Consider the following 57,671-nt stretch of genomic DNA (forward strand, 5'->3'; position numbering starts at 1 on the left):
CCGTTAGCATATTGCGCCGCCAGCGATGCTCCTACAGCGGGCCTTGCGTGCAACATGGTGCATGCTGCGTGCTGCGGCTCGTTATTCCTTCAGCTTCTTTTCGATCTCATCGATGCTGATATGGCGCACATCCTTGCCTTCCACCAGATAGATCACCTGTTCACCGATATTGCGGGCATGGTCGCCGATACGCTCCAGGGCGCGCAGGGACCAGATGATGTTGAGCACCCGGGAAATGGCCCGCGGATCTTCCATCATGAATGTGACCAGCGAGCGCATGGCGCTGCGGTATTCCAGGTCCACTTCTTTGTCTTCGGCGGCCACGGCCAACGCTTTCTGGGCATCGAAGCGGGCAAAAGCATCCAGGGCATCGCGCAGCATGTTGCGCACATGGTTACCGATATGGCGCACCTCCACATAACCGCGGGGCGACTCGCCTTCTTCCGCCAACTGCAGCCCCATGCGGGCAATTTTGGCTGACTCATCACCAATGCGTTCAAGGTCGGACACCGCCTTGGACACGGCAATAATCAAACGCAAATCCGACGCCGCCGGCTGGCGCAGCGCCAACACCTTGGTGCATTGCTCGTCGATCAGGATTTCCAGATTATCGACCCGGTCTTCGGTTTCGATCACTTTTTCTGCCAGCGCCGAGTCTGCCTGCAGCAATGCCTGAAGCGCATCCACTACCTGCTTTTCCACCAGACCACCCATTTCCATCAGGTGGTTACGGATGGATTCCAGCGCTTCGTTAAACTGGGTCGAGCTGTGCTCGCCAAAATGCATACGGTCCATTCTCTTGCTCTCCTTACCCGCGCGTTAACCGAAGCGGCCAGTGATATAAGCTTCCGTCAGATCGTGTTCGGGCTTGGTGAACACAGTCTCGGTATCATTCATTTCCACCAGACGACCCAGGTGGAAATAGGCGGTACGGTGCGATACCCGCGCGGCCTGCTGCATGGAGTGAGTCACGATGGCGATGGTATAAGACTCGCTCAGCTCGCTGATCAGCTCTTCGATCTTGGCGGTGGCAATGGGATCCAGTGCGGAACAAGGCTCATCCATCAGCACCACTTCCGGGCTCACCGCAATGGTGCGGGCAATACACAGACGCTGCTGCTGACCGCCGGACAGGCCCGTGCCTGGTGCGTGCAGACGGTCTTTCACCTCTTCCCACAGCCCGGCCTTGCGCAGGCTGGTTTCCACGATTTCGTCCAGGTCATATTTCTTGTTGGCCAGGCCGTGAATACGCGGGCCATAGGCCACGTTGTCATAAATGGATTTCGGGAAGGGGTTGGGCTTCTGGAACACCATGCCCACCCGGGCGCGCAGCTCCACCACATCCAGCTTGGGGTCATACAGATCCTGGCTTTCCAGATGCAGGCTGCCCTTCACCTTACAAATATCGATAGTGTCGTTCATGCGATTGAGACAACGCAGGAACGTGGATTTACCACAACCGGACGGGCCGATCAGTGACACCACCTCATTCTTGCCGATATCCAGGCTGACGCCATGGATCGCCTGGTTATCGTCATAGAACACCTCCACATCGCGCAGGCGCATTTTCGGGTCATCCACAAAGGGCGTGCCCACGGTCTGGTCTGGATAGGGGGTGTCTTGTGTCATCGCTGCTTGCTCATTTATGGCCTTGTCTCTGGCCGCATCATTGGTGCCCAGAGCCGGTTTGTCCAGTTGCTGTGCGGTTTCCATAAGTCGGTTCCTCGTTATCCGTCCGTTACCAGCGCCGCTCAAGGCGCTTGCGCAGAATCACCGCCAGCGTGTTCATGGTGATCAGGAAAGCCAGTAGCACCATGATGGCGGCGGACGCCAGGGATTCGAAAGATTGTTCCGGGCTGTCTGCCCACAGGTAAATCTGCACCGGCAGCACGGTTGCCGCATCCAGCGGGCCGGCGGGCAGGTCCACAATAAAGGCCACCATGCCGATCATCAGCAGCGGCGCCGTTTCCCCCAGCGCCTGGGCCATGCCGATGATGGCGCCGGTGAGCATGCCGGGCAGAGCCAACGGCAGCACATGGTGCAACACCACCTGCATCTTGGAGGCGCCCAACCCCATGGCCGCCTGGCGAATACTCGGCGGTACCGCCTTGATGGCAGCACGGCTGGAAATGATGATGGTCGGCAACGTCATCAGCGTCAGCACGATACCGCCTACCAGCGGCACCGAACGGGGCAATCCAAACAAGCCGATAATCACCGCCAGCCCCAACAGACCGAAGATGATCGACGGCACCGCCGCCAGGTTGTTGATGTTCACCTCAATGAAATCGGTGAAGCGGTTCTTGGGAGCAAACTCTTCCAGATAGACCGCCGCGGCCACACCGATGGGAAAACTCAGCACCAGCGTCACGATCATGGTGAACAGGGAACCCAGGATCGCGCCCAGAATACCGGCTTGCTCCGGCTCACGGGAATCGCCGTAGCTGAACAGGGACTGGTTGAAAACCATGCGGGTTTCCCCGGAGGCTTCCAGCTCCGCCACCCAGGCCTGTTGCTTTTCGTTCAGGCGGCTGTCTTCACGCTGCTTTTCATTCGCCTTGAGAAACAGATCCACATCGTCATCGGCCAGCAACCAGAGAGTGCGGGTCTCTCCCAGCAGGGAAGGATCCTCGCGCAGCATGTCACGCAGGGCATAACCGGCACCGGTGCTCACCAACTGATTGAGGGCACGGGTGTCCAGGCGGGACTCCACGCCGGGAAAGCGGTCTGCCAGGGCATCACGAATCACCCCCTGGTAATTACCATAGTTGAGCTGCTCTTCATCACGGGGGTCACTGACATCCATCACTTCGGCATCAAAGGTCACCGGCAGCTGGATTTCATACTCCACGAAAGCACTGTGACCCTTGCCGATAATATCGGTGAACAGCAGCACCAACGCCATCAAACCAATGCCAATCGCACCGACACCAAAGGCCTTGAAGCGTTTCTCTGCCCGGTAGCGTCGGGCCAGGGTCTTGCGAACTTTTTCTGTGGTTTGGCTCATCATTTTTCTCCCGACGCTAGTCGTACTGCTCGCGGTATTTCTTCACGATATGCAGCGCGAAGATATTCATGACCAGGGTAGTGATGAACAACATCAGGCCCAGGGCGAAGGCCGCCAGGGTCTTGGCGCTGTCGAATTCCTGGTCGCCGGTCAGCAGAGTCACAATCTGTACGGTGATGGTGGTGACCGCTTCCAGTGGGTTGGCGGTCAAATTGGCGGCCAGGCCGGCGGCCATCACCACAATCATGGTTTCACCAATGGCACGGGAGGCCGCCAGCAAAATGCCCCCCATGATCCCCGGCAGCGCCGCCGGGAAAATCACTTTCTTGATGGTTTCACTCTTGGTGGCGCCCAGCCCCAATGAACCGTCACGCATGGCCTGGGGCACCGCCGTAATCACGTCATCTGCCAGGGATGACACAAACGGAATAATCATGATGCCCATTACCAGGCCCGCCGCCAGAGCCGACTCCGAGGCCACATCCAGGCCAACGGATTCACCCATACCGCGAATAAAAGGCGCCACCGTCAGGGCGGCAAAGAAGCCGTAGACCACCGTGGGAACCCCGGCCAGCACTTCCAGTGCCGGCTTGGCCACCGTGCGCACCCGCTTGCTTGCGTACTCTGCCAGGTAGATAGCTGACATCAGGCCCACCGGCACTGCCACCAACAGGGCAATGGCCGAGATCAGCATGGTGCCCATGAACAACGGCACCGCACCAAAAGCGCCTCCGGATGCCACCTGGTCAGCGCGCAGGGCAGTCTGCGGGCTCCACTGCAACCCGAACAGGAAGTCCGTCACCGGCACCTTGCCGAAGAAGCGGATGGATTCGAACAGCACCGACATGACGATGCCCACGGTGGTGAGAATGGCCACCGTGGCGCAGAGCATGAACAGCGTCTGCAGCACACGCTCTACCTGCTGGCGGGCACGCAGTTGCGGTGACACTTTCAGCCAGGCCCAGGCACCGCCGAACATGCACAACACAATGACTACCACCGTCAGCGCCATGGCGCTGGTCTGGCGTAATGACTGCAGATGTTCCGCCGCTGCCGCGATGGGCGGCTCCACGAAATTGACAGGCAGCGCACCACTGGCAACGTTCTGGATTTTGCTGAGCGTGAGGTTATAACTGGACGCATCCGTCGGCTGCAGTTCCGCCGGCAAACTGGCCAGCACCTGCTGACGAATGATGCTGTCATCAAATGCCAGCCACAGCCCCAGCACCACCAATGCTGGCAGTGCACACCACATAGCCGAACGCATGGCGAAATAGAACGGCAACGAGTGCAGGTGGCGAATGCCGCCCAGCGGGCGGGCCAGCGCAAAGGAGCGGCGAAGCCCCAGGTAGTAAGCGCCGGCCACCATCACTACCAACAGCAACAGCAGGTTTCCGGTTTGCATGTATCACTCCGATCGGATTTGCTCAAACAAGATCACCGCAGCAATCTTGGTGGAACAAACACGCCTTGTCAGGGGCGAAAAAGCCCGGTGGCAATTACCACCGGGCCAAAAGCATCCATGCTTTTTATTATTCCCTTTCTTACAGCTCGTTGCCCGTCATGGACTTCAGGCCGCGGGCCTGCTTGGCCATGGACTTGCGCAGATCATCACCCAGCGGGATCAGGCCTTTCTCGCCCAGGTAACCCTGGTCGCCCCAGGCTTTCTCGCTGGTGAACTCCTTCACGTAACCTTCGATGCCCGGTACCACACCCACGTGAGCTTTCTTCACGTAGAAGTACAGGGAACGGGACACCGGGTAGTCGCCGGAACCGATCGCTTCGAAAGTGGGCTCAACACCGCCAACGTTGGCAGCTTGTACCACACCGCGGTTCTGATCCAGGAAGGAGTAACCGAACACACCGAAGGCATCCGGGTTCTTTTCCAGCTTCTGCACGATCAGGTTATCGTTTTCGCCCGCTTCCACGTAGGCGCCGTCTTCACGGACGCTGCGGCAGATGGCTTTGTACTTGGACTTGTCTTCACCCTTGATGGCTTTCAGCCAGGGGAATGACTTACAGCCGCCTTCGATGGCCAGCTCGTTGAACGCATCACGGGTACCGGAAGTCGGCGGCGGACCCAACACCTCGATTTTCACGTTGGGCAGGGCCGGGTTCACTTCTTTCCAGGTCTTGTAGGGGTTGGCTACCAGCTCTTCGCTGCCATCCGGGTTCGGTACATCCTTGGCCAGGGCCAGGAAGACGTCACGCAGGGACAGGTCGATGTGCTTACCCTTCACGGAATTGGCAATCACGATACCGTCATAACCGACCTTCACTTCGGTGATGTCTTTCACACCGTTGCTCTGGCACAGCTCGAACTCGGACTTCTTCATGCGACGCGATGCGTTGGTGATGTCCGGGTGCTGGGTGCCCACGCCCTGACAGAACAGCTTCATGCCGCCGCCAGAACCGGTAGATTCGATTTTCGGGGTGGCGTTGCCGGTACGGCCAAAACGCTCAGCCACAACGGTGGCGAACGGGTAGACCGTGGAAGAACCCACGATAGAGATAGTGTCACGCGCCATGGCGGTGGTCGGTACGCTAGCCAGAGCCAGCGCTGCCGCGGCACCTGCCAGTGTTGTTTTCATCTTGAAGTTCACAGTAAAAGCCTCCTAGTTACATGGCACCGGCGCTGGTAAGGAAAGATCCACCCCGGTTTATTCTTAACAACAAGTCTTGCAAGCCAGTTCATGTTTCAGCACAGCGCATGCTAGAGAGGGTTTGTGACAACCACATTACAGCGAGATCGCATTCAGACTACACGCATCATGCACCAGGCCAAACCGGGCATGTATGCTGAATGCGTGCTGCGTGTGGCGTTTTCCGTATAATGCCCATTTTCAGCGATCTCCCGACAATAATGACAAAACAGCGCCTACAGCACTGCCAACAAGGGCTTACCGCCTTCACCACCGCCATCGGCCGGGGCAGCGCCTGGCTCGCCCTGTTACTGGTACTGGGCATGGTACTGGTGGTCGTACTGCGCTACGGCTTCGATATCGGCAACATTGCCCTGCAGGAGTCCCTGACCTACCTGCACGGCAGCCTGTTCATGCTCGCCATCGCCTACACCCTGGCCGAAGACGAGCATGTACGGGTGGATGTGCTCTATCAGCGTTTTAGCCCGCGTGGCCGGGCCTGGGTCAACCTGCTGGGCACCCTGTTTCTGCTACTGCCCGTGTGTGCCGCCATTTTCTGGTTATCCCTGGATTATGTGGCCAGTAGCTGGCGCGAGCAGGAGGGCTCCGCCAACGGCGGCCTGCCTTTTGTCTACTGGCTCAAGACCCTGCTGCTGATCCTTCCTGCCCTGCTGACCGTTCAGGCAATCGCTGAATTGTTGCGCCACGGCCTGACGCTGCTGGGCGCCACACCGCCCCCCCGGGTCAGCGAGCATGATACGCATCCGGAGGAGGGCCTGTGATGGAATGGCTTCCCCTGCTGATGTTTGTGGCCGCCTGCCTGGTGTTGCTCACTGGCTACCCGGTGGCCTTTGCCCTGGGTGGCACCGCACTGCTGTTTGCGGCCGGCGGCATCCTCACCGGCACCTTTTCCCCCTCGGACCTGACCTTTGTGCCCAACCGGCTGTTCGGCATTATCGAGAACAGCACCCTGATGGCGGTACCGCTATTCGTGTTCATGGGGGTAATGCTGGAAAAATCCCGGGTGGCGGAGAAGCTGCTGTCCAGCATGGGCCAGCTGTTCGGCCCGTTACCCGGCGGCATGGGGCTGGCGATCATCCTGGTGGGCGCCCTGCTGGCCGCCAGCACCGGCATTGTGGGCGCCACCGTAGTCACCATGGGCCTGCTCTCGTTACCCTCCATGCTCCGTCAGGGCTATCAGCCACAGCTGTCCACCGGGCTGATCTGTGCCACCGGCACCCTGGGGCAGATAATCCCCCCTTCCATTGCCCTGGTACTGTTGGGTGATGTGCTGGCCAACGCCTATCAGGACGCCCAGCTCAAGCAGGGGCTGTGGTCGCTGGACACCGTATCGGTGGGAGACTTGTTTGTCGGAGCGCTGATTCCCGGGCTGATTCTGGTGGGACTGTACCTGCTGTATGTGGTGGCGATCAGCCTGTTAAAGCCACAGTGGGCGCCCGCTTTTGAGGTCGCTGACGGCCAGGCCCGCAGCTGGCGCTCCCTGCTCGGCGGCCTACTGCCTCCACTGCTATTGATCGCGGCGGTACTCGGCTCGATTCTTTCCGGCAAGGCCACGCCCACGGAAGCTGCCGGTGTCGGCGCATTCGGGGCCCTGCTTTTGGCCGCCGCCAATCGACACCTGAACCTGGCCATTCTGGGCGAGGTGGTCCGCGCCACCAGCCGCGTCACCGCCATGGTGTTCATGATCCTGATCGGCGCCAGCCTCTTTTCACTGGTGTTCCGGGGCTTTGGCGGTGAAGAAGCCGTGCATAACCTGTTTTCGGCCATGCCCGGCGGGGTGCTTGGCGCCACCGTGATGGTGATGCTGCTGATTTTCTTGCTCGGCTTCATCCTCGACTTTATCGAGATCACCTTTGTAGTGGTGCCCATTGTTGCCCCGGTCCTGCTGGGCATGGGGCTGGACCCGATCTGGCTGGGCGTGATGATCGCGCTGAACTTGCAAACCTCGTTTCTGACCCCACCCTTCGGATTCGCACTGTTTTATCTTCGCGGGGTCGCACCCCCGGAGGTAAAAACCGCGCACATTTATCAGGGCGTGATACCCTTTATCGCCATACAATTAATTATGCTGGGGATTCTGGCACTGTTCCCTGAACTGGCCACCTGGCTGCCGCATACGCTCTACGGATAACAACATGACCGACCACACTGACGACGCACCCCAGCCGATTGGGACCCTTGCCATCCAGACCATTGCCATGCCGCAAAGCGCCAACTGGAACGGCGATATTTTCGGCGGCTGGCTGGTTTCACAAATGGACCTGGCCGGTGCCGTCACCGCCCGCAAAAAAGCCCGGGGCCGTGTGGCCACCGTGGCCATTGATTCCATGGCGTTCCTGCGCCCGGTGCCGGTCGGCGCTGTGGTGAGCTGCTACACCCAGATGCAGGACATCGGCCGCAGTTCCATGCAGATCCTGGTAGAAGTGTGGGTACGTGAAGACACCGGCACCCTGTCGAAAGTCACCGAAGGGCACTTTACCTTCGTGGCCATTGATGACACCGGCCGCACCCGGGCAGTTCCCAGAGACTAACCAGAGCAAAGCAGATCGCCCATGGCTGTGAGCCACTGGGCGGTACTGGCTACTACGCGCCCCGGTGCTCCCGCCGCGTGGCCATACTCTGACTCCAGCACACGGGTTCTGGCATTGGCGATTTTCGCAACCTCTGCCCGGGCATCCTCCACCGTGAAATACAGATCGGTGCGAGCCGGCATGTACACCGTTTCTGCCTCAACCTGCCCCAATGCTTCCAGATCGTGGCCTGCCGCCGCTTCCCAGGCGGCCAGCATGGCCAGCAGGTCATGGGCATCCTGCCCCAGGTGATCCTGCTCCCAGTAATCCAGTAGCGCCGCCTGGTCCGCAAAGCCCAGCCCCCGATACAGTTCCTTGCGATAGAACGCCTGACTGTAGGCCCAACCGGCATACACTCGAGCGAACGCCTTCAACCCCTCCACAGGCGGCCCGGCCTGGCTCTGCCGGGTCAACGGATCGGCAAACAGTGCAGCCCGCAGCCCCTGCAGAAAAACCGCATTATGTGGCCAGCAACGATAGGTGGCACAGACCGGTAGCAATCGCTTCACCCGGGTGCCGGCAGTGACGGCCCAGTGACACGATTGCATTCCCCCCATGGACCAGCCAGTGGCAAGTGCCACCTCAGGATTACCAAACCACTGGTTTATTACTGCTTGCTGAGCAGCCACATTGTCAGCGATGGTTACCAGAGGAAACCGTTGTCCTAGCTGTTCAGGGTGCGCGTTACTCGCTGACGTGGCCTGGCCGTTGCCAAACATGTCGAACAGCACCACACAGTAATCTCCCGATGCCAGCGGGCTGCGCACACCGCCCGCCGCACCAAGCAGGGGCACACTGCCCCGGGCTGTACCACCGTAATAGCAAGGAACCACCACCAGGTTATCCCCGGACGCATTCAGCTGGCCGGCCATCAGGCCGGTCAATCTGGCCTCGCGCAGCAGCCCACCCTGGCTCAGGGGCCAGTCTCCAAGGGCAACAGACCAGGGGCGAATTTCTAGTGTCATGGGAGCATCTCCTTTATATACATGTTGGCATGTATATTGAATGCAATCCCCGTACCTGAAACTGAAAACCACGGGGCCGTGCCCCAACGGAGACGTAACCATGAATGCCAAACTCCCCGAGCAGGGCCACACTGCCGCCCTGGACACCGAGACCGCAAAATTTGCCATGGCCAGCTACGTGGACATCCATGGCGTCATCAAAGGCAAGTTTGTGCCTGTCGCGCATCTGGATCGCATGCTCGGCGGGTCCGAACTGTATACCGGGGCAGCTCTTGATGGCGTTCCCCAAGACATCAACGACGATGAAGTCGCCGCCATGCCAGATCCGGCCAGTGCCACAACCTGCAGCTGGAACCCGGAGCTGGTGTGGTATGCCAGTGACCTTTACCTGAACGGCAAACCCTTTGAAGCCTGCTCGCGCAGCATTCTCAAGCGCCAGATCGACGCCGCCGCGGAGATGGGCTTCACCTTCAACCTGGGCATCGAGACGGAATTCTTTGTTTTCAAGCGCACGGAAGATGGCGGCTTTGCCCCTTTCAGCGATCGCGATGTGCTCGACAAGCCCTGCTATGACCCGCGGCCACTCATGGATAACCTGCCGATCATCAAGGATATCGTGGAAGCCATGGACGTCCAGGGTTGGGATGTCTATTCCTTCGACCATGAAGATGCCAACGGCCAGTTTGAAACCGATTTCATGTATACCGATGCCCTGAACATGGCAGACCGGTTGGTGTATTTCCGCATGATGGCCAACGAAGTGGCCCGCAAACATGGCGCCTTTGCCAGTTTCATGGCCAAACCCTTCGCTGACCGCACCGGCAGCGGCGCGCACTACAACATGTCGCTGGCCGACAAGGAAACGGGCAAGAACCTTTTTGAGGCCAACGACAACGACCCCCATGGCTGTGGTGTGTCGCCATTGGCCTATCATTTTATCGCCGGTATTCTCAAACATGCCCGCGCTATTTGTTCGGTTATTGCCCCAACAGTGAACAGCTACAAACGACTGGTTCAGCAAGGTGCCATGTCCGGCTCCACCTGGGCACCGGTATACTGTTGCTACGGCAACAACAACCGCACCAACATGCTGCGCATCCCGTCCCAGGGCGGACGCGTGGAATGCCGGGCGCCGGATATCAGCTGTAACCCTTATCTGGGCGCAGCCATGATGTTGGCAGCGGGCCTGGAAGGTATCCGTGAAAAACTGGAACCTGGCGAGCCCCACCGTGAGAATATGAACCAGTATTCACGAAAGGAGATTCGTGACATGGGCATTGAACTGCTGCCGCGCACCCTTGGCGAAGCGGTGGACGCCTTTGAAGCTGATCCCCTGTCGCGGGAGGTTTTTGGCGAACTGATGTTTGATACCTTTGCAGACTTCAAACGTAACGAGTGGGAGGCATACCATAACCATGTCTCCGATTGGGAAGTAGAACGCTACCTGACCATGTTCTGACCACCCTGTGCGCCAGCCTTTGCTGGCGCACATCTTTCCCCAGGAAAACGGCAAGCACCATGAGAAGAACCAAAGAAGACGCAGAGAAAACCCGTCAACAAATCATTCATTCCGCCTTGTCACTGTTCAGCCAGAACGGCTATACCAACACCACTCTCGCCAACATTGCAGCCCATGCCGGCTTCAGTCGCGGCCCCATTTACTGGCACTTCAAAAACAAGGATGAACTTTTTGAAGCGGTATTACGCCTTTCACAAGACCCGCTGGCAGAGCTGGTTGAGACATCAAGACAAGCAAGCGGCTCTCTCCTGAAAGCCATTGATTACTTCTGCGACTGCTGGCTACGCTGGCTGGTAACCGATGCCGGCTACCGACAGTCTTTCGAAATTTTCCTCAACAAGACCGAATTGACCAACAACCTGGACCGAACCCTGAAAAAGGAACGGGAACTGACCAACAACCTGATTGGCGTCCTGTCGGATCTGGTCAGTCGCGGCCAGCAGAACGGAGAAATTCGCAAGGATTACCCCGCCGAAAAACTCGGATTGATGTGTTATACCCAATTGATGGGAACAACCCAGGCCTGGCTGTTCTCCCCGCGCCTGTTTGATCTTGAAAACGACATCCCTTTTATCAAGGAACAGATACTGCGTTTGCTGAAAAAATAGTCTTATAAATGGCATCAATCTGCTTTCTCTTTGATCGCACAAAGCACCACACCGCGCCACTTCACGACTAAACGAAAAAGGCCCCATCCTTTCGGGTTGGGGCCATAGCATGATCACTTAAAGTGCTATGCTGCCTGGGGCTTTTCCTCACTCATCATTCTTCGTATCTTCAATTCCAGTTGCCGATACTCCGGGCAAGACAACAAGGCTTCCCGATCTCCGGCTGGAAGTCTGCTCTTGAAATCCAGAGTGATTTCTTCTCGCAACTTTCCCGGATGACTGGAAAGAAAGAATATACGATCACCCAGGTAAATCGCCTCTTCAATATCATGGGAGACCAGCAACACCGAGGTTTTTTCCTTTTTCACCACGCTCTGCAAAAGCGATTGCATCTGCCAGCGTGTTTCCGGGTCCAGTGCACCGAAAGGCTCATCCATCAACAAGAGTTGTGGCTGATTGGCCAGGGTTCGGGCAATTGCCACCCGCTGCTGCATACCTCCGGAAAGTTCATGGGGATAACTGTTGGCGACATCGGACAAACGCACCGCGTCAAGAAAGTGATCGACCACGCCTTCCCTGAGACTTGTACCATCACCATTAATGGTCAGGCCATAGGCCACATTGTCACGCACCGTTAGCCAGGGAAAAGAGGTATAGCGCTGAAAGACCATACCCCGCTCCCTACCCGGCTTTTCCACCAACTGACCGTTAAGCACAATATTGCCGCACGTGGGTGTTTCCAGTCCTGCCACCATTCTTAGCAACGTGGATTTCCCACAACCGGAAGGACCCAGCAGCACACCGACCTCACCCGCCGGCAAAGACAGCGAAACATCGTCCAGTGCCACTCTGCTTACCTTTCTCGCCGACTGGAAAACCTTGCTGACACCATTAACCCGCAGGCCTTGTGATAGTGCTTTCATGATGGATCCTCCGCTGCGAATTACTCAGTAACGTAGTCGTCAAACATGGCTTTCAACGGCTGAAGGTTGACACCGCTTTCCATGTCATGGGCAGCATCGACCATGCCAAATTTCAGCCACCATTTTGTAGTGGTATCCCAGTGCTCATGAATCTGACCATTTTTCTGTCCAAGTGGCAGATCGCCGGACACAACACCCATAAAACGACCGGCTTCCTGGGCATCAAACGCCCAGATACCACCCTTGTAAATTTCTCCGGTTTTCCCCAGCACTTTTTCCACATCTTTTATTGGAAAGTTGAGCCCTTCGGCAATGATGGCATTGCCTTTTTCAGGATTCTTTTTCCACCACGCAACCGCGTCAAAATAGGCTTTCATGGTTTTCGCAGCCAGTTCCGGTTTTTTATCCATAAATGCATCGCTCATGTACATGCCATCACCCAGCAATGCGGTTTCAATCCAGCCCTCTTCAGCCGATGAGGCAACCACTTTTGCTTCCGGGAGGGCCTCCATGGCTTGAGAGCCAAAGGGTTCCCAGAACTCTGCAGCCGCCACGTCCCCACCGACCAGGGCGCCGACAGCATCATCCATGATCAGATTGGTATAGTTGACCTGATCAAAAGCAACACCTTGCTGTTCCAGCCAGATACCCATGAAGATCTGTGTCAGGCCACCTTCCAGTACCGCCACCGATTCACCGACAAGATCGCTAGCACTTTCAACCCCCGGCGCAAGAATGATCTTGTCGGTGCCATAGGAAGGATTTGTGTAAGTAACGAGCTTTATCGGCACATCTTTATCCGCAGCAATAGGGCCATATTCCGCCGTGCTGGATGTCACATCCAGCATGCCTGCGCTCATCAGCGCAAAGCTCTCGTAAGGGTCTTCAATAATCGTCAGATCAATATCAAGGTCATCTACAAACCCTTTTTCCTTGGCGATAAACCAGAACCCGTAACCCGGCCAGGAAAACAGTGACACCTTTACCGTATTGTCTGCATGAACAGCCAAAGACGTGAAAAGGCTAACCCATAGCGTCATTAAACAGATGCATTTTTTCATGAGTAAATCCTCATTTTCAGTTTTCATTAGCGTTTTTTTTCAGATACGGAAAACACACTCGGTAGAACAATCGGAATGCGGCATCGAATAACAGCCCCAAACAACCAATGGTGACAATGCCCGCCATTATGTCGTCCACATGAACAAATCGTTTGGCCCGCATCATCATGGCGCCAATACCATCAGAGGCAGCCACAATTTCGGCGATCACCAGATACGTCCAGCTCACTGCCAACATCTGACGGCAGGTGTCCACATAGCCCGGCAATGATTGTCGCAACACCACCGTCCACATGATTTTCTTGCGGTTTCCCCCAAGAGTTTTCGCCGTTTCGATAAAATCGGATGGGACCTGCCGTGTCACATCGGCCAACATGATCACCAGAAAGAACACCACCCCAATCATGAGAAGCGTAATTTTCTGTGCGTCACCGGTTCCCAGCCACATGAGAAGAAGGGGAATGAATGCCGGAGCGGGAAGATAACGAAAGGCACCCAGTAACGGATTGAGTAGTGCATCAACCCGGGCAAATGACCCCATCAACATTCCCAACGGCAACGCCATCATCACAGCAAGAGAAAAACTCACTGCAATCCGTCGAATACTGGAAAGCACATCACCGGCAAAACCCTGCTCTGCGAACAAATCCCAGAGTGAAGCCATGACCACATCCGGGCCGGGGAATAAACGGGCCGGCGCCAGATCCATGTTGGCCGCCAGGTACCAACCTGAAATAAAGATCAACCAACCGCATGCGCCGATCAGCCAGCGATTTTTCCAGTTCAGGCTCTGGCCGTAATCCAGCCACGGTTTACGACGACGCTTCTCCTTTCTTTGCACACCGGGTAGTGGTGTGCTTTCTGCCGTTTTCTCGATGTCAGCGATTACCGTCATGACGTCACCTCAGAATGCTGTAAGAAAACTCAAGCCATAAACCGGCACCGCCTTGCCATCGCGAATGGCGTCAGGCACAGCAACCTGCCCATAGGTTTCTGCATGTACAGCCTGCAAGCGGTAGCGGTGATAACTGCGCAGTTGCAACAAAAGGGGAAGGCTTTTTGCTTTCATGTCTCCATACATCGCCAGGTGTTGTTTCGGCAGCTTGTACCAGGGCAGCGTTGGCTTGGCATGGTGGGCGTTGTGATAACAAAAATTCAGAATAAGCAGGTTCAACCACGGCCAGCGCCGGGAAACAGGATTGGTATACGTATTTTCTTCTTCATAATCACGATTGCCTTTGTTCGGCAGAGCGGCCTCGGCATCATCAAGAATCGCAATGATTTCGTAGTTGTGCTGAAAAGCATCAAAGAAACGCAGCACGGTCATCACCACGGCATAGGCGAGGAAATAAAGCGCCACCGCCTTGATGCTCCACAGCGACAGCAACGCCAACCCGCCCAGACGAGTCACCATGACCATAACGGTGCGAGTGCGCAGCTTGCGACTGCCATAGCCCAGGAACGGGCCGGCCATCAACACCGCATGCATCATGTATTCCACGGCTGGCACGTACATCCATTCCAGCGCGAACACCAGTTTCTCCACCTTGGGGTGCGCCTTTAGCCAGGCACGGTAATCAAACGCAATGGTGTCGGCGTTATCCACGTGATGACGCATGTGTTTGTAGCGCAGGTCTTCATAGGTGCCGTAACAGCCCCCCGCGACCCAGTTCAGCACCTTGCCCAACATGGCGTTGTGCTCCACCTTCCTGAACAGGGCGTTATGGGCACAGTCATGGATCAGATAAGCCGCGATGATCATGCCATGGGCACAACTGAGTACGCCCAGAATGGGTAACAGCCAACCTTCCTGGGCCATCAACAACCACCCACCCAGGTATGTGCAAAGGATGTAAGCCAGTACGGCCAGATTTGGCCACAAACCATCTTGATGTCGCAGTGTTTGCTTCAGCGCTGCCACAGGATTCATTGTTATCTCCTCAGCCTTGTTTGTTGGCGGCATTCCAGTTTTCGAAGTGGGCCATTTCGCATTCAGCGATCCAGCGATTAACCGACCACAGATCTGCCACCGGCGCCTGGGTATAAGGCAGCAGGTGCAGATAACCGTCGGTGCCGAATTCCGGCGTCATGGTGGTGACATCCATGCCCCTGGCCCGCTGGGACTCCCAGACCGCTTCCCAGCAGCGTTGATGGGCCTGTAACGCATCCTGATACTCCGGTGCGCCGGGGTGGGGGACCTGGGGACCCTGGTCATACCCCACCCGGCTATGGATGTGATGGGCCTGACTGGCTACCCGGGTAACCGCATCCCACTCAATGTCCGGCAGGCGCTCACAGACCACGGCCCAGTGACTGAAATCGCAGGTCACCGCCAAGTCGGGGAGTTGCTCCAAAATGGCCACCGTGTTCCAGGGAGAGAAAAAACTCCTGCCACGGTGTGTTTCGAAACTGGCCAGCACCCCATGCTTCAGAGCGATGTTGTTGGCCTCGGCAAAGAACGCCACGCTGTCCTGGATAGGCCAGGCATCACAGCCCCCCATCACATTCAGGAAACGGGCACCAATAGCCTTGCCTGCGACTAACTGCTGCTCAAAGTCCGCCAGATGCTCCTGAAGCGTGGCGTCCCGGCGCGGTACATAACTGCCGGCGGTACAGACCTCCTGGATCCATTGCAGGTTATTGTCAGAAAGCAGACGCCCGAAGCGGTCCCGCTCCGCTGCATCCGCGGGGCAGGGAGCTTCAATTCCCTGGAACCCGGCCTCCAGGGCCAGGGTGATGGCTTCTTCCGGTGGTCCTTCGTGGCCCCACAGGGTTTTGAAATGTGCCAGCTGCATTGATGACTCCCGTATATCTGGTCGCTGTAATTACCTATATACGTGTCAAAGCAACATGCATGCCAATAATTCTATGCGAACAAAAACGCGCTAACACGCTGATTCACATTCATTATTTCAGGGGGGAAGAGCGGGAGAAGGGGACGGAAGCTGCCCCGGATCAAGGCAGTTGCACCATTATTGCGGGGGATGGGCGACAGCAGTGCGCTGTCACCCGAGCAGATCAGCTCGACTCAAAAAGCGATTCGCGGACATTGAGGTAGGACTGCTCAGCGATTGCCACCGCCGAGCGCGATTCATCCCGAAAACGACGGAAAGAATTATAGACCTTGCGGGCATCCTTGTTGCCCGCCACCAACGCTTCAATAACCTCGTCGCTGGCGTCCTTCAATGCCTTGAGCACGTCGTCAGGCAGGCGGCGCAGCTTCACGTCATGCTTGTTTACCAGCTCATCCAGCGCAGCATTATTGCGGGCGGTGTACTCGTCGAGCATGTCCTGGTTTTCAGACTGGGCGGCATAGCGGATGATTGCCTGCAGGTCCGCAGGCAGCCCTTCCCACACCTTCTTGTTGATGGTCAATTCCAGCGTCGGGCCGGGCTCTTGCCAACCGGGGTAGTAGTAGTACTCTGCCACCCGCTGCAGGCCAAAGGTCAGGTCGTTATAAGGGCCAACCCAATCTGCCGCATCAATGGCACCGGTTTGCAGGGAGGTAAAAACCTCGGCACCGGGCAGCTGTACCGGCGTGGCGCCGACCTTGCCCAACACTTCGCCGGCCAGGCCGGGCATGCGCATCTTCAACCCTTTCAGGTCCTCGACACTGTTGATTTCCTTGTTGAACCAGCCCGCCATTTGCGTACCGGTGTTGCCGCAGGCGAACGGCTTCAGGTTGAACTGGGCATACAGGTCATCCCACAGTTCCTGGCCACCACCGTGATGCAGCCAACCATTCATCTCCTGGGCGGTAAGCCCGAAGGGCACAGCGGTAAAGAACGGCGTGGCCGGGTGCTTGCCTTTCCAGTAATAGGCGGCACCGTGACCCATTTCCGCACTGCCCTGGCGCACCGCATCGAAGACCTCGAAGGCCGGCACCAGCTCTTTTGCACCATATACCTTGATCTTGATGCGCCCGGCGGACATTTCTTCCACCCGCTTGGCAAAGCGGTTGGCGCCCGCTCCCAACCCGGGATAATTCTTCGGCCAGGTGGTGACCATTTTCCATTCGTAGGTTTGCTGTGTCGGTGCCTTTTTTTCAGGCTCCGGCGCGGCGACAGCCGCTCCCTCTGTGGGTGGGCAGTCTTTTTTTTCGCAGCCGGCCAATGCCAGGCCACCCAACCCCAAGCCCAGGGCGGAAACAAATTTACGGCGATCCAATGGTCTTCCTCCGATAATGGGCGGCAATGATCTGCCGCTTTCGGGTTATTTTTTACGGCCTGACGCTGAACGCCCAAGCCAGGCGGTCTTTTGTCCAGCGTCAGGCATCAGGCGGGCCACAGGCCCTATATCACTTCCAGCCGGGCGTACTGGCTGACCAGCCACTTGGTGCCGGCGCCGTCGAAATTGATTTGCAGGCGCGCGTTCGGCCCCTGCCCTTCAAAGTGCAGGATAGTGCCCTCGCCAAACTTCGGGTGCAGCACCCGGGCGCCCAGGCTGATACCGTTGGATTCGGTTTCCCGAATCGGTTTGCTGGCGCCGCCCATGGGGCGACTGAAACCGGCACGGGCACGGATTTCTTCCATGGTATCGTCGGGAATTTCACGCAGGAAACGGCTGGGCGGGTTGTAGTTTTCGTTGCCATACAGGCGACGGCTTTCCGCATGAGTCAGGTACAGTTCGCGCATGGCACGGGTCACACCCACGTAACAAAGGCGACGCTCTTCCGCCAGTCGCCCCGGCTCCTCGCTGGACATCTTGTGCGGGAACAAGCCTTCTTCCATCCCCGTAATAAAGACCACCGGAAACTCCAGCCCCTTGGCCGAGTGCAGGGTCATCATCTGCACCGCATCCTCATGGGCATCCGCCTGGCCCTCACCGGATTCCAGTGCCGCATGGTCCAGAAACGCAGTGAGGCTATCCAGCTCGGAATCTTCATCCTCGTCACCAAATTCCCGGGTAGCGGAAAGTAGCTCGCGCAGGTTTTCCAGCCGCTGCTGGCCCTTCTCGCCCTTCTCCTTGCCGTGAAATTCCAGCAAGCCGCTGGCTTCGATCACGTGTTCGGTGGTTTGCGCCAGTGACAACCCATCGCACTGCTGCTCCAGCTGGGCAATCAGATTCAGAAATACGGCCAGAGCATTGATGGCACGGGCAGTAAGCAACTGCTCACTTACTACTGCCTGGGCAGCCTCCCACAGGGATACGCTGCGCTGGCGCGCCACTTCACGTAAGGTTTCCAGGGTCTTGTTGCCGATGCCCCGGGTAGGCGTGTTTACCACTCGCTCAAAGGCCGCATCCGCATGGCGGTGGCTCAGCAGGCGTAGATAGGCCAGCGCGTTCTTGATTTCCACCCGCTCGAAGAAGCGTTGCCCCCCATAGATACGGTAGGGAATCCCCGCCTGCAGAAATGCCTCTTCCAGCACCCGCGACTGGGCGTTGGAGCGATACAGCACCGCCATTTCCCGCCGCGCGGTGCCTTCCTGAAACAGCTTGTCCATACGCCCGGCAATAAAGCGCGCTTCGTCCACTTCGTTGAAACCAGAATAAAGACGAATCGGGTCGCCATCACCGCCATCGGTCCACAGCTCCTTGCCCAGCCGGTCGCTGTTATTACCGATCACCGCGTTGGCGGCTTTCAGGATGGTGCCCGTGGAGCGGTAATTCTGCTCCAGGCGAATGGTGCGGGTATCCGGGAAGTCGCGGCTGAATTTGTGGATATTCTCGATCTTGGCGCCACGCCAGCCATAAATGGACTGGTCATCGTCACCAACAATGGTGACCGCGTTATTTTCGTCCGCCAGCAACCGCAGCCAGGCGTACTGGATGCTGTTGGTATCCTGGAACTCGTCCACCAGAATATGCCGGAAGCGGCGCTGATAGTGGCCACGCAGGTTCTTGTTGTCACGGAACAGCTCCAGCACCCGCAGCAGCATTTCGTTGAAGTCCACCAGCCCGCCACGCTCGCAGGCCTCTTCGTAGGCGAAGTAGATCTTCTGCATGGTCAACGCGAACAAATCGCCGCTGGCATCCATATGCCGGGCGCGCAGCCCCTCGTCTTTCTGGCCATTGATGAACCAGGTGGCCTGACGGGCCGGCCAACGCTGCTCATCCAGCCCCAGCTCCTTGCTCACCCGCTTGATCAGGCGAATCTGGTCGTCCGCATCAATGATCTGGAAGCCCTGGGGGAGCCCGGCCTCCTGCCAGTGAGCCCGCAGCAAGCGATGGGCAATGCCGTGGAAGGTGCCCACCCACATGCCATCGGCGGACATATCCAGCAGTTGCTCAATACGCCCGCGCATTTCCGCGGCGGCCTTGTTGGTAAAGGTCACCGCCAGAATGCCGAAGGGCGAAGCCTGTTCGGTGGCGATCTGCCAGGCAATCCGGTGCACCAGCACCCGGGTTTTTCCCGAGCCGGCCCCGGCCAGCACCAGCAAATGTCGGTCATCGGCAGCCACCGCATCGCGCTGGGCCGGGTTCAAGCCATCAATAAGGGAAGTCACATCATCCATGGCGCGGAAGTTTAGCAGAATGTCTTCGCCTGTGATGCCCGCCTGCAAAGGCATTTTGCTCCTCCCTACCCGGCTTTCTCCCGCTTTCCCGCTTTCCTCCCAGTGCTTGATTCGAAAGTCGGTTTCCCTCGCCCCCAACCTGTGGGTAAACTGGAAAACAAAAACACTCGGCCCAGAGCCAGAGGAAGCATTCACGGTGTCTTCGCAGTCTCCATCATCCCAGCCAGTACCACCGTTCAACGGTGTACTTAATGAACAGTGCCAATTGCTGCTAAGCGGCATTGCCGCCCTGTTGCTGCTGGAAAGTGCCGCCGCCATTACCCTGGTCTGGGCTTACTGGTTTACCCCGATTGCCCACCAGCCCCTGCTGATCTGGCTGGGTGTCATTGCGGCGGTCCAGATCGCTCGCCTGCTGATCCTGCCCTATTGTCGTCGCCGTCTTAATGCCCAGGAAACCATGCCGTTCTGCCGCCGCATGCTCTCCGGGCTGGCCCTGTCCACACCGTTGCTGATCGGTCTGGCTGGCTTCCTGTTCAACCCCCTGGAAACCCTGTTTTCACCGCAGATGCTGGGCGCGCAGCTGATTTGCGCCTGCCTGGGTCTGGGCCTGAGTGTCATGGCGCTGGCCGCCTACAGCAGCCATTTCCCCACCGTGTTCCTGTACCTGGTAATGCTGCTGGGCCCGGCCGTGGCCCGCCTGGCGGAGACCCAACAGAACCATCCGCTTTCCCTGGTTGTACTGATGTCACTGCTGGGGCTGTTCTTCCTGGTCGCCGCCCGCCGCATCAACCGCACCGGCCACCAGGCAATGATGCTGCAGGCCAGCAACCGTTCCCTGATTGATTACCTGAACCGGGCCCGCAGCGATGCCGAAGCCCTGAACGAGAAACTCGCCCAGGAAATCTACGAGCGCAAGGAAGCCCGCCAGCGGCTGCAGGAAACCAACGAGCGGCTGGAAAGCATGGTGCAGGAACGCACCCAGGCGCTGGGTGAAACCAACTCGGCCCTTGCCGCCACCAGCGAACGGCTGGAACTGGCACTGGAAGCCAGCAATATTGGCCTGTGGGACTGGATGCTGGATACCGGGCGCAACTACCACACCAACTTCGACCGCCTGCTGGGTTACGACAGCGCCTACTTCAAGAATTTCTTCGGCGACCTGGAAACCCTGGTCCACCCGGACGACCTGACCCGCATCCGCCGCGCCATGGTCGCGCACTTCAAGGGCGAAGACAGCCGCTACCATGCGGTCTACCGGCTGCGCCACGCGGACGGCAGCTGGCGCTGGATTGAGGATGAAGGCCGAGTGGTATCCCGCAGCCGCGATGGCCGCGCCACCCGCATGATCGGCACCCGCCGGGACATCACCGATGACCGCCAGGCCCAGGAACAGCAACGCCTGGCCGCCACCGTGTTCGAAAACGCCCCGGAAGGCATCTTTATCCTTGATCACGAGTTCCGCTTCCTCGCCGTTAACGCCCGCTTTGAACAGATCACCGGCTATTCCGAGTCCCTGGTCATTGGCCGCCGCATCCTGGAAGAAGAACAGACTCAGCCCAACCGCGACACCTACCTGAGCATTACCACAGCCCTGCAGGAAAGCGGCTTCTGGGAAGGGGAAATCAGCGAACGCCGCCGCAACGGCGAGATCTTCCCCGAATGGTTGCAGATGAGCGCGGTCCGTGACGAGCAGAAACGGGTGATCCGCTATGTGGGAATGATGTCTGACCTGACCACCCGCAAGGAAACCGAACAACAACTGCAGTTCCTGTCCAACTACGATCGCCTCACCGGCCTGGCCAACCGCACCCAGTTCCGTGAACACCTGCACAAGTCGCTAACGCTGGCCCGCTTGAACCGGGAAAAAGTGGCCTTGCTGATGATCGACCTGGACCGCTTCAAGCCAATCAATGAATCCCTCGGCCATGAAATCGGCGACCGCCTGCTCAAGGCCGCCGCCGAACGTATTGCCCAACATGCTGGCGGCGAAGAAGCCCTGGCCCGGGTAGGCGGTGATGAATTTACCCTGCTGCTGGAGAATCACGGCGGCGAAGGCGGCATCAGCCAGCAGTGCCAGAAACTGATCAACGCCATGAAAAAGCCGTTCCTGATCGACGGCCACGAACTGCTGCTGGGCGCCAGCATTGGTATCAGCCTGTTCCCGGATACCGCCAAAGAAGCCCAGAGCATGATCAACCAGTCCGACATGGCGGTGTATCAGGCCAAGCGTAGCGGCGGCAATAATTTCCAGTTCTACCGCAGCAACATGCGCGTGGCGTCAGTGGAACAGTTGGCCCTGGAAACCAGCCTGCGCAAGGCCATCTTCAAGAACGAATTCGTGGTGTACTACCAGCCGAAAATGGAACTGGCCAGCAACCGCATCACCTCGGTAGAAGCCCTGGTGCGCTGGCAGCACCCCACCATGGGCCTGCTGCCGCCAGCGGATTTCATTCCCCTGGCCGAAGAAACCGGGCTGATTTCCGCCATCGGTGAGCTGGTACTGGAACGCTCCTGTCGCCAGGCCCACAAGTGGTACAAACAGGGGCTGGGCAATATCTGTGTATCGGTCAACCTGTCCGCTCACCAGTTCCGCAAAGGCAACGTGGCGGAAATCGTGGACCGGGTACTGTCCACCACCGAACTGCCCCCGCACCTGCTGGAACTGGAACTCACCGAAAGCCTGATCATGGAAGACATGGAGCAGAACATCGAACTGCTTCAGCAACTGCGCACCCGCGGCATTGAGCTGGCGCTGGATGACTTTGGCACCGGCTATTCGTCACTGAGCTACCTGAAGCGTTTCCCGGTAGACACCCTCAAGATCGATCGCTCCTTCATCATGGATCTGGACAAGAGCCCGGACGATGCCGCCATCACCCGCGCCATCATCGACATGGCCCACAGCCTGAAGATGAACGTGATCGCTGAAGGGGTGGAAACCGAAGACCACCTGAGTATCCTGCGCGATATGCATTGCGACAGCATCCAGGGCTTCCTGCTCAGCCGCCCGGTACCGGAAAACGAGCTGCTGGAATTGCTGCACACCCAGGCGTACAGGAAAGCAATTGATAATTAATAGTTAGTAATGAATAACGCGCGGGACAACATTGGCTGCCCCTGTAAACGCAAGAGGCCGCGCCCTGACTTTGGACGCGGCCTCTTGCGTTTGAGAAACCCGCAGCGCAAGCACGCGAGTTATTCATTATTCATTATTCATTATTAACTAAGCATCTCCAGCGTCTGCTCCGCCTGAAAATACCCCGCCAGATGCCGGCGCAGCCACGCCTCCAGCAAGCCTTCGCTCTGTAGCTTGGCCATCACCGGAGGCAGGAAACGGCGGGCATCATCGAGCATCAATTCACGGGTGACACCCAGCTCATCGAGCAGGCCGGTGAGGCTGGTGTCGCCATATTTATCGAAAAACGCGTGTACCCCGGATTCCAGCATGGCGTTGAAGTAATCCGTGTGCCGCAGCTCGCGCCAGTACTCGAACACGATCACGAACAGCTCCTGAATATCCTCGCTGCTCACCAGCTCTTTCAGGTCCGCCACCGGGCGCTGACTGAAATCCTGCCAGGCCACTTGCACCAGCGCCCGCAGCTCTTCCAGATTGTCATCGCGGTACAGATAAGGATCGCTTAACAGTTGTTCCGTACGACGCAACAACCACTCCTGCAGGCGCGCCTCCAGGCTGGCCAGCCAGCGTTCCGGCAGGCGCTTGCCCAGCTGGCTGCGCAAGGGGGCCGGCAAGCCCTGGTGCAGCAAGGTCTTGAGCCCCAACTGGGCGCCCCCAGCCAACAGCGCCAACAACACCGGGTTACGGCCCAACCAGGCCATTCCCTGGCGGGACAGGGGAATCTCCAGGACTTTATCCAGCAACGCCATCACCACGCCTTCATCGACCACCTCTTCCACGGTGCGCTCGCTCTGAATGGCGTGGTCATAAAACTGCTCCACCATGTCACCCACCAGTTCGGGGATAGCGCCGCTGATATCCATCTGCACCGCATATTTCTGGGCCGTGGCAAACACTTGATCAGCCTGCACCCACTGGTTCAGCGAATAAGCCGCCGCCTTGTCCAGCACGAAATCCAGCTCCTCAACAATCAAGGCATCCAACTGGGCCGGCGCAAGGCGCGCCAGCAGGTAATCAACCAATCCATCCAGTAAACGATCTGCGACTTCCTGTTTCTTTTGCGCCATTTTTTGCATTTCCCGAAGAAAAAGTTCTTGATGCGACAAGGCACCATTGTATCATTGCTCGATGTCACAGTTACGGAGGCGCGCATAATGGCGATCTCGATTCTTCCCATCCGCCGCAACCTGAAATTCAACCTGAACCCGGCCAAAGCACTGACCTGGCATCGGGACGGCCTGAATGTCAGCCAGTTCCTCAACACCATGAGCCTGTTTTTTCCGGTGGGTGAACGCTTCTTTATCGACAGCGTCCGTTACTATCGTGACCAGATTACCGACCCGGAGCTGAAAAAGGCAGTGACCGCCTTTATCGGGCAGGAAGCCATGCACGGCCGCGAGCACGAAGAATACAACGACTTCGTCGCCCAGGCCGGCATTCCCCTGCATGCCCAGGAGGCCTTTGTGGCCAAGCTGCTCGACACTCTCCAGCAGCGCAGCCCGAAATCCTTTCAGCTGGCGGCGACTGTAGCACTGGAACACCTGACCGCCATTCTCGGCGGCGGTTTGCTGGACCTGCCAGAGCTGATGGACGGCTCCGATGAAGGCTACAAGGCGATCTGGAACTGGCACGCCCTGGAAGAAACCGAGCATAAAGCCGTGGCCTTCGACGTGTACCGTACCGTCATCGGCGGCGACAGCAACCTGGGGGCCTACGCCCTGCGCAGCAGCACACTGGTGCTGGCCACCGGCGTTTTCTTTGCCCTGTTTATCCCTTTCTACCTGCACAACGTGCGGATCAAGGGCGGCCTCACCGACCTGAAAGGCTGGCGCGCCGTGGCCAAACACACCTGGGGCCGCAAAGGGATTTTCCTGAATATCACCAAACCCTGGTTCGACTGGTTCAAACCCGGCTTCCATCCCTGGGATCACGACAACCGCGAACAGCTGGAAAACTTCGAGGCCCTACTCGGCGACCTCCTCAACGAGGAAGCCGCCTAACCGTTTTTCATTCACCGAGCTCTCCCTTTTCCGGTGACTTCCAGGGTCGGCACTTTGTGCCGGCCCTTTTTTTTGCCGCGCTGCGGCCGCAGCACGCTTCACGCAGCATGCAACACGCTGGCAAACCTGCCGAGATCGGGTCTCGTAACGAAAAAGCGCCCGCTTTTGCAGGCGCTTTGTGCATGAACCGCCAGCGGTTACCCGTTACTGCCATTCTGGGTGGACACCACTCGATCATCCGCCAGGCGGATGTTCCCCGCCGGCGCATTGCCATCCCGGTCCTCGCCGAAGTACAGGGTGGTATGCGGGAACGGAATCTCGATACCCGCCTTGTCGAAGTAGATCTTCACCAGCCGGTTGAAGGCACGCCCCACTGCCCACTGATTACCCGGCGTGGTCTTGATCACCACACGGATATTCACCGAACTGTCCGCCAGGGCCGTGACGCCAGCCACCGTCATCGGCGCCAGGATATTATCCTTGTGTTCGCCTTCCTTGAGCGCCTCAAAGGCGGCCTCGAGCTGGACAATGGCATCGTCGATGCTTTCCCGGTAGCCAATGCCGTATTCGCCCACATGGTTGCCGTATTCACGGGTGTAATTGGATACCGCATCCACCGAGGAAAACGGCACAATGTGATACGTACCGTACAAGTCACGCAGTGCCACCGAGCGGATACCCACCCGCTCCACGGTGCCGGAATTGGCACCAACACCGACGAAATCCCCGGTATTCATGGCATTTTCCAGCTGAATAAACACCCCGGTAATCACATCTTGCACCAGCTTCTGGGCACCGAAACCAATGGCCAGACCCAGCACCCCGGCACCGGCAATCAGCGGGCCGATATCCACACCCACTTCCGAGAGCACGATCATCACCGTCATGATAATAATGGTGATCGCCAGGCTGGTATGAAACAGCCCCAACAGGGTTTCGCCCCGCGCCGCCTGGGCGGGCGTACTGGTTTCTCCGGGGCTGAATTTATGCTCGACCAGGCTGGCCAGGGCAATCCAGACCGCCGCCGCCAGCGCCAGAATCAGCAAGATATCAATCAGCGCAGAAACGGTTTGCGCACCGGCGGTGGTGGCGTACCAGGCGGCCAGGTCATACAGCTCCCAGGCGTCCAGTGACAGCACCACTACCAAGGCCAGAATCAGGCCCCGGATGATTTTCAGGCCGGTGGGCACATAGGTGTTCACCCGCGCCTGAAGGCGGGGCATGCTGGCATTGAGCCGTTCCGGCAACTGGATCTCTTTGCCAATCATCTGTCCCAGGGCCACCGACACCAGCAAGCCCAGCCCCACATAAATCAGGGTCTCAAGCGTCGCCAACGCCACGAAAGGCAACGCCGTTTCCGGGTTCAGCACAGTGACGGTAAACACCAGCAACGCGTAGGCCAGCGCCAGCCAGTGCCAGGTCCGCGCCAGCACCAGCAACAGCAGGCGTATCGGCCCGGATCCGGTATTCGCCCGGTGGGTCAGGGCCTCACGCAGCACCAGGCGTTTGCGCCAGATCACCGCGGCCGCATACACCAGCGCCACCAGCATGATCACGGTCCCGGCGGCACTGCCCAGGGAAGGAGACACATTGAAGTTCAGCACCGGCACCAGCACCAGCAGGCCGTAGCCAATCAACCCGGCTTCGCGGGCCAGAAACCGGTTACAGAAGCGCGCCTGCTCTGCTGCCACCGGCAGCAATCGCAAACCCTCGTAGCGGGAAGAAAAAAACATACGCAGGCCCGCCTTGGCCAGCTCCACCAGCAGGAAGGCATTCAGGAACAGCGCCAAGCGGGTGGCATCTGCGCCCAGCTGCTCGGTGAGCAATGGCGCCACGAACGTGCCAGCCAGATAGGCCAGCGCCACCACGATGATATCCAGCAGCGCCGCGACTGCCACGGCCACCATGGTGCGCAGGATCGCCACTTTCTCTGAACCGGCCCGGGCCCAGACACTGAGACGGGCAAACACAGAGCCCACCACCGCACGCAGCACCCAGAACACCACAAACGTGACGGCCACCAGAATCACCAGATTCAGCAAAGCCGCAATGACGGTTTTCATCTCCACTGGCGCCGCCGTCGCCTCGCTGGCCACGGCATCGCCGCCAAACCAGCCCGACACCAACACGCCCAGCGCCGCAAATTGCCGGCCCATATCACCGGCCAGGTTGCCGGTGGCCGCCGCCATGCGACGCGCCATGGATACCTGCCCGGCGGTCTGGCCACTGGGGGCCTGCGCAGCAATCTCCGCTGCCGGCACTTCGCTTTCCAGGCCCAGCGACTCTGTCTGGGAAGACGCGTGCACGCCACGCAACTGATCGATCAACACCTTGCGGCTGGCATCATTTTCCAGCAGATCCGCCAGCTCTGCGTATTCACCGGGCTGTCCCACCACAGGCTGAGCAGACGCTTCAGCGTGGGCCGCAGCCGTAAAGAGCATGAGCACAACAGCCATCAGGGCTGTCAGGTAACGAAAGGTCTGGGTTTGATGGCGCAAACTGATCTCCTTATCCCGGCCATCGCCGGGCAAAACGCAGGATTTGAAGCTTATTCAGGCGCCCACCCTAACAATTCACACACCCTGAAATGTGAAAATTGCGCGAAGATTGCGGCAAAGCGCGATCCCGTTTTTGCCCCCGCAATTGGCCCTGGGGAGTCATCACCCGGGTAACAATGCCAGTCACGGCGGTTGACCGTGACATTGAGCACTGTAATGATCGGACTCCATTCCATCGACAACATGGCGGAGGCGTTCATGAACGCATTCTGGACCCCGGACTCGCAGGCCCTGGCGCCTTATCTCGCGGCCTGGCAGCAGGCGCACAAAGGGCTGCAGATCATCGCTGGATCCCTGCAACCGGGCATGACCGAGCAGGATTGCGAACTGCTGATCCGTGACTGGCTACGTGCGCACCAGCTGTTCGATCCGGCCCGCCCGCCAAAGGTGCGCTTTACCGCCCAGCCAACCCGCCGTCGCTTTGGCCTGAACAGACCGGGAAAGCGTCGTTACCGAATCGGCATGGGCTATATACTGCGTTGCGACGCGGTGCAAAACGGCTACGCCGCCAAGGCCTGCCTCAGCGGCCCCGACGCCGTTCCGCTGGCCGCATTACACCGCCGTCTGCGCGACTATCGCGACCAGCTGCCGCAGGCCCTGGCCCGCGGGGAAACACCCCAGCAGCTCGCTGACCGTTTTCCCGGCCTGCGTCAGCACTATCGGCTGGCGCCGCTCACCGGCACCCTGCCCGAGGGGAACCGCATCGGGGAAGGGCCGCTGATCCCCGGCCTGTGGCAATGGCAATTGACCCTGAGCGATGGCACGCACAGTGCCGGTAGCAGTGAATTCCTGCTGATGGACGATCAGGGCCCGCGCTGGCTGACCGACACCCCGGCGCACCTGCTCGACACAAACAATAACGGCAATAACCACAAGCAAGAGGAAGCAGCCTGATGGTGCAGTGGTGCGACAGCAAAGTGAGCCGTGATGGCGTAGATCTGGCCGTACGGACCTGGAGTTCCGACAAGAGCCCCACCGTGGTGCTGGTGCACGGCTATCCCGACGCCAATCATGTCTGGGAAAAAGTGGCCGAACGGCTCAGCCGGGATTTTAAAGTGGTCGCCTATGACGTACGCGGCGCCGGCAACTCCTCCATCCCCAAAGGGCGCAAGGCCTACCGACTCAGTGAGCTACGCGCCGACCTGCACGCGGTAATGGATGCGGTCAGCCCGGATCAGCCCGTGCACCTGGTGGGCCACGACTGGGGCTCCATCCAGACCTGGGAGTCCGTCACCGAACCCGGCGCGGAACAACGCATTGCCTCCTACACCACCCTGTCCGGCCCCTGCCTGGACCACGTGGGCCAGTGGATGAAGGCACAGCTGAAAGAACAGAAGCTCGGCGCTGTGCTCAATCAACTCAGCCATTCGTGGTACATCGGCGCCTTTCAGCTGCCCGTCCTCGCGCCGCTGTTATGGAAAGCCGGCCTGGCGAAAGCCTGGCCCCAGGTACTGCGCCGCACCGAAAAGCTGCACAGTGAACCCAGCGCCACCCAGCTGCAGGACGGCACCCACGGTATCGAACTGTACCGGGCCAACATGCTGCCCTGCCTGCTCAAACCCCGGGAGCGCTATACCAAGGTACCGGTGCAACTGATCGTTGCCCGCGAAGACAACTATGTGCGCCCGGCCATGCTGGAAAGCCTGCCACAATGGACCGACCGCCTGTGGCGCCGGGAACTGGACTGCGGCCACTGGGGCCCCCTGCTGCAACACCCGGACGTAACTGCCCGCTGGATTCGCGAGTTCATTCAACACATCGATGGCGCGCCGGCCAGCGGCCCGCTGCAGCGCAGCGAAATCACCGGTACAAAACCGCGTGGCCCAGACAGCGGCAAGCGCGTTGTGGTCACCGGAGCCGGCTCCGGCATCGGCCGCGAAACCGCGCTGGCCTTTGGCCGCCGGGGCGCGCTGGTGCTGTGCACCGACATCAATGCCGAGGCCGCCGCCAGCACCGCCAGCATCATCGTCCGTGAAGGCGGCGACGCGCTCAGCCGTAAATGCGATGTGAGCAACACCCGCTCCATGGAGGCCCTGGCCCACTACGTGGAGAAGGAACTGGGCGCCCCGGACATCCTGATCAATAACGCCGGCATCGGCCTGTCCGGCTCACTGCTCGACACCAGCGTGAAGGACTGGCAACAGGTACTGGGTGTGAACTTGTGGGGCGTCATCCATGGCTGCCGATTATTCGCCCGCCAGATGATCGACAACGGCAAGGCCGGCCATATCATCAACGTGGCTTCCGCCGCCGCCTTCCTGCCTTCGCGCATGCTGCCCGCCTATGCCACCAGCAAAAGCGCAGTGTTGATGTTCAGCGAATGCCTGCGCGCCGAAATGGCCGAGCACAACATCGGTGTCAGCGCCATCTGCCCCGGCATCATTGATACCCCCATCACCCGCAGCACCCGCTTTGTAGGCGTGGCCGACGAAGAACAGAGCCGCCGCCGGGAAGATGCCGCCAAACTCTACCAGCGCCGGGCCTATACCCCGGACCGAGTGGCCCAGGCCATCGTCGAGGCCGTGCAAAGCAACCGCGCCGTGGTGCCCGTCAGCCCGGAAGCCGTGGGCATGCAATGGCTGGGTCGCTTCACCCCCTCACTGGCCCGCAACCTGGCACAAGTGGAAATTTAGACGCGGCAAGCTTCACGCAACACGCAACAGCGCGATTTCGGTCTGTAGTTTTCCGATGCCCGTGGCCGCGCCCACGGCCGGTGCGCAAACCGGGCCCGTCAATCAGCACGGGCTTCGCCCGCGTTGTTGCGTGATGCTTGTTGCGAGTTGCGTCTCTTTTCTCCTTCTAGCCCCAGTGCAAAAAGGGGGCTATCATCGCCACATGAAAACCAGTGACCGTAATCCCGCAGCGATTCTGCGCAGCCTGAAAAAGTACACCCAACCGGCTGAGCAGCAGGCCCCGGCCGATGCCGGCGACCACAAGGAATTTACCATCGACGAACTGGCCCGCGAAGCCGGCTCGACGGTGCGTAACGTGCGTGCCTACCAGGATCGCAGCATCCTGCCGCCCCCGGAAAAACGCGGCCGCACGGGCATTTACACCGATGTGCACCTGGCACGCCTGAAGATTATCGGCGCCCTGCTAGAGCGCGGTTACACCCTCAATAATATCCGCGACTTGCTCAGCGCCTGGGAACAGGGCCGTGAGCTCAACGATATTCTTGGCCTGGAAGTGGCCGTCACCTCCTGGCAGACCCCCAGCGTCCCCTCCTACGTGGACTACCAGGATCTGTTGGATGACTTCGGCGAAGACATTACCCCGGAAGTGATGACCAAAGCGGTCAAGCTGGGCTACATCATTCCCGAAGGCATGCGCCTGCGCCTGCCCTTCCCGCGCGTTTACAACGCCGGCAAGGAACTCAGCGAAGCCGGCGTCCCGCTGGATGCCGTGCTTACCCACGTGAGCCTGGTCCGCGAGGAAGTGGACAAACTGGCCGAGCGCTTCATCGGCATGATCATCCACCACCTGGTGGACGAAAAGTACGGCGACGAAGCCCTCCCTGAAGGCGAAGACGTGCCCAAACTGGCCGACTTCATTACCCGCATCCGCCCCCTGGCCGATGCCGTGGTCAGCGACGAGCTGGGCCGTGTCCTGGAAAAGAGCATCAACAAGATTCTCGTCGACCGCCTGGCCAACGTGCTGGCGCATATGGAAGAGAAGGGCTAGCACGCCGCCCCACGCTTCACGCAACACCGCGCGGATCTGCAGAGGATTCTCAACCTCCGCACCCGCACTTTCAAACCTGCTCTTCTCTCCGCGCCCCCCGTGTTGCATGAAGCATGATGCATGCTGCGTTAAGTAGGCTTTTCTTTCTGTTTTGTTGCCGCCTCTCCCCCCCATACCCACAGGAATGCCAATCTTGGGACGACCGTGCGAAAAAATTGCGTCTTCGCGCTAACGCCCACGCAACCCTCGCACTAAAACAATCTCGCGCCAAAACAATAAAGTCCCGAGGAGAGCACCATGAAACCCGGATTTGTCATTACCGCGCTGCTTGCCGCCAGTCTGATCAGTGCCTGCGGGGGTGGCGGTTCCAGCAGCCCTGCCCCGGTGGTCAACACTCCCACGCCCAACGAGCCCACAGAGCCGGAAACACCTGCGCCAGAACCGCCGGCAGATCGTCCTGCCAACGTCTCCGCACCCTATGCGGATTACGGCACCGTGCTCAACATCCTGCCCCCCGGTCAGGATGATATCGGCGGGCTCAGCAGCCTCACCGCCGACATTCCCGGTCTGGGGGATCTGGTGGGCACCCTGCTGGATGATCTGGTCGCGGAAACCGGGCTGGTGCCCGCGCTTACCAAAGAGCCCCACTTCGACGACCAACTGGGCCTCTACGATGCCCTGGTGCGCAGCGAGCCGGGCCTCACCGACGACCAGCTAACCGACTATTTCAAAGCCGCCCCCTTGCTCGGCCCCGAGGCGGGTAATTGGGAAAGCGAACTCACTCTGGATACCAGCGGCTACCAGGTGGACATCAAACGCGACAGCTATGGCGTACCGCACATTTACGGCGACTCCCGCCGCGACGCCCTGTTCGGCGTGGGCTATGTGACCGCCGCTGACCGCCTGTTCCTGCTCGACGTACTGCGCCGCGCCGGCCGGGGCGAACTGTCCCGCTTCCTGGGCCCCGCGGATTTCTCTTTCGACAGGGATATCGCGGTGGATGCCCCCTACCGGGAAGAAGACCGCACCACCATGATCGCCAAGACCGTTGCCCGCTTTGGTGACGATGGCGCCCAGGTCTTCGAAGACGCCACCAACTACGTGGCTGGCCTCAACCAGTACGTCACTGATGCGCGCAGCGGCCTGCTGCAGGTGCCGGTGGAATACGTGGCGCTGGGCGTGCAACTGGAACCCTTCGTGATTGAAGACGTGGTCGCCATCGCCACCCTGATTCAGGGCATCTTCGCTGGCGGCGGCGGTAACGAGCACAAGAACGTGTTGCTACTGCAGGCCCTGGAAGAACAGACCGGTAGCGCAGAAAGCGCCTGCGCCCTGTGGAAAGACCTGCGCAACGGTCTGGACTCGGAATCCTCGGTCACCACCACCCGCTCGTTTGCGACCCAGTCACCACCCACCCTGCCCGACCTGTGCCCACTGAGCGGCGAGCTGGCCGGCCAGTTCCCCGGCGCAGTGATGTTCGATGCCGGTTCGTTCCAGGCCCACCAACCCCTGAGCCATGAACCCTGCGGCCGCCCCGGCCAGCCCCAGTGCCCCGAAGCGTTGGGCAATGTTCCCGCCCTGCCCGGCACCGGCGTGGTCGGCGGCCTGCTGGATACCGTGGGGGATCTGCTCGGCGGCATTCTGTCCCTGTCCTTTCTGGAAGACCAGGGCGCCCAACTGGGCAGTCAGTGGGCTACCCTCACCCGGCAGCTTCGTCAGCTGGGCAGCGCCACTCAGGCCGACACCCGCCTGAGCGACACACAACGCGAACAGGTGCTGCAACGCATCGCGGGTATTGAAACCGGCATCAGTGGCCTGCGCGACGGCTTCCCGAGCACCATGTCCAATGCCCTGCTGCTCAATGCCGAGCATTCTGCCAGTGGCCAACCGCTAGCCGTGTTCGGCCCACAGACCAGCTATTTTGTCCCCCAGCTACTGCTGGAAATGTCTATCCACGGTGGCGACATCAATACCCGAGGCATGACCTTTACCGGCCTCCCCTATGTGGTGATCGGCCGTGGCCCGGACTTCGCCTGGAGCGCCACCTCCGGCAGCTCCGACCTCACCGATGTCCGCGTCGTGCAACGCTGCTCCCCCACTGAAACCCCGGCCCACGGAGAGGGTGGCTATCAGGTCAACGGCCAGTGCAAACCCTTCGATGTGATTGACGAGGAATGGGTGGCGCGCTGGAACCTGGCCTCCTCCACAGACCCGGAGGCCGTGGGCCAGAATGAAACCGTTCACCGCCGCGTGATCCGCACCGAGGAATACGGTCCGGTGATCGGCTTTGCCACCGTGTCCGGCATGCCCGTGGCGGTCACCCGCCAGCGCAGTACCTACTTTGCCGAGCTGGATACCGCGTTGCCGTTCATGCAGGCCACCCGCAATGACGTGCACGATGTACAGAGCTTCTACGACGTGTTCTACAACACCACGGGCAGCTTCAACTGGTTCTATATCGACGACCGGGATATCGCCTTCTTCCATTCCGGCGACTACCCCCAGCGCGCCGACGGCATCCACCCGGAACTGCCCAGCTGGGGCAACGGCCAATATGACTGGGACGGCTTCCTGCCCCAGCAGGCCCACCCCCAGGCCAGCAACCCGGAGCGGGGCTACCTGGCCAGCTGGAACAACCGCCCGGCACGGGACTGGTGGGCCGCTGACGCCCACGCGCCCTATGGTTCCGCCCATCGCAACAACATCCTTGATGTGCGCCTGCAACAGTTGGTGGAAGAAGGCAGCGTCACCCGGGCACAAATGGTAGAAGCCATGGGCGATGCAGCCACCGTGGACCTGCGCGGCCAGGAAATCATCCCCCACGCCCTGGCCCTGCTGGAAAGTGCACCGGTCACCGGCGACCAGGATAGCGCCATCCGCCTGATGCACGACTGGGTCGCCAACGGCGCCATGCGCCGGGACCGGGACGGCAGCGGTAATTACGATGAAGAAGCCGCCGTAGCCCTGATGGACGCCTGGTACCCGCTGATGATCGACATCCTGCTGCCGCAAATCACTGACGTGGAGGATGTGAACGGCCAGAACCTGTCGCTGATGGATCGCGATAACAAGCCCGCAGCCGGCGGCTCCGCCTACAACTTTGGTTACTACAGCTACGTGGAGCGAGTGTTGGAACAAGCCCTGGGCACCAGCGCCAACCCCTACCGGGAACTGAGCTGCGCGGATAGCGATGACAGCAATGCCTGCCGCGATGCCCTGGCTGACAGTCTCAACCAAGCCATCGAGCAACTGGGCGGCATCGCCAGCATGGATAGCTGGAACGTGGACGAAAGCCAGGACCAGATCCAGCACCGCGCCATCGGCCTGTCCGGCGTCGCCCCCATCCACTGGCAAAACCGCCCCACCTTCCAGCAGGTGGTGGAATTCACCGGGCACCGGTAAAGCCCAGTGACGAGATACGAGTAACGAGTTGCGAAGATCAATAGCCCAATCTTACCAGGCTTGGTTTTCGCTTCTCGCTTCTCGTTACTCGCCAAGCATCTCGGGTAGCGCAGCATCTACACGATCCCCACCATCGATCATTACTTCCCCGCATACACCCACATCCACCCCATGCATTTGTCTAATCCTCCCATCGGCGTTAGCGTCTGCTACACATAAAAATTCTGATTTCCGGGAGAGCACCACATGCGCGCCATTCTTTGTAAGGAACTGGGCCCAGCCAACACGCTGGTCATTGAAGACATCGCATCCCCTGCGCCGGGCAAGGGCGAAGTGAAGGTGCGGGTAAAAGCCGCCGGCCTGAATTTCCCCGACACCCTGATCATTGAAGGCAAGTACCAGATCAAACCGGAACTGCCATTTTCACCCGGCGGCGAAATGGCCGGGGAAGTGCTGGAAGTAGGCGAAGGGGTGAAAAACTTCAAGCCGGGTCAGCGGATCATGGGCCTCACCGGATACGGTGCTTTTGCCGAAGAGATTCTGGTACCGGAAAACCGGCTAATCCCTGTACCTGATGGCATGGACGACCATACCGCCGCCGCCTTCTCCATGGTCTACGGCACCAGCTACCACGCGCTGAAACAACGGGCCAACATCCAGCCCGGAGAAACCCTGCTGGTGCTGGGCGCCAGTGGCGGCGTGGGCCTGGCTGCAGTGGAAATTGGCAAGGCCATGGGCGCCAAGGTGATCGCCTGTGCCAGCAGCGATGAGAAACTGGAAGTGGCCAAAGAAGCCGGCGCCGATGACCTGATCAACTACGCGGACGAAGACCTGAAGGACGCGCTCAAGAAGCGGTATCCCAAAGGCGTGGACGTGATCTACGATCCCGTGGGTGACAAGTTCACCGAAGCAGCCCTGCGCAACATGGCCTGGAACGGCCGCCTGCTGGTGGTCGGTTTCGCCGCCGGCGACATCCCCAAGATTCCTGCCAACCTGGCGCTGCTGAAAGGCTGCTCCATCGTCGGGGTGTTCTGGGGTGCCTTCACTCAGCAAGAGCCGAAGGTGAACATGCAGAACATCATGGAACTGTTCCAGCTGTTCGGCCAGGGCAAGCTCAAACCGCGCATCAGCCAGGTGTTCAAGTTCGAAGAATACGAACAAGCACTGGCGGCGCTCACCTCGCGAACAGCCAAAGGCAAAGTCGTGCTGGCTGTCGAGTAGCCTGTTATCGGGGCCTGCGGGCCCCTTTATCACCACACGTTACCCCGCATACCCCCTATACTTGCCGCTATCCCCAATTTGGGGGATGCCCCCGTTTCCCTTCCCCTTTATAAATCGCAGCAACACCAATATTCATAGCCGCAGGTATAAGTCCAGCGGCAGGGGGAACTATGTTCTGGCCATCGTCGCTATCTCGATATCTACTTTCCGCGGGCACCGCCTTGTGGCTTGCCAGCACCACCGTTATTGCTGCGCCAGGGGATACCGACCCCTCATTCGGTGTTGATGGCTTGGTGCTACACACACCGGGCAGTGTCGCACTCAATCTCAGCAACACCCCCAGCACCGTCATCTCGCTCAGCGACGGCACACTGCTGGTGGCCGGACACAGCGAAAATGGGCAGACCGTGAGTGGGGTCGCGGATACCGACATCTTGCTGGCCCGTTACCGGGCAAACGGCCAGCTGGATACCCGTTTTGGCCACCAAGGCATCGTCACAACCGCCACGTCCACGGCTTACAGCCGGGTGTCCGGGATGCTTGAGCAGGCTGACGGCAAACTGCTGGTCTACGGCATCCATGCCCAGCTTCGTGCCGCTGACAGGGGGCTGGTGGTTCGCTATCTGCCGGATGGCCGCCTGGACCCGGGTTTCGCCGATGGCGGCATCCTCAGCCTGACGTTGGGCAGTGGCTACGACCAGATCAATGCAGCCATCCAGCAAGCCGATGGCAAGATCGTAGTGGCAGGCGCCGGGCTGCACAGTGATGACGATTTCGTGCTGGCGCGGCTCAATAACGATGGCTCGCTGGACACGACCTTCGGCACCGACGGGCTCGTGATCACCGATTTCGGCGGCAGCCACATTGCCTATGATCTGATCGCACAGAACGGCAAACTGGTCGCCGTCGGCAGCGGCGGTAACGGTGTCAGCGGCATTACCATCGCCCGCTATCTTGCCAACGGCACTCTGGACACCGGCTTTGATGGCGACGGCTTCCTCAACCTGGATGTGACCAGCGGCTATGACGCCGCCTTCAGTGCCTTTGCATTGAGTAATGGCCAGCTGTTGGTCGGAGCGCGTACAGGGGGCACGCAATCCTCCTTACTGCGCTTTAACGACGATGGCTCACAGGACCTGAGCTATTCCCTATTGGGGCTTCACCTCCTCTCGGGCCAGTCAGGCGTGATGGCATTACGTGGCCTCGCCAATGGCAAGCTGCTCGCCATGAGCCGCAACAACCAGGTGGCCCAACTCAACGCCGACGGTACCGTGGATGAGGATTTTGCCAGCGCTGGCGAAACCGCCGCACTCAGCGACATGTCGGAAGCCTCCGATATCATCGCGTTGGCGGATGGGCACCGCATTCTGCTCGGCAGAACCCCTTCCGGCAGCATTGTGCTGGCCCGCCGCCAGGACGATGGCGCACTGGACGAGAGCTTCGATGGTGACAGTGGTAGCGGCAACGGCATTGTTATCAATCAGCCCAGACACATCGGCAGCGCCACCTCGCTGCTCGCGCTACTCTCACAGGATGATGGCAAAACCATCGCCATTGGCTACGCCAATAACGGTGACCGCGATATCACCCTGAGCCGTTACCTGCCCGATGGGCAGCTGGACACCAGCTTCGGCACGGACGGGGTCTCTTTTCTCGGCGGCGTCGGCGCCATTGACACGGCGGGCCATGCCATCTGGCAGGGCGACAAGATTCTGGTGGCGGGAAGGTTGGGCAACTATGCCATCGTTGCCCGGTTCAACAACGATGGCTCCCTGGATACCAGCTTCGGCGCCAATGGCTTTCGCCAGCTTGTCTCTGGCAGTAGCACCAATTTTCATCAGCTGCAGCTGCTGGATGATGGCCGCATCTTCGCGGTTGGCCAGCGCAACCAGGATGCCTACCACGACTTCTACGCCGTCATGCTCACCGCCAATGGCGCCCTCGACAGCAATTTCGGCAACAACGGCACCATGCAATACAACATTCTTGAGCAGGAGTATGCCAAAGGGGCAGTCGCAGTGAGTGGCCAGTTCTTGTTGATCGGCCAATCACGCGCCAGCTTTAGTTCGTCCTACTCCCTGCGCGTCCTGCGCATCAATGCCGATGGCACTGTAGACACCAGCTTTGGCAGCAATGGCAGCCTTCTTCACAGCATCAATAACCCCAGCATCGGGCAGGTCATTACCGACAGCAATGGCAAAGCACTGATTGCGGGCACCAGTTCCAGTGACATGTTTGTCATGCGACTCAACACTGATGGCAGCAAGGACGACAGCTTTGGCAGTCAAGGGACAACCCGCATTGATATCAACGGCGATAGCGCCGGCAGCCAGGCCATTACAGAGCAGGCTGATGGTAAAATTGTGATTGCGGGCTACACCCGCCCTGGCAGCCATTTTGACTTTGCCTTGCACCGGCTCCATGCGGATGGCACTGCGGATACGACCTTCGCCGAGAGCGGCACGCTAACACTTGATCTGTACGGTGATGAACGCTTGTTCGCCGTTACTCAGCAAGCCGACGGCAAACTGGTCACCGGCGGTTATGCCCGCAACTTTGCGCAATTCGCCCTGCTACGGGTGGAAGCCCTGCTCGACAGTGACGACGACGGCACCCCGGACGTTAACGACGCCTTCCCCAACGACCCCACCGAAACCACTGACACCGACAACGACGGCACCGGCGACAACAGCGATGCCTTCGTCACCAACGACGCGGCCGCCACGGACGATGACGGTGATGGTTTTCCGGACAGCTGGAACAACGACTGCGACAGCAGCTGTCAAAACAGTTCCGGACTGACCCTGGACCCGTCGTTAAACGATGTGGATAACGACGGCCTGGTCGACAGCGAGGACGACGACAACAACCGAGACAACCAGCCCCCCACTGTGACCGCACCGACCCACATTGCCGTTAATGCCACCGGCGACCTGACCGAGATCATGTTGGGTGAGGCCGCTGCCACCGATCTTGTCGATGGCAGCCTCAGTGCCGTGCCGCAAACCCCGGACAACGCCACCACCTTGTCCCTGGCACCCGGCCGGCATCTGATTACCTGGCAGGCCACTGACAGCGCCGGCAATATCGGCAGCGCAACCCAACAGGTGGACATCACACCGCTGGCCGGCTTCACCACCGATAACCAGATCAGCGGCGAGGGCAATAGCGTCACTGTCACGGTCACCCTGAATGGAGATGCCCCCGTTTACCCGGTGGTTATCCCCGTGATACTCAACAGTAACAGCACCGCCACCAGCCCGGCAGATCACAACGCCACAGCAACCACCATCGTGATCAACGAAGACGCCGAACCCGTCCACACCGGCAGCCTGACATTCACCACCACCGACGACGGTGTGGGCGGTGAATACGATGAAACCGTGATCCTGGATCTGGTGGCAGACAATGGCAGTGACACCCTGGAAAACGCGGTAATTGACGACGCGCTGTCACGGCACATTATTACCATCACCGAAATGAACGTGGCCCCCACGCTCACCTCCGTCACCCTGAGCCAGGGTGACGACAGCATCGACCTAACCGCCGGCACGCCGACCCTCTACGAGCGTTTTCATGATGCCGGCAACATCCAGCTAACCGCCAACATGACCGACCCGAACCCTCAGGACAGCCACACCTTCGAATGGGTCATCAACGATGTGGTGCAGCCAGAAACCGGCAACACCCTGTTGATCGACATGGATCTGTACAGCACCGGTGAGTACCTGCTGTCTGTCACGGTGAGTGACAACGGCAATCCCCCGCTGAGTAGCGCCCCCCTCAAGGGCGGCGTCGCCCTGACCGACAGCCCGGCGCCCTACGGTGGCGATCAAGCGGGTGGCAGTAGCGGTGGCGGCAGCCTTGGCTGGCTGCTCATGCTGCTTGGCGCAGCGGGCGGGCGACGGGTAGCCCGCCGGTCGTCAGGCGCTCAACCGCGCCCGCTCTGATCGATCACCACCCCCGGCGCCCCGGCCTGCAGCAGCTCGCGCAGATCCTCGGGCACCGGGGTCTTCTCGAACGGCTCCGTGGTCATCATCACGTACACCGCTTCTGAGTGCGCAATGGCACGGCCATCGTCCGCGTGACGAATATCCGCCTGCAGCGAGAACGAGGTGTTGCCCATATGGGTCAATGACACGAAGACATCCAACACGTCATCAAAGCGTGCCGACGACTGCCATTGGGTGGTCAATTTCACCACCTGGTTATCCAAACCATCCGCCAGCAACTGGCTGTAATCACGGCCCAGCGCACGCATGAATTCGGTCATGGCGATATCCACGTAATCCCCGTAACGGGCGTTAAACACCACGTGCTGGGCATCGCATTCGTTGTAGCGCACCCGAAATCGAAAGCAAAAAGGATTAGCCATACATCACACCTGATTCTGTGAAATCGCTGTATTGCGAGCAAACATACCGAAGAGTATGCTCGATCTATTTTCGGAATTCTATTCCATAAACGGAGAGCCCATGACCACCGCCAGCGACGCCATGCCCCGCTACGCCCCTGAACGAACCGACGAGGTTTTCACGCCCCTGCCCCAGCGCCTGCAACACTGGGCGAACACCCAGGGCGACACGCCGGCACTGTACGATGAAAGCGGCATGCTCACCTGGCGGCAGCTGGTGAACAACGTCAACCAGGTGGCCAACCAGTTGATCGACGCAGGCCTGCAACCGGGCGACACGGTTACCGGCCTGTCCGAAAACAGCGCCCGCTACCTGACCCTGTTTCTGGGCACCCTCACCGCTGGCGGCTGCATGGTGCCGCTCTCCGGCATGGCAGTCGGCGACACCCTGGCGCTGATGATCAACGATTGCGACGCCCGCTTCCTGTTCGTCTCCGACAAGCATCGTACCCTGATTGATCCCTTGCTGGGCGAGCTGGCCAACATTCCCCAGGAGCACCGCTTCAGCCTGGATTTCCAGGCACCAGGATGGCGAGCCTTTGATAACTGGGTAGCTGGCAGCCGCACCGTCGCACCGGACCACCACCCGCAACCGGACGACCCGTTCAATATCATCTACAGTTCCGGCACCACCGGCGTGCCCAAAGGCATTTTGCATGACCACCGCATGCGCGCCCGTCAGCTGGAACGGGTCACCGACCTTGGGTACGACCAGAACGCCGTCGCGCTGGTCTCAACACCGCTCTATTCCAATACCACGCTAGTGTGCGTTCTCCCGACGCTATTCGCCGGCGGCACCCTGATCACCATGGCCAAATTTCACAGTCAGCGTTATCTGGAACTGGCCGAGCAACACCGCGTCACCCACACCATGTTAGTGCCCGTGCAATATCAACGGCTGCTGGATGACCCGGCGTTTGACCGCTTCGACCTGAGCAGCTTCAAGGTGAAATTCTCCACCAGTGCCCCCCTGCGCGCGCCGTTGATTGCCGATGCCATGGCACGCTGGCCGGGTAATCTGGTCGAGTTCTATGGACTCACCGAAGGGGGGCTGTCCACGGTCCTCAACTGTGCCGAGCATCCGGATAAATGGGCCACCGTGGGGCAACCGGGCGAAGGCTGCGAAGTGCACATCATCAACGAGGATCTGGAGGAACTGCCTTCCGGAGAAATTGGCGAAATCGTGGGCCGCAGCAGTGCCATGATGCGCGGCTATTACAAGCGCGAGGACAAGACCGAAGAGCTGCTCTGGACCCGTGCCGACGGTGCCGTGTTCTATCGCACCGGTGACATGGGCCGGCTCGACAGTGACGGCTTCCTGTCAGTGCTGGATCGCCGCAAGGACATGATTATTTCCGGGGGCTTCAATATCTACGCCGAAGACCTGGAAAAAACCCTGCTCAGCCACGACGACATCACCGATGCCGCAGTGATCGCCATTCCCAGCCGCCAGTGGGGCGAAACCCCGCTGGGACTGGTGGTGTTGCGCAAGGGTTGCAATACCGACCTGACAACCCTTTGTGACTGGGCCAACCAGCAACTGGGCAAAGCCCAGCGGCTGTCCGCACTGGAACAACGGGACCACCTGCCGCGCAGCACCATCGGCAAGATTCTTAAACGGGAACTGCGCGATCCTTATTGGCAGGAACAACCACAACAAGCTCGCGGTTAACCATCAGCGCCCCGGTCTCGCACCGGGGCAATGATCGCGCTACAGAAACCGTTCAATCGGCAAGCGCGCCAGCAACCAGGCAGCCAGCCAGCGGCCAATGCTGACTCGCGGCTCCCGGTGCAGCACTTCCGGGGTGCCATCGCTGCCGTCCGCAGCCCAGGTTAACCGGCCCGCTTCACGGGATACCCGGAAACTGTTTTCCGGCGCCAGCCCTTCTTCAATAAACGCGGCCACCTGCTGCCCCAGCGCCTCCGACGCCACGTAATAGCCCATCTCGGTATTCAGATGCACCGAGCGTGGATCAATATTGAACGAACCGACAAACACTTCGCGACGATCCAGCACCATGGCCTTGGTATGCAGACTGGCCTGGGAGCGGCCTTTGAACAGGCGCACTTGCCGATGCAACGCACGGGCATTGGGCTGTAATTCATGCAACTCCACTCCGGCCGCTAACAACCCGGAGCGATAGCGCGCATAGGCGCCGTGGGCGGCAATCACATCATTGGTGGCCAGACTATTGGTCAGCACGGCAGCACGCCCGCCACGTCGCCGGAAGCCGGCAAGCGCGTCCACAAAATCATTGCCCGGAATGAAGTAACTGGCTTCCATCAATAATTCCTGGTGATCTTGCCGGCCCAGCAGGCTGGCCAGCTGATCCCCCATCAATGTCTGTCTGGCGCCGCTGGCCTTGTCCGGGCTATCGAACAACAACACCGCTGGCGCCTGCACACACTGGCGTTCCTGCTTTTCCAGATAGTCCGTAAAAAATTTTTCGTGTTGAGGGAACAAGTAAGGATAGCCTTTCAGGGACCTGCGCCAGTGCGCCAGCCACCGCCAGACTCCTTCGGCGGTGGCTTCGGTGCGACGACGGTAACTTTTCATCGGCACGGCCAGCGGGCTGTGCCAGAACGCCTCAAACGCCGCACGGGTATCCGCCACGATCGGGCCATGGGCATACAAATCCAGGTCACGGAAATTGGTGGACGCATTCACCCCAAAATAATGGTCAGCAATATTTCGCCCGCCCACCAGCGCCCGCTCCCCATCCATGATCCACGCCTTGTTGTGCATGCGGTGGTTCAGGCGTGGCGCATGGTAGAGCCATTGCAGAAAATGCTTATAGCGTCCCTTGAACGGATTGAACAATCGCACCTGAATATTGGGGTGCGCATCCAGCGCCGCCCACTTCACATCCCGGCCCAACTGGTTGGCATGATCCAGCAACATGCGCACCTTCACACCCCGCCGCGCCGCCTCCAGCAAACGATAGATCAGCAGCTTGCCGGTGGTGTCGTCATCCCAGATGTAGTACTGCACATCCAGCGAGCGCTTCGCCAGCCGCGCCAGGGTGACTCGCAGGGTGAACGCCTGATCGCTGTCGGCAACCAGTGAAAAAGACGACACCGGCGTGGGCGTCGAACCGGACGGTGTCTGGCTCATTGGCACTCACCATTTCGACTCGGCGCTGGCCATGATGGTCGCCGGTCAATTTGCCCATCGATGCGCATACCTCGTCCTCTCTGCTCCCGGTCGTGATGCTCTGATGACAGGAATATAAAACCTGACCTGAGTGCCAACCCTGCCATACATTCACCGGAATTCATCAAACTATCACGATCTTTTTACCGCATTTTCTTGTCACGGCGTCAGCCTTTCGGTCTCCCTCTTTCATTCAAGGATGACCGCACATGAACAGGCACGTTCTCACAGCACCGGCCGTCACCGCTCTGCTCACTGCCCTTTGCGCCAGCGTCAACGCTGCCCCCTACGACTGGAACTACCCGGCGCCGATCAAATCCCCCGGCGCTAACGATAACGGCAAGGTCGTGCTCTTCGATGTCTCCCACGGCGGCACGGAAGGCAATGCCGACTGGGTGATCGACGGCGCTTTTTCCGACTTCGCCGATGATCTGGTCAGCGCCGGTTACACCGTGCAGGAATACCGCGGGGTGGATAAAAACAGCGACGGCGTTATCCAGTTTGTGGATGACTACACCAACCCGACCACGGCCAACAGCAACGCCAATGAAGCGGTCATCACCTACAGCGCCATCAGCCATGCGGATGTACTGGTATTGGCGGAAAGCAACCGCCCTTTTACCCAGTCAGAATTACAGGCACTGGAGAATTTTGTGGCCGCCGGCAAGGGCATCTTCTTTGTGGCTGACCACTACAACGCGGACCGCAACCTGAACACCTGGGACAGCACCGAGGTGTTCAACGGCTATAACCGCTCCACCCTGCCCCAGTTCAATGTGGGCGGCAGCTACGGCGACCTGCGTAACCCGGGCACCGCCAGCGGCTGGCTGGCGCAGGAGTTCGGCATTCGCTTTCGCTTCAATGCCATCGACTGGCACAGCGGCGCCAGCGGCATTGAACCGGCCAGCCAGGTAGAGGGGCTGACCACCGGTGTGGGCCCGGTACTGATGGCCGGTGGCGCCACCCTGGCGATCACCGACCCGAATAAGGCCAAGGGCCTGGTGTACTTTTCCACCAGCGACAGCCCCAGCCGCTGGAGCCATGCGGTGGATTCCGGGCTCTACTTCGGCGGCACCGCCGAAGGCCCCTACGTGGCCATCGCCAAATCCGGCCCCGGCAAGGCCGCCTTTATCGGCGACTCCAGCCCCATCGAAGATGCCACGCCCAAATACAAACGCCAGGACAACGGCAACACCAAGAGCACCTACCCGGGCTGGACCGATGCCGGTAACGCCTCCCAGCTCAGTATTAACCTGATCGACTGGCTGGCCACCCCGGAAAGCTACACCCAGTTCAACAGCAGCGCCCACCCGGCCGGCACCGCAACGCCGATCCCCATGGCCAGTGAAGAACTGGACGACCCGGACAACGGCCAACCCTGGAACACCCCCTCCGGCGGCTATAACCCCTGGGATGCCAGCACCTTCGACTACGGCGCCTACGGTGCCCCGGACGGCCCCGGTGGCAACAATGGCGGCGGCACCGGGGACAGTTTGTCCGTGAGCGAGGCACTGGCCGAACCCACGGGTACAACGGTGACGGTGGAAGGCGTGATCACCCAGGCTATCAACGGCGAGTACGCCCTGGAAATTGAGGACAGCGTCGGCAGTGCCACCCTTTACGTGAAACTGGAAAGCCAGTACCGCAACGATTTCAGCCCGCAGAACAACCCATCGGTGATCGGCGAAACCCTGCAAGTCAGCGGCGAGCGTGACGTCTACATGGGCGAGCCCAGCATCGAGTACGTCACCGACATGCAGCTGGTGGATGGCAGCAGCGGGGGCGGCAGTTGTGGCAGCAGCGGCGCGGTGTCGGTGAGCGATGCCTACGCCAGCAGCCAGGGCACCCCGCTCACCGTAATCGGCGAAGTCATCAGCGGCGTCAACGACCCCTACGCCCTGGAGCTGAGCGACCTGAACAACAGCACCAGCGTCTACGTGAAGCTGGAGTCCGACCAGCGTGCCGAATACAGCCCCGCCAACAACCCGGCCATGATCGGCCAGACCCTGGAAGTAGACGGCGTGCGCGACCTCTACATGAGTTACCCCAGCCTGGAATCGGTGAGCTCACTCACCGTGATCAGCGACTGCCCCTGATGCTTTTAAAAAATTCCCCGGCGGCGTTCGCGCCGCCCTTCTTTCAACCCGATACACAGGAAACACCATGAAGGCTTCACTGCGATCCCTGCTGGCCCTGTCTCTGGCCAGCGGCGCCTTGCTCAGCGGCTGCGGCGGCGATGACGACAACACTTCCTCCCAACAGGACGCCAGCCCCCGGGTGGACCTGCGTCTGATGGAAACCACCGATATCCACGCCAACGTGATGGACTACAACTACTACAGTGACAGTGTAGATAGCGGCCACGGCCTGGTGCGCACCGCCATGCTGGTCAAGCAGGCCCGCGCCGAAATCACCTACCCGGAAAACGCTGCGTTAGTCGACAACGGTGATCTGATCCAGGGCAGCCCCATGGGCGACTGGCGCCAGGCGCAAGGGCTCACCAGCGGCGAAGTGCACCCGGTCTACAAGGTGATGAATGAAATGGCTTACGACGTGGGCAACTACGGCAATCACGAATTCAACTACGGCCTGGATTTCCTCGCCGAAAGCGTGGACGACGCCGCCTTCCCCTACATCAGCGCCAATGTGTTCAGCGCCGACGGCAGTACCCCCTACTTCGATCAGTACAAGCTGATCACCAAGACGGTCTACGACCGAAACGGCAACCCCCACGACATAACACTGGGCTTTATCGGCTTCCTGCCGCCGCAGATCATGCAGTGGGACAAGAAGAACCTGGAAGGCAAGGTCACCGCCAAGGACATCAAGGCCACCGCGGAGTTACTGGTGCCGCAGATGAAGGCAGAAGGCGCGGACATCATCGTTGCCATTCCCCACTCCGGCATCAACACCACCGCCTACTCGGAAGAGGCCAAGGCAGAAAACAGCAGCTGGTACCTGGCGGACGTGGAGGGCATCGACGCCATCATGTTCGGCCACAGCCACCTGACCTTCCCCTCGGACAGCTTTGCCAACACCGCCAACGTAGATCTGCAAAAAGGCACCATCAAAGGCGTGCCCTCGGTAATGCCAGGCTACTGGGGCAGCCACCTGGGCATCATCGACCTGAGCCTGGCACTCAATGAGGACGGCGAAAGCTGGACCGTGGTGGGCAGCAAGGTGGAAGCCCGCGCCCTGGACCCGGACGGGGAGGCCGATGCCGCCCTCACCGCCCTGGTGAAGCCCGACCACGACGCCACCCTGGAATACATGGGCCAGGTGATCGGCGAATCCACCGATGACATCTTCAGCTTCCTGGCGGTGGTGAAGGATGATCCTTCCATCCAGATCGTCAGCGATGCCCAGAAAGCCTATGTGGAAGACGCTATTGTCGACACCGAGCTGGATGGCCTGCCAGTGCTATCTGCGGCGGCCCCGTTCAAGGCCTGTGACCGTGACGGGGTCTGCGCCGAGGAAAGCAGCTTCACCGTGGTGCCGGCCGGCGAGCTGCAAGTGAAGAACATTGCCGACCTGTACCTCTACCCCAACACCCTGATGGCGGTAAAAGTTACCGGTGCCGAACTGGAACAGTGGCTGGAATGTTCCGCCTCGCAATTCTTCCAGATCACGGATACTGCCAACCCGCAGGAGCTGGTGGATTTCAGTGGCTTCCCCACCTACAACTTCGATGTTATAGACGGCGTCACCTATCAGATCGATGTGACCGAACCGGCCCGCTACGATCGTGACTGCGCCAAGATCAGCGACGGCACCCGTATCGTTGACCTGCAGTTCGCAGGCGCAGCCATCGATCCGGCCCAGGAATTCCTCATCGCCAGCAACAACTACCGTGCCACCGGCGGCCACTTCGCTGGCACCGGCGGCGACCATGTGGTGATCGAGTCCCCGGACGAAAACCGCCAGGTAGTCGGCAACTACATCCAGGCCAACAGCCCGGTAACGCCCACCGCCGATAACAACTGGTCCTTCGCACCGATCCTGGGTTACAGCAGCGATCTGCAAATCGTCTTCCGGGTACCCAACACCGACCGCGCCAAAAACTTCGTGGCCGACGCAGTTGCCGGAGCCGGTGGCAGCTTTATGGCCTCCCTGCTGGATGACAGCGGCAACGAAGCCATCTACGAGCTGAACCTGCAGCCCTGAGACATCCCGGCCTGCCCACACGGTGGGCCGGGTTACACCACAGCCCCCGGCATACCCAAACTGCCGTTACGGCTCAGCCAACGGTTCGTCATGTCTTACCCGAAGAAAACTGGCAAAGCGGGGTAATTCGTTAGCCGTTAGCCCGTAGTATTTATAGGTCACTGTCGCCCCGATCGGGGGCGGTATTTGCCGTTGCGCGTCACTGAACCCGGAGCCCAGTTTGAAACGGCGCCCGGCTTCATCCTGCACCACCAACGCCCCCAGCATGCCCCGGTACTTGCCTTTCCCTTCCGTGTGGCCAATGACTACCGCTTCCGCATCCTGGTACGTCTTCACTTTCAGAATCGCATCACTGCGGCCCGCCTGGTACAGGCTGTCCCCGTGATGCAGCATCAGCCCTTCGCCTCCCGCCGCCATGACCTTGTCCAGCCGCTGCAACAGTGCCACGTGACTGGACGCGGGCTGCTGCTCTATCACGGAAAACGTATACGCATTACTGGCTAACGCCAGCGCCTTCATTTGTTGAATGCGCTGCGAGAAAGGCGCTTCACTGGCGGGCAGATCAAACACCTTGTATCGAATCTGCCGCCACTCCTGTGCGTTGGGTTGCAATCGACGTACTGCGGCGGATACCTCCGCAAATCGCCCGTGCCCCATCCACAACTCTCCGTCCATGGGCGTATCCGGGTAACCGCGCACAAACCAGGCCGGCGCCTTGATCACATGCCCGCCTTTGCTGATCAACTGTTCCCCATTCCAGTAGGCCCGCACCCCGTCCAGCTTTTCGCTGACCCAATACCCCTGCAGCACCATTCCTTTCTCATAGGTCTGCGCCAGCTGCAATGCCGGTCCCTGTGCCAGGCACCACCCGGCAATCATCCACAAGCCAATAATGGCCAGCCCTTGCCTGTTCTTCACGGTATCCTCCCTAGTTTATGTCAGGCTGGCACCATGACAGATTCCGGCCGCGCGCCCTGTCCGTTTGCGCATACCGGTGATGTAAGCCATAACGGTTTGCAACAAATCGCGACCGGCTGCATCCAATAGGCAGGAGGTAAGCAATTATGCGAGTTATTACATTAATGGGACTGCTGGTGATCAGCGCACCGAGCCTGGCTGCGGAAGCCTATTTTGCCGGTGGCTGTTTCTGGTGTACCGAGTCCGATTTTGAACAACTGGATGGCGTGAGCGAAGCCATTAGTGGCTATGCCGGCGGTGACGAGGCCAACCCCAGCTATGAGCAGGTGGCATCCGGCAGCACCGGGCACACCGAGGCGGTGAAGGTGATCTACGATCCCGAGGTGGTCAGCTATGCCAATCTGGTGACCTGGTTATGGCAACACATTGATCCCACCGATGCGAACGGGCAATTTGTGGACCGTGGCACGCAGTACCGTAGCGAAATTTTTTACCAAACCGCTGACGAGAAAAAAATCGCCGAAGCGTCACGGGCCGCCCTGGAAAAAAGCGGCCGTTTCGATAAACCCATCGTTACCCAGGTCACCAAGCTGGACACTTTCTACCCGGCTGAAGACTACCATCAGGATTACTACAAAACGCATTCCATCAAGTACAAGTATTACCGCTATCGCTCCGGCCGGGACCAGTTCCTGGAGAAACACTGGGATGATCCGAGCCACCGACCCTGGCTTGAAAAAAATGTCACCCAATCATGGCAAGGGCCGGATAATTTTGAACGCCCCAGCGACAACGAACTGAAAAAATCCTTGCCGGAACTGGTCTACAAGGTCACCCGCGAAGACGCCACCGAGCGCGCCTTCCAGAACCGTTACTGGGACAACAAGGCTGCAGGCATTTATGTGGATGTAATCAGTGGCGAACCGCTTTTTTCGTCGAAGGACAAATACAAGTCCGGCACCGGCTGGCCCAGCTTTACCCAGCCCATTGATAAATCCTTTATCACCGTGCACGAGGACAACAGCCTGTTCACCACCCGCACGGAAGTGCGCAGCCGCTATGCGGACTCTCACCTTGGCCACGTTTTCGGTGACGGCCCTGCGCCCACCGGTAAACGCTGGTGCATGAACTCCGCCGCAATGCGGTTTGTTCCCGTCGATCAAATGGCGGAACAGGGTTACGAGAAATACCTCTCTTTATTTGAATAAATGCAACGTAAAAAAGCGCGAACAAGCCTTTTTGTTCGCGCTTTTTTATGCCAGATTTTTTCGTTTTTCCTATTACTTTTTTCTCAACTTCCCTGCCCCGGTGACCAGCAGCAACAGGACGCTTCCGGCAACAATACCCAATACCAGATTGGCCAGCATGGGCACCACAACACTGAGCATTCCTGACAACGGCAATGACGCCATGGCGTCGTCCAGATGATGCAGGACATCGTGGCTACCCGGTAAGCCGTGAAGCAAAATACCGCCCCCTACCAGGAACATGGCCGCCGTACCGGCGATAGAAAGAAATTTCATTAGCCGTGGCGAAAAGCCCACCAGCATTTTCCCCAGTGCTTCGCGAATTTTTCCGCCTTTCTCCCTGGCCGTTTCGATCAGGTGCAAACCCGCGTCATCCATTTTCACGATGCCGGCCACCAGGCCGTAGACGCCAATCGTCATGCCGATGGCAATAATACTGACCACCATCACTTGCTGCGCGAAAGGTGCAGCTTGCACTGTGCCCAGGGCGATCACGATAATTTCTGCAGAAAGGATAAAATCCGTGCGCACTGCGCCTTTAATCTTGTTCTTCTCAAACGCAACCAGATCCACATTCGGATCTGCCATGGCCTTGAGTTTTTCATCATGCTTTTGGGCATCCTCTTCGCCATGGAAAAAAGTATGCGCCAGCTTTTCCACTCCTTCGTAACACAGGTAGGCCCCACCGAGCATCAGCAGCGGTGTAATCAACCAGGGCAAGAAAGCGCTGATCAACAGCGCCGAAGGCACCAGAATAAATTTGTTACGCATGGAGCCTTTGGCTACCGCCCAGACTACCGGCAACTCACGTTCCGCACGAACCCCGGAGGTCTGCTCCGCATTCAACGCCAGATCATCCCCCAATACCCCGGCGGTTTTTTTTGCCGCCACTTTGGTCATTACCGATACATCGTCAAGCACCGCTGCGATGTCATCGAGCAACATTAATAAACTGGTTCCAGCCACGTTATCTATCCTTGTAAATGGAGTTGTGCCTCAACAATTATCTCGCCAAGACTATCACGCCTCGGCGTTCTCTTTATTTGGCAGCGGCAAGCGAGGCCGGTTAATGGCGATCGCCGCGATACCGGCAATGGCCAATGCCCAGCAATAATGGATGGAACCGATCAGCGCCAGAGGGGACAGCTTGGCAATGGAGCACGCCAGCAATACCTGCGCGCCGTAGGGAATCAGTCCCTGAACCACGCAGGAAAAGATATCCAGCAAACTGGCCGAGCGACGCAGATCCACGCCGTGATCATTGGCAATGTCTCGTGCCATCTCGCCGGTGAGCACGATGGCCACGGTGTTGTTGGCCACGAACACATTGGCAAACACCACCAGCAGCGCAATACCCACTTCACCAGCCCGCTGCAGGGGCAATCTGAGCCAGCGAGTCAGGCCGTGGATGCGCTCAATCACCCAGCGGGTGCCGCCCTGATCAGTCATCAGCCGGGACAAGCCACCAATCAGCATGGACAGCAACATGATCTCGAACATGCCTTCGAAGCCCGTGTAGATGGCTCCGTTCATGCTCGCGAGTGTGTAGTCCGGCATCATCACCATGCCGGTCACGCCTGCCGTGACGATGCCCACGATCAGTACCGCCAGCACATTCAGGCCACTGAGCGCCAGCCCGAACACCAGCAGGTAGGGCACCACCAGCGCAAACCGGAAAGGCTCCGCTTTCACCTGGTGTTCCCCCCCACCCAACACGATTAACAGCAACACGGTCAGCGCCGCCGCCGGCACGGCAATCCAGATATTCACGCGGAATTTGTCTTTCAGCGACACACCCTGGCTGCGTGTCGATGCAATGGTGGTATCGGAAATCATCGACAGGTTATCGCCAAACATGGCACCGCCCACCACTGCACCCAGGGCCAGCGGAACGGACAGTTCCGTGGCCCCGGCGAAGCCAGCGGCAATCGGCGCGGTTGCCGCAATGGTGCCCATGGACGTGCCCATGGCGGTGGCGATAAAGGCAGAGATCAGAAACAGGGCCGGTAGCACCCACTCGGCTGGAATGATGGTCAGCCCCAGCTGTACGGTGGCCTCCACACTGCCAATGCTGTCACTGACGCTGGCAAAGGCGCCGGCAAGCAGAAACACCAGACACATAAGCAGCAGATTTGGATGGCCTATGCCTGCCAGCAACCGGTCCACGCTGGTGTTCACCCTTTGCCCGGCCAGCCGGGCCATGAGCATGGACAACACGATGGCCACCATGGCCACCACCGGTGCCTTGATCTGGTAGAACGCGAAGTCGGTGCCGGCGGCCGTGTAGTACAGCCCGCTACCCAGGAACACCACCAGAAAGAACAGCAGCGGAATCAGTGGCCAGGCGCGTGGAGAAGGCGCCGCTGGCGTCATGGGTTCTGTCATGGAAGGCCCCGATCAATCAATGGTCGGCCCAGTGTAGGGACTTCCGCATCATGACGGTAGCAAGGCAGCTCTGACCTTGCCGTAGGAGACAGCCTGCTGGCGATGAGAGCCGAGTTTCGAGTTGCGAGAAGCGAGTTTCGAAAGGCAAAGCCCAAAAGCCACTCGGGCCAGGTTTTCGCAACTCGAAACTCGTCACTCGCTCCTGCCCCTAAAACGTATCCACAAACGGGCGACCACCATGGCGCCCTGTCTGGAATCCGGAGGCATTCAAGCCGCGCAGCAACCACTGGCGACTGTCCATGGGATCAATGACTGCATCGATTTCCAGGAAGCTGGCCATGTTCATCGCCTTGCCCTGCTGGTACGCCTTAGCCACCAGTTTGTCGAACAGCCGCTGCTGTTTTTCCGGCGTGGGCTGCGCCGCCAGCTCCTTGGCAAAGCCCAACCGCACCGCCCCCTCCAGGCCCATGGCGCCGAACTCGGCACTGGGCCAGGCGGCGGTGAACAACGGTGAATGGAAACTGCCGGCGGCCATGGCCTGGGCGCCCAGGCCGTAGCCCTTGCGCAATACCACGGTGAAGAACGGCACCGTCAGGCTGGCGGCGGTGACGAACATGCGCGACACATGCCGCACCGTGGCTTGTTTTTCTGCTTCCGGGCCGACCATAAAGCCGGGGGTATCGCACAGGGACACCATGGGCAGACCAAAAGCCTCGCACAACTGCATAAAGCGCGCAGCCTTGTCGCCACCCACCGCATCGACAGCCCCACCCAAATAGGCCGGGTCGTTGGCAATCAAGCCGAACGGTTTACCTTCAATGCGCACCAGCGCGGTGATCATGCCCGGCGAAAACGCCTTGCGCAGTTCCAGTACCGACCCGCTATCCGCCATGGTTTCAATTACCGCACGCATGTCATAAACACGCGTGCGTTTTTCCGGAATGCGATGGCGCAATTCACGCTGATCCGCTGCCTGCCAGTCTTTCACTGTGCCCTGGAAATAGGACAGGTACTGCTTGGCCACCGCCACCGCTTCGGCTTCATCTTTCACCCGCACATCCACCACCCCGTTAGGGGCCTGCACACTCACTGGCCCCACCTGTTCCGGGGTAAAACGGCCCAGGCCACCGCCCTCGATCATGGCCGGCCCGGCCATACCGATGGAGGCATCCTCGGTGGCAATGATCACATCGCAGCAACCCAGCAGCGCCGCGTTACCCGCAAAGCAGCGACCGGAGCCAATACCCACCAACGGCACCTCACCGGACAGTTTCGCCATGGCTGCAAAGGTGTGGCAGTCGAGCCCGGCCACGCCGACAAAATCCGTATCCCCGGGCCGCCCCCCTCCGCCTTCAGCAAACAGCACCAGCGGCATTTTCCATTGCCCGGCCAGCTGCAACAGACGATCGGTTTTCTTGTGGTTCATCATCCCCTGAGTGCCGGCAAACACGGTGTAGTCGTAGCTCAAGGCCATGACACGGGCGGCCTGTTCACCAAACGGATCGGCATTGACCGTGCCGGTACCGCCGATCAGGCCATCCGCCGGACTCAGGATCTGCAGCTCTTCTGCACTGCGGCGGCGACGCTGGGCGGCCAGTGCCATGGCGCCGTATTCCTGAAAACTGTCCGCATCAAGCAGGTCATCGATATTTTCCCGGGCGGTGCGCTTGCCCTTGCTGTGCCGCTTCTCCACCGCATGCGGACGCCCTTCGTCGCTGATCGCATGGTGTCGATCCAGTACATCAGCCAGATCCTGGCGGATATATTCCAGATCCACACTTTCTTCGGTGGCGATGGCATCGCCTTCCACCTCACCCGGCGCTACAAACAACAGCGGTGCCCCTTCACTGATAGCGTCACCCTCATTTACCGCCAGGCCCTGCACCCGGCCCGCCAACGTGGCACGCACTTCGAATTCCATCTTCATGGCTTCCAGTACGGCTACCACCTGGCCGCCCTGCACCGCCTCACCCACTTGCACCAGTAACGAGACCAGCACCCCGGTGGTAGGGCTGACCACAGCATCACAGCCGGGAGGCGTCGCCAGTGTCTGCGCTGGCGAGACAGAAGCGGTGGCAGGTTGTGCCGCTGAAGACGTTTCCGGCAATGCCGCCATCAGCTCAGACAAATGCGCTTCCACAAAACGGGTGGTGACGGTGTTAGCCTGCAGCGCATCGCTACCAAGCAACGCCTGCAACAACGGCAGATTACTTTGCACGCCGTCAATGCGGGTCTGTTTCAGGGCGCGACGGGCGCGCTGCAGCACCGCTTCATAATTGGCACCGCTGACAATCAGTTTGGCCAGCAGGGAATCGTAGGCCGGGCTCACTGCGTAACCGGCATACCCATAACCATCCACCCGAATGCCCGGACCATTGGCCGGCTCATAGGCCGTGAGCGTGCCCACCGCCGGCGTGGTGCTGCCGTCTGCCTTGAGGGTTTCCAGATTCAGGCGCAGCTGCACCGCCATGCCTTCACAAATCGGGGCGGTTTCCAGATTCAGATCAGCAAGACTCGCCCCCGCCGCCAGACGAATCTGCGTCTGTACCAGGTCCACCCCGGTAACCTGCTCGGTGACGGTATGCTCCACCTGCACTCGGGGGTTGGCTTCCATAAAGAAGTAGCGACCTGCGTCCGGTTCCACCAGAAACTCAAAGGTGCCGATGCCCAGATAGTTCACCTCGGCGGCCAGGGTCAGGGCACTGTCGATAATGCGGTCGCGCAGAGCGGGGGCCAGCCCCGGCGCCGGGGCAAACTCCACCAGCTTCTGATGGCGGCGCTGCAGGGTGCAGTCGCGCCCCCACAGATGGCTCACCGCCCCGGAGCCGTCACCCAACACCTGCACTTCGATATGCCGGGCAGCCGTGACCAGCTGCTCCACATACACCGCCTCGTTGCCGAAAGCCGCTTTCGCTTCCGATTGGCAGCGCTGATACGCCGCTTCCAATGCCGCCGGGTCAGTAACCGCTCGCATACCGCGCCCGCCACCGCCGCTCAGCGCCTTGATCATCACGCCACTGCCGTCGAGGGACGCCATAAACGTCTGAGCTTCTGTCAGCGTCACCGCCTGAGCCGTGCCCTGCACCAGCGGCACCTGACACTGTGCCGCTAACGCCCGGGCGGCCGCCTTGTCGCCAAACAGCCGCAGGGTCTGCGCCCCCGGCCCGATCAGGGTCAGGCCAGCCTCAGCACACAGGTCCGCAAAGTCGGCGTTCTCGGCCAGAAACCCGTAACCCGGATGGATGGCCTCACAGCCCCGCTCCCTGGCGATGGCAATCAGCTGCGCCCCATCCAGATACGCCGCCACGCCGCGCCCGGGCAACGCTACCGGGTCATCCACCTGGCGAGTGTGCAGCGATGCCTGATCATCCTCGGCAAACACCCCCACGGAACGAATCCCCAGATCCGCACAGGCATTGGCAATACGAATGGCAATCTCGCCGCGGTTGGCGATCAGGATGGCAGAAAACGGGACAGGCACGGCGGACTCCAGTCTTAGATTCGGCGGCAAAGACCACAGTGTAGCCAGTTGGGGTTATCGATGGCATTGATCGGTACGCATAACCGCTTATGCATCAGGTTAATGCAGGCAGCGCCAGACAAGCACCACCGGCATCCTTGGCAGGGCGCGAGAATTCCGCTCTGTGCCGTGCTAACTTTCCCGTTCAGATTGGCAACCACCAGAGCGCTGGGGCCCTGGTCACACCAGAAGGGATAATCATGTTACGGATCGCTACCCTCCATGGGTTACTGCTTGGCTTGCTGCTTGCTTCCTTCAAGACCACCGCTGCCGGGCTAACCGGACTGTGGGTTGGCTACTATAGTTATACGGATAATCACCGCGTGCCCATGTCCGTAGCAATTCAATCAGATGGCCAACAATTCGTTGGGCAGATGATCGAACCCAACACCTCGAAGAATCCATCCGATGTGGGCCGTCCCGCCATTATCTTCGGCACTGTTAACGGCACCGCGGTGGTGTTCAACAAGGCGTACTTTTCCGATGTTGAGAGCACCAACCCCGTAATGCTCAAAGACGACACCAACCGGGTTCGCTACGAACTGGAGGCCACCGACAATGGCCAAACACTGTTTGGGCGGTGGTCCGTCGGCGGCATGTCCGGCAGGGCAACGTTCAAGCGGATCTCCGCAAACATCGTAGACAAGCTGCCATAGGGCAAGCCCGTGATTTATTGCCGGACTCACTTTTTTCTTTTCCCGAAAAACGATTTCAAGAGCACCAACCATGGATTTAGCACTCACGCATAAAACCGCACTGGTCAGCGGGGCTCACCGTGGCACTGGCCATGTCATTGCCCGCACGTTGGCAGAAGAAGGCGCAACGGTCGCGCTTCATGCGTTTACCCAGCCGCAAGCCGACGAAGCCATGGCAGCCATCACCGATCCGGCGCTCAATATCGTCCCGGTGGTGGGAGACCTGCTCACCGATGACGGTGCCCAGCAAGTGATGAATCAACTGGCGCAACAGGGCTTGCAGATCGACATCCTGGTGAATAATTACGGTACTGCGCTAATGGGAAAATGGGATTCCCTCACCACCGAACAGTGGCTGGAAGCCACCAATGTTAATGTGCTCAGCGCCGTGCGCCTGATTCAGCACTGCACGCCACACATGAGGGAAAGCCAGTGGGACGCATCATCAATCTCAGCACCATTGGCGACCATCAACCGAATGCCATCATGCCGCACTACTACGGTGCCAAGGCCGCGCTCTCTAATGCTTCCGTGAGCCTGGCCAAAGAACTCAGCCATACAGGCATCACCGTTAATACCGTCTCCCCCGGCCTGATTCACACGCCAGAAGTGGAACGCGCCTACCAGGCAAGGGCCCAGCAAAAAGGCTGGCCCACGGATTGGGACGTCTTACAGGACAAAATTGTCGAGAGCGATTTCCCCAACCCCTGCGGCCGTCTGGCCACCCGCCAGGAAGTAGCGGACCTGGTGGTGTTCCTGGCCAGCCCGAGGGCCGGGTTTATTAACGGGCAGAATATTCGCGTGGATGGAGGTGCGGTTCGGTATGTTTGAATTATTTGTGAATACACGGGACAAGACTTGGCAACAATAGCCAGACTCCAGTGACTATGGCTTCTATAGAAAAAAAGGGGGAAACATCAGAATCATAAAGTGGTTTATTGCAACGGTTTCCATTGCACTAGCACTGGTTATTACCGACGTGTATGTAGAGGATTTGGTTTTTTTAGAAGCGGCGCCAGCATGGCTGCAGAAGTAGACGTTGATATGGCCGACGCCCTTCAAACCTTTGACGACACCTGCATGAAGCAAACAATTTATAAAGCGAAACCAGATGGTATAACCAAGGCATTCATCGCCGCTGGCATGACAAGCCCTAACGCAACCGGGCAATCGAACCCGGAGAATCCAATCTCTGGTTACACGGTTTCCAGGCCTGATGATGGCGGCTACGAATGTATCATTCGCTTTACTAGCGTTGAGGATATTAAAAAAGTCATGGTGCCAACATTTATAGCGTTCACCAAGACGCGAATAAGAAAGGCCATGACGCAAGCCCAGGACGCGTTTGTCTTCAACGCCTCTGCGAACAATTCCGCTAGCCCTGTCATTCGCCATTTCGCTGATT

40 protein-coding genes and 1 pseudogene (1 of these 41 running past the window's edge) are annotated in these 57,671 nt (G+C 59.4%); 20 read left to right on the forward strand and 21 right to left on the reverse strand.

Annotated elements, in window-relative coordinates:
• Positions 1–81: 81 nt before the first annotated feature.
• The 5 genes from phoU to CL546_RS02075 form a co-directional block, all read right to left on the reverse strand.
• Complete coding sequence (gene phoU / locus CL546_RS02055) at positions 82–795, reverse strand: phosphate signaling complex protein PhoU (RefSeq protein WP_290492737.1); 714 nt, start codon at positions 793–795, stop codon at positions 82–84.
• A 24-nt stretch (positions 796–819) separates the two neighbouring features.
• Complete coding sequence (pstB, locus tag CL546_RS02060; RefSeq protein WP_290492739.1) at positions 820–1,713, reverse strand: phosphate ABC transporter ATP-binding protein PstB; 894 nt, start codon at positions 1,711–1,713, stop codon at positions 820–822.
• A 25-nt stretch (positions 1,714–1,738) separates the two neighbouring features.
• The gene (pstA, locus tag CL546_RS02065; protein ID WP_290492740.1) at positions 1,739–3,007 is read right to left on the reverse strand and encodes a phosphate ABC transporter permease PstA; all 1,269 of its coding nucleotides are present in this window, start codon (positions 3,005–3,007) and stop codon (positions 1,739–1,741) included.
• 16 nt (positions 3,008–3,023) lie between these two features.
• Complete coding sequence (gene pstC / locus CL546_RS02070) at positions 3,024–4,412, reverse strand: phosphate ABC transporter permease subunit PstC (RefSeq protein WP_063519540.1); 1,389 nt, start codon at positions 4,410–4,412, stop codon at positions 3,024–3,026.
• A gap of 139 nt (positions 4,413–4,551) precedes the next feature.
• Positions 4,552–5,598, reverse strand: coding sequence for a substrate-binding domain-containing protein (locus CL546_RS02075; protein WP_290492742.1), 1,047 nt, complete (start codon positions 5,596–5,598; stop codon positions 4,552–4,554).
• Between the two features lie 272 nt (positions 5,599–5,870).
• Between CL546_RS02075 and CL546_RS02080 the strand changes: the two genes are divergently transcribed.
• The 3 genes from CL546_RS02080 to CL546_RS02090 are packed head-to-tail and all read left to right on the forward strand — an operon-like array spanning position 5,871 to position 8,201.
• A complete protein-coding gene (locus CL546_RS02080; protein WP_290492744.1) occupies positions 5,871–6,431 on the forward strand; it encodes a TRAP transporter small permease subunit in 561 nt (186 codons plus the stop codon).
• Entirely contained in the window at positions 6,431–7,801 is a 1,371-nt protein-coding gene (locus tag CL546_RS02085; protein ID WP_290492746.1) for a TRAP transporter large permease, read from the forward strand. The genes CL546_RS02080 and CL546_RS02085 overlap by 1 nt, the downstream gene beginning before the upstream one ends.
• Positions 7,802–7,805: 4 nt before the next feature.
• Positions 7,806–8,201 (forward strand): acyl-CoA thioesterase, encoded by a 396-nt coding sequence (locus CL546_RS02090; protein ID WP_290492748.1) that lies wholly within the window; start codon positions 7,806–7,808, stop codon positions 8,199–8,201.
• Here the strand turns inward: CL546_RS02090 and CL546_RS02095 are convergent.
• Positions 8,198–9,205 carry an alpha/beta fold hydrolase gene (locus CL546_RS02095; protein WP_290492750.1) on the reverse strand — a complete coding sequence of 336 codons (1,008 nt, stop codon included), beginning with the start codon at positions 9,203–9,205 and terminating at the stop codon, positions 8,198–8,200. The two genes, CL546_RS02090 and CL546_RS02095, sit on opposite strands and share 4 nt — an antisense overlap.
• A 100-nt stretch (positions 9,206–9,305) precedes the next feature.
• Here CL546_RS02095 and glnT point away from each other — a divergent pair, with 100 nt between their 5' ends.
• A complete protein-coding gene (gene glnT / locus CL546_RS02100; protein WP_290492751.1) occupies positions 9,306–10,664 on the forward strand; it encodes a type III glutamate--ammonia ligase in 1,359 nt (452 codons plus the stop codon).
• A gap of 59 nt (positions 10,665–10,723) precedes the next feature.
• The gene (locus CL546_RS02105) at positions 10,724–11,332 is read left to right on the forward strand and encodes a TetR family transcriptional regulator (protein WP_290492752.1); all 609 of its coding nucleotides are present in this window, start codon (positions 10,724–10,726) and stop codon (positions 11,330–11,332) included.
• A gap of 125 nt (positions 11,333–11,457) precedes the next feature.
• On the opposite strand, the gene CL546_RS02110 is transcribed toward CL546_RS02105, so the two are convergent.
• The 7 genes from CL546_RS02110 to uvrD form a co-directional block, all read right to left on the reverse strand.
• Positions 11,458–12,255: an ABC transporter ATP-binding protein gene (locus CL546_RS02110; protein ID WP_290492753.1), complete on the reverse strand. Its 798-nt coding sequence runs from the start codon at positions 12,253–12,255 to the stop codon at positions 11,458–11,460.
• Positions 12,256–12,275: 20 nt separating this feature from the next.
• The gene (locus CL546_RS02115) at positions 12,276–13,343 is read right to left on the reverse strand and encodes an ABC transporter substrate-binding protein (protein ID WP_290492754.1); all 1,068 of its coding nucleotides are present in this window, start codon (positions 13,341–13,343) and stop codon (positions 12,276–12,278) included.
• Positions 13,333–14,211 (reverse strand): ABC transporter permease, encoded by an 879-nt coding sequence (locus CL546_RS02120; protein ID WP_290492756.1) that lies wholly within the window; start codon positions 14,209–14,211, stop codon positions 13,333–13,335. The genes CL546_RS02115 and CL546_RS02120 overlap by 11 nt, the downstream gene beginning before the upstream one ends.
• Positions 14,212–14,220: 9 nt before the next feature.
• Positions 14,221–15,246, reverse strand: a complete 1,026-nt coding sequence (locus tag CL546_RS02125; protein ID WP_290492758.1) for a fatty acid desaturase — start codon at positions 15,244–15,246, stop codon at positions 14,221–14,223.
• Positions 15,247–15,256: 10 nt separating this feature from the next.
• The gene (locus CL546_RS02130; RefSeq protein WP_290492759.1) at positions 15,257–16,111 is read right to left on the reverse strand and encodes a sugar phosphate isomerase/epimerase family protein; all 855 of its coding nucleotides are present in this window, start codon (positions 16,109–16,111) and stop codon (positions 15,257–15,259) included.
• 223 nt (positions 16,112–16,334) lie between these two features.
• Complete coding sequence (locus CL546_RS02135) at positions 16,335–17,483, reverse strand: TRAP transporter substrate-binding protein (protein ID WP_290492760.1); 1,149 nt, start codon at positions 17,481–17,483, stop codon at positions 16,335–16,337.
• Between the two features lie 125 nt (positions 17,484–17,608).
• Positions 17,609–19,771, reverse strand: coding sequence for a DNA helicase II (gene uvrD, locus CL546_RS02140; RefSeq protein ID WP_290492802.1), 2,163 nt, complete (start codon positions 19,769–19,771; stop codon positions 17,609–17,611).
• Positions 19,772–19,967: 196 nt separating this feature from the next.
• Here uvrD and CL546_RS02145 point away from each other — a divergent pair, with 196 nt between their 5' ends.
• Positions 19,968–22,847: a GGDEF domain-containing phosphodiesterase gene (locus CL546_RS02145; protein WP_290492761.1), complete on the forward strand. Its 2,880-nt coding sequence runs from the start codon at positions 19,968–19,970 to the stop codon at positions 22,845–22,847.
• 143 nt (positions 22,848–22,990) lie between these two features.
• Here CL546_RS02145 and CL546_RS02150 read toward each other — a convergent pair whose 3' ends face one another.
• Positions 22,991–23,974 (reverse strand): hypothetical protein, encoded by a 984-nt coding sequence (locus CL546_RS02150; RefSeq protein ID WP_290492763.1) that lies wholly within the window; start codon positions 23,972–23,974, stop codon positions 22,991–22,993.
• Positions 23,975–24,061: 87 nt separating this feature from the next.
• Between CL546_RS02150 and CL546_RS02155 the strand changes: the two genes are divergently transcribed.
• Positions 24,062–24,907 (forward strand): metal-dependent hydrolase, encoded by an 846-nt coding sequence (locus CL546_RS02155; protein ID WP_290492765.1) that lies wholly within the window; start codon positions 24,062–24,064, stop codon positions 24,905–24,907.
• 197 nt (positions 24,908–25,104) lie between these two features.
• Here CL546_RS02155 and CL546_RS02160 read toward each other — a convergent pair whose 3' ends face one another.
• Positions 25,105–27,363 carry a mechanosensitive ion channel domain-containing protein gene (locus tag CL546_RS02160; RefSeq protein WP_463671026.1) on the reverse strand — a complete coding sequence of 753 codons (2,259 nt, stop codon included), beginning with the start codon at positions 27,361–27,363 and terminating at the stop codon, positions 25,105–25,107.
• A gap of 258 nt (positions 27,364–27,621) precedes the next feature.
• Here CL546_RS02160 and CL546_RS02165 point away from each other — a divergent pair, with 258 nt between their 5' ends.
• The 6 genes from CL546_RS02165 (at position 27,622) to CL546_RS02190 (ending at position 39,719) form a co-directional block, all read left to right on the forward strand.
• On the forward strand, positions 27,622–28,359 hold the full coding sequence (locus CL546_RS02165) for a hypothetical protein (RefSeq protein WP_290492767.1): 738 nt from the start codon (positions 27,622–27,624) through the stop codon (positions 28,357–28,359).
• On the forward strand, positions 28,359–30,098 hold the full coding sequence (locus CL546_RS02170; RefSeq protein ID WP_290492769.1) for an SDR family oxidoreductase: 1,740 nt from the start codon (positions 28,359–28,361) through the stop codon (positions 30,096–30,098). The genes CL546_RS02165 and CL546_RS02170 overlap by 1 nt, the downstream gene beginning before the upstream one ends.
• Positions 30,099–30,300: 202 nt before the next feature.
• Complete coding sequence (locus tag CL546_RS02175) at positions 30,301–31,146, forward strand: MerR family transcriptional regulator (protein ID WP_290492770.1); 846 nt, start codon at positions 30,301–30,303, stop codon at positions 31,144–31,146.
• A 297-nt stretch (positions 31,147–31,443) separates the two neighbouring features.
• Positions 31,444–34,548 carry a penicillin acylase family protein gene (locus tag CL546_RS02180; RefSeq protein ID WP_290492771.1) on the forward strand — a complete coding sequence of 1,035 codons (3,105 nt, stop codon included), beginning with the start codon at positions 31,444–31,446 and terminating at the stop codon, positions 34,546–34,548.
• 246 nt (positions 34,549–34,794) lie between these two features.
• Positions 34,795–35,769, forward strand: a complete 975-nt coding sequence (locus CL546_RS02185) for an NADPH:quinone oxidoreductase family protein (RefSeq protein WP_290492773.1) — start codon at positions 34,795–34,797, stop codon at positions 35,767–35,769.
• A gap of 170 nt (positions 35,770–35,939) precedes the next feature.
• Positions 35,940–39,719 carry a hypothetical protein gene (locus CL546_RS02190; protein WP_290492775.1) on the forward strand — a complete coding sequence of 1,260 codons (3,780 nt, stop codon included), beginning with the start codon at positions 35,940–35,942 and terminating at the stop codon, positions 39,717–39,719.
• Here the strand turns inward: CL546_RS02190 and CL546_RS02195 are convergent.
• Positions 39,701–40,144: an acyl-CoA thioesterase gene (locus CL546_RS02195; RefSeq protein ID WP_290492777.1), complete on the reverse strand. Its 444-nt coding sequence runs from the start codon at positions 40,142–40,144 to the stop codon at positions 39,701–39,703. The genes CL546_RS02190 and CL546_RS02195 overlap by 19 nt on opposite strands.
• 100 nt (positions 40,145–40,244) lie before the next feature.
• Between CL546_RS02195 and CL546_RS02200 the strand changes: the two genes are divergently transcribed.
• Positions 40,245–41,855 carry a class I adenylate-forming enzyme family protein gene (locus CL546_RS02200; RefSeq protein ID WP_290492778.1) on the forward strand — a complete coding sequence of 537 codons (1,611 nt, stop codon included), beginning with the start codon at positions 40,245–40,247 and terminating at the stop codon, positions 41,853–41,855.
• Positions 41,856–41,894: 39 nt separating this feature from the next.
• Here CL546_RS02200 and CL546_RS02205 read toward each other — a convergent pair whose 3' ends face one another.
• Positions 41,895–43,298, reverse strand: coding sequence for a phospholipase D family protein (locus CL546_RS02205; RefSeq protein WP_290492780.1), 1,404 nt, complete (start codon positions 43,296–43,298; stop codon positions 41,895–41,897).
• Between the two features lie 248 nt (positions 43,299–43,546).
• Between CL546_RS02205 and CL546_RS02210 the strand changes: the two genes are divergently transcribed.
• Both CL546_RS02210 and CL546_RS02215 read left to right on the forward strand, forming a co-directional pair.
• Positions 43,547–45,433 carry a hypothetical protein gene (locus CL546_RS02210; RefSeq protein ID WP_290492781.1) on the forward strand — a complete coding sequence of 629 codons (1,887 nt, stop codon included), beginning with the start codon at positions 43,547–43,549 and terminating at the stop codon, positions 45,431–45,433.
• A gap of 67 nt (positions 45,434–45,500) precedes the next feature.
• Entirely contained in the window at positions 45,501–47,501 is a 2,001-nt protein-coding gene (locus CL546_RS02215; protein ID WP_290492782.1) for a bifunctional 2',3'-cyclic-nucleotide 2'-phosphodiesterase/3'-nucleotidase, read from the forward strand.
• A 66-nt stretch (positions 47,502–47,567) separates the two neighbouring features.
• Here the strand turns inward: CL546_RS02215 and CL546_RS02220 are convergent, their stop codons facing one another.
• Complete coding sequence (locus tag CL546_RS02220; protein ID WP_290492783.1) at positions 47,568–48,419, reverse strand: DNA ligase; 852 nt, start codon at positions 48,417–48,419, stop codon at positions 47,568–47,570.
• Between the two features lie 146 nt (positions 48,420–48,565).
• On the opposite strand from CL546_RS02220, the gene msrB reads away from it, so the two are divergent.
• A complete protein-coding gene (gene msrB, locus CL546_RS02225; RefSeq protein WP_290492784.1) occupies positions 48,566–49,627 on the forward strand; it encodes a peptide-methionine (R)-S-oxide reductase MsrB in 1,062 nt (353 codons plus the stop codon).
• Between the two features lie 72 nt (positions 49,628–49,699).
• Here the strand turns inward: msrB and CL546_RS02230 are convergent, their stop codons facing one another.
• The 3 genes from CL546_RS02230 to CL546_RS02240 form a co-directional block, all read right to left on the reverse strand.
• Entirely contained in the window at positions 49,700–50,632 is a 933-nt protein-coding gene (locus tag CL546_RS02230) for a DUF808 domain-containing protein (protein ID WP_290492785.1), read from the reverse strand.
• Positions 50,633–50,686: 54 nt separating this feature from the next.
• Positions 50,687–52,051, reverse strand: coding sequence for a Na+/H+ antiporter NhaC family protein (locus CL546_RS02235; protein ID WP_290492787.1), 1,365 nt, complete (start codon positions 52,049–52,051; stop codon positions 50,687–50,689).
• Between the two features lie 208 nt (positions 52,052–52,259).
• Complete coding sequence (locus tag CL546_RS02240; RefSeq protein WP_290492789.1) at positions 52,260–55,532, reverse strand: carboxyl transferase domain-containing protein; 3,273 nt, start codon at positions 55,530–55,532, stop codon at positions 52,260–52,262.
• 239 nt (positions 55,533–55,771) lie between these two features.
• Between CL546_RS02240 and CL546_RS02245 the strand changes: the two genes are divergently transcribed.
• The 3 genes and pseudogenes from CL546_RS02245 to CL546_RS02255 all read left to right on the forward strand — a co-directional run.
• A complete protein-coding gene (locus CL546_RS02245; protein ID WP_290492790.1) occupies positions 55,772–56,227 on the forward strand; it encodes a hypothetical protein in 456 nt (151 codons plus the stop codon).
• 70 nt (positions 56,228–56,297) lie between these two features.
• A pseudogene (locus CL546_RS02250) lies at positions 56,298–57,097 on the forward strand (SDR family NAD(P)-dependent oxidoreductase).
• Positions 57,098–57,286: 189 nt separating this feature from the next.
• On the forward strand, positions 57,287–57,671 hold the 5' portion of the coding sequence (locus CL546_RS02255) for a hypothetical protein (RefSeq protein WP_290492792.1). 116 nt of this gene lie beyond the right edge of the window; 385 of the gene's 501 nt are visible here — the first part of the coding sequence; its start codon is at positions 57,287–57,289; its stop codon lies off the right edge, out of view.

This window comes from Alcanivorax sp. (assembly GCF_002726155.1).
In the GTDB taxonomy this organism is placed as follows: domain Bacteria; phylum Pseudomonadota; class Gammaproteobacteria; order Pseudomonadales; family Alcanivoracaceae; genus Alcanivorax.

Coding starts and splice junctions, on each gene's coding strand:
- CL546_RS02105 (WP_290492752.1), top strand. CDS start 10,724: ATGAGAAGAACCAAAGAAGACGCAGAGAAAACCCGTCAACAAATCATT.
- CL546_RS02110 (WP_290492753.1), bottom strand. CDS start 12,255: ATGAAAGCACTATCACAAGGCCTGCGGGTTAATGGTGTCAGCAAGGTT.
- CL546_RS02200 (WP_290492778.1), top strand. CDS start 40,245: ATGACCACCGCCAGCGACGCCATGCCCCGCTACGCCCCTGAACGAACC.
- pstB (WP_290492739.1), bottom strand. CDS start 1,713: ATGGAAACCGCACAGCAACTGGACAAACCGGCTCTGGGCACCAATGAT.
- CL546_RS02150 (WP_290492763.1), bottom strand. CDS start 23,974: ATGGCGCAAAAGAAACAGGAAGTCGCAGATCGTTTACTGGATGGATTG.
- CL546_RS02120 (WP_290492756.1), bottom strand. CDS start 14,211: ATGACGGTAATCGCTGACATCGAGAAAACGGCAGAAAGCACACCACTA.
- phoU (WP_290492737.1), bottom strand. CDS start 795: ATGGACCGTATGCATTTTGGCGAGCACAGCTCGACCCAGTTTAACGAA.
- CL546_RS02215 (WP_290492782.1), top strand. CDS start 45,501: ATGAAGGCTTCACTGCGATCCCTGCTGGCCCTGTCTCTGGCCAGCGGC.
- CL546_RS02080 (WP_290492744.1), top strand. CDS start 5,871: ATGACAAAACAGCGCCTACAGCACTGCCAACAAGGGCTTACCGCCTTC.
- CL546_RS02115 (WP_290492754.1), bottom strand. CDS start 13,343: ATGAAAACTGAAAATGAGGATTTACTCATGAAAAAATGCATCTGTTTA.
- CL546_RS02090 (WP_290492748.1), top strand. CDS start 7,806: ATGACCGACCACACTGACGACGCACCCCAGCCGATTGGGACCCTTGCC.
- glnT (WP_290492751.1), top strand. CDS start 9,306: ATGAATGCCAAACTCCCCGAGCAGGGCCACACTGCCGCCCTGGACACC.
- pstC (WP_063519540.1), bottom strand. CDS start 4,412: ATGCAAACCGGAAACCTGCTGTTGCTGTTGGTAGTGATGGTGGCCGGC.
- CL546_RS02180 (WP_290492771.1), top strand. CDS start 31,444: ATGAAACCCGGATTTGTCATTACCGCGCTGCTTGCCGCCAGTCTGATC.
- CL546_RS02245 (WP_290492790.1), top strand. CDS start 55,772: ATGTTACGGATCGCTACCCTCCATGGGTTACTGCTTGGCTTGCTGCTT.
- CL546_RS02095 (WP_290492750.1), bottom strand. CDS start 9,205: ATGACACTAGAAATTCGCCCCTGGTCTGTTGCCCTTGGAGACTGGCCC.
- CL546_RS02165 (WP_290492767.1), top strand. CDS start 27,622: ATGATCGGACTCCATTCCATCGACAACATGGCGGAGGCGTTCATGAAC.
- CL546_RS02205 (WP_290492780.1), bottom strand. CDS start 43,298: ATGAGCCAGACACCGTCCGGTTCGACGCCCACGCCGGTGTCGTCTTTT.
- pstA (WP_290492740.1), bottom strand. CDS start 3,007: ATGAGCCAAACCACAGAAAAAGTTCGCAAGACCCTGGCCCGACGCTAC.
- CL546_RS02170 (WP_290492769.1), top strand. CDS start 28,359: ATGGTGCAGTGGTGCGACAGCAAAGTGAGCCGTGATGGCGTAGATCTG.
- CL546_RS02210 (WP_290492781.1), top strand. CDS start 43,547: ATGAACAGGCACGTTCTCACAGCACCGGCCGTCACCGCTCTGCTCACT.
- CL546_RS02155 (WP_290492765.1), top strand. CDS start 24,062: ATGGCGATCTCGATTCTTCCCATCCGCCGCAACCTGAAATTCAACCTG.
- uvrD (WP_290492802.1), bottom strand. CDS start 19,771: ATGGATGATGTGACTTCCCTTATTGATGGCTTGAACCCGGCCCAGCGC.
- CL546_RS02185 (WP_290492773.1), top strand. CDS start 34,795: ATGCGCGCCATTCTTTGTAAGGAACTGGGCCCAGCCAACACGCTGGTC.
- CL546_RS02125 (WP_290492758.1), bottom strand. CDS start 15,246: ATGAATCCTGTGGCAGCGCTGAAGCAAACACTGCGACATCAAGATGGT.
- CL546_RS02175 (WP_290492770.1), top strand. CDS start 30,301: ATGAAAACCAGTGACCGTAATCCCGCAGCGATTCTGCGCAGCCTGAAA.
- CL546_RS02075 (WP_290492742.1), bottom strand. CDS start 5,598: ATGAAAACAACACTGGCAGGTGCCGCGGCAGCGCTGGCTCTGGCTAGC.
- msrB (WP_290492784.1), top strand. CDS start 48,566: ATGCGAGTTATTACATTAATGGGACTGCTGGTGATCAGCGCACCGAGC.
- CL546_RS02235 (WP_290492787.1), bottom strand. CDS start 52,051: ATGACAGAACCCATGACGCCAGCGGCGCCTTCTCCACGCGCCTGGCCA.
- CL546_RS02195 (WP_290492777.1), bottom strand. CDS start 40,144: ATGGCTAATCCTTTTTGCTTTCGATTTCGGGTGCGCTACAACGAATGC.
- CL546_RS02190 (WP_290492775.1), top strand. CDS start 35,940: ATGTTCTGGCCATCGTCGCTATCTCGATATCTACTTTCCGCGGGCACC.
- CL546_RS02085 (WP_290492746.1), top strand. CDS start 6,431: ATGGAATGGCTTCCCCTGCTGATGTTTGTGGCCGCCTGCCTGGTGTTG.
- CL546_RS02160 (WP_463671026.1), bottom strand. CDS start 27,363: ATGGCTGTTGTGCTCATGCTCTTTACGGCTGCGGCCCACGCTGAAGCG.
- CL546_RS02130 (WP_290492759.1), bottom strand. CDS start 16,111: ATGCAGCTGGCACATTTCAAAACCCTGTGGGGCCACGAAGGACCACCG.